The organism is Stenotrophomonas sp. S49, from assembly GCF_016624905.1.
GTDB lineage: Bacteria > Pseudomonadota > Gammaproteobacteria > Xanthomonadales > Xanthomonadaceae > Stenotrophomonas.
Window position 1 is genome coordinate 1 of record NZ_JACVUD010000028.1, and the last position, 47775, is coordinate 47775.

Below are 47775 nucleotides of genomic sequence, written 5' to 3' on the forward strand. Positions count from 1 at the left end.
GCCGCATGGATGCGGCTGCCAAGCCTACAGGGACGTACTTGCGGCGTCCCCGTAATCCGACACCGCCCCGCCACCCCACGGATATCCAGCTTTTGCTTTTGCCGTTGCCGTTGCCGTTGCCGTTGCCGTTGCATTAAGCAGGTGCAGGGCGCAGCCCTGCAGACCACACCCCATCCACGCATGGCGTGGATCTACCCCATTGCCTGCCACCACTGCGCCAGCAACTCCGGCCTGCGCAGCCGTTCGCGCCACCAGCGCAGGGCCGCGCCGTCCTCGCCGGTGCGCCAGGCCAGCCAGAAGGTCTCTTCCGCCTTGGGCTCTTCCACCTCGCGGATCACCAGCTCGCCGCGCGCTACCGCCGCGCGCGCGCACGGCTCGGGCAGGAAGCCGAATCCCAACCCCTGGCATTGCAGCTTCAACTTGCTGGCCATGTCCGGCACCGTCAGGATCTCCTGCCCCATCAGCAGGCCCACGGTGCGCGGCAGCAGACGCCGCGCGGAATCGGACACCGCAATGGCGCAATGCTCGGCCAGATGCTCTCGACCCAATACCCCCGGCACCTGCGCCAGCGGATGATCCGGCGCCACCGCAAACACGAAATCCACGCTGCCAAGCGGCTCCACCACATAGCCACCCCCGCTGGGCCCCTCGCCCGCCGCCCCCACCAGCAGGTCGGCCCGTCGGTCCAGCAGGGCCTCCCAGGTGCCAGACAAGGCTTCACCGAACAGCCGCAGGCGCGTCGGCGCCTCGATAGCGCGGAACGCGGCAATCTCCGGGCCCAGCAGCCAGGTCGGGAACATCGAATCCACCGCCAAACTCAGCTCCGCCTCCCAGCCCGACGCCACCCGGCGCACCCGCAGCTCCAGCTCGCGGGCCGCCCGCAGCAGGTGCCGGCCCTCGTCCAGCAGCGCGCGCCCGGCCTCGGTCAGCTCGGCGCGCGGCCCCACCCGGTCGAACAACTGCACGCCCAGGTCTTCCTCCAGCTTGGCCACCGTGTAGGAAATGGTGGACGGCACCTTGTGCAGGGCCTTCCCGGCCCCGGCAAACGAGCCGCGGCGGTCGATGGCATCCAGGATCTGCAGGGCATCGAGGCTGATCTTGAGCATTCGAAATTTTCGATGATGGCTGTCAAAACTATCCGTTTTTCAAACCCGCGGCGCAAGCAGATACTTCTCTCCAACGGGGAAACACAGCGGCCACCGGCCCACCCCGCCCCATCGAAACCATCGAACAAGGAGAATCATCATGCTGCAGATCCGCAAGAGCGCTACCCGTGGCCTGGCCGAGCATGGCTGGCTGTCGTCCCGCCACACCTTCTCCTTTGCCAGCTACTACGACCCGCGCTACGTCAGCTTCGGCCCGCTGCGGGTCATCAACGAAGACAAGGTGATCGGCGGCCAGGGCTTCGGCACCCACAGCCACAGCAACATGGAAATCATTTCCTACGTGCTGGGCGGCTCGCTGGAGCACAAGGACTCGATGGGTACCGGCTCGGTGCTGCGCTACGGCGACGTGCAGGTGATGAGCGCCGGCAGCGGCGTCAGCCACAGTGAGTTCAACCACTCGGCCACCGATCCGGTGCACTTCCTGCAGATCTGGGTCTTCCCGGACCGCGAGAACATCGAGCCGTCCTACCGCGAGACCCACTTCGCGCCGGAGAGCAAGCGCGGCCAGCTGCGCCTGATCGCCTCGCCCGATGGTGCCGACGGTTCGCTGCGCATCCAGCAGGATGCCCGCATCTTCGCCACCATCCTGGACGGCGAGCAGAAGCTGCACCATGCCTTGGCCACCGGCCGTGGCGCCTATGTGCAGGTGGCTCGTGGCCAGCTGCAGGTGAACGGCATCACTCTGGAAGCCGGCGATGCCCTGCAGGTGAGCGACGAAGCGCAGCTGACCCTGGAAAACGGCAACGACGCTGAAGTGCTGGTGTTCGACCTGCCGCTGTAAGGCACGGAAACCTGCGGTGCCACGTGGCGCCGCAGGTTCAATGGTTCACGCCCGCCAATGCGCCTGCGCCGGCAGGCGTGGCGCCGGACAGGTCGCGGCCGGATGCTGCGCATCGCGCGCCATCCAGTCGTCCACCACACCGGCCAGCAGGTCCAGACGCAGCGGCAGCGTGATGTGGTCTTCGCCGCGCATTTCGATGTAATGCGCACGCGGGTTGGCCTGGGCCAGTTCGCGGCCCTGGCTGACCGGAATGTGCTGGTCGCCCTGGCCGTGCAGCAGCAACACGCAGGCACGGGTATCGGCCAGGGCGCGGGCCACGTCCACCTGGTCCAGGTCCAGGTCCAGGCGCTGCCCGGCGGCGGCCACCACCTGATCGATATCCTGGCCGCCGTAACGCCAGCGGGCATAGCCGGCGATCATCTGCGCCTTCAGCCCTTCCGGCTGCAGCGCCATCAGGTGCGGAATCATCGTGCGGATGGCCACACCCGCGTTGGCGAACGACTCCATCGCCACCACGCCCTCGACCTGGTCACCCAGCTTGTCCGCCGCGAACAGCGCGGTGGCCGCACCGTAGGACACCCCGAACAAGTACAGCGGGCCGCGTATCTCGCCGCGCGCGCGCAGTTCGGCGATCACGTCCACTACATCATCAGACTCGTAGGTGCCATAGCCGGAGGGCCCCGCCCCCGATTGGCCATGGTTGCGCAGGTCCAGGGTCACCACCCGATAACCCTGCCCGGCCAGCTGCAGCGACCACGGCAGCATCGAATCACCGTTCATCATCCAGCCGTGCAGCAGCACCACGGTGCCGCGTGGCGCCTGTGCGCGGAACGGATGCGGCAGCGCAAGGCTCAGGCCGGTATCCAGCGGCAGGCCATTCTGGTGGTGCTGCGGCAGGTAGTGGTAGCGGGCACCGTAGTCGCCCGGATCGAACACCCGCCAGAAGATCGGTACGCCCTCGCGGCCACGGGCGAAACCATGGCGGGTGGGCAATGCGGCAATGGCCGCCTGCAGGCGCGGCTGGTCCAGCAGGGTCGAGACCCCACCCGGCGCGACCAGACGGTCGCTGAGCGAGGTGGAACCGGCATTGATCGAGGAGGAGCATGCAGCCAGCCACAGGCCGGCGCACGCCAGCAGGACCAGCAGCAGGCGCTTCATGGGCATCAAGGGAAAGGGACGACAGCGCGACAGGCTATCTGCGTCACGGCGTGTCATCTATCGCACTGTCATGACGAGTTAATGACAACCCAGCCACGGTTCAGCCCCCCACTCTGCCCCACAGCCGCGCTGTGACCGCCGCCGCAGTGCCATCGAACCTGCGTCTTCACGTCACCCCCATGTCATTGGCGCTGCCGACACTCCCGGGCTTTCCCACCGAAGGTCCGCTCTCAATGCCCATGCGTGCATCGTTCCCCCGCCTCTCCCTGCTGGCCCTGCTGATCGCCCCCGCGCTGGATGCCATGGCCGCAGCGCCTGCGGCCGACGCCGATACCGCCAGCACCGATGCGCGCACCCTGGACCAGGTGCAGGTGATCGGCCAGGCCACCAGCTACGCCAAGACCGCGGTCAGTGCCGAAACCCTGAACCGGCAGATGGCGATGAGCAGCGTGAACGATGCACTGAATGAAGTGCCGGGCGTGGTGGTCAGCGAAGCCGATGCCACCGGCTCGTCCGTCTGGGGCACGCAGATCAGCATGCGCGGCTTTGTCACCAACCGCGATACCCAGCAGATCGGCACCACCATCGACGGCCTGCCCAACGGCGGCTCCGGCTACGGCGGCGGTTCGCTGGCCAACCGCTACATCGACACGCTGGATCTGGAAACGGTGGAAGTCAGCCAGGGCACGGCCGATATTTCCTCGCGCTCCAACGAAGCACTCGGCGGCACGCTCAACTTCCTCACCAGCGACCCGCTGCACGACAGCCGCCTGCGCTTCGTGGTCGGCGCCGGTGACAACGATGCACGCAAGTACTACGTGCGCTACGATACCGGTCTGCTGGGCGGCCACACCCGCGCCTGGATCAGCGCCTCTTCGGCCGAAGTGAACGACTGGATCGACGGCACCGGCCACGCCAGCAACGACCATATCGCCGGCAAGTTCATCACCGAACTGGATCGCTGGACCCTGACCGGCTACCTGTCCTACAACGACGCCGACGAGCCGGAGTACACCAGCGTCACCCCGCAGGGCTTCGCCACCCAGCCCGACCGCGACAATCTGGTCGGCACCCTCACCGGCATTCCCTACCTGGACCAGAACTACCGTTCCGGCTCGCGCGCGCTGCGCGAGAACACCTTCGGCTACCTGCGCGCCGCATTCGACGGCGGCAATGGTTTCAAGGCCACGATGGCGGCCTACGGCCACCGCATGCAGGGCCGCGGCGACTGGCTGCCGCCCTACCTGGCCGATGTCAGCGCCGACGGCGCCGGCCGCCCGGAATCGGAATACCTGGGCGGCCGCACCGCGTACGGCGGCGGCAACCTGGGCCAGATCTACTTCGTGAACCCCGATGGCAGCGCGGCCCAGCCGATTGCTGGCTGCACGCCGCGCGCCGGCTTCAGCGCCGAGTACGATCCGAACTGCTATGCCGGCAACGTGCTGGGCGCGCAGTCCTACCGCCATACCCACTACGACAACGACCGCATGGGCGTGACCGCAGACGTGGAATGGCGGCAGACCTTCGGCAGCGTGGACAACACGATCCGAGGAGGTCTGTGGGTGGAGAAGCTGGACCGCACGGCGCGCCGCGACTGGCACCGCCTGCTCAACGTCGGGCAGAACATCGGCTTCGACCACCAGCCGTACTGGGTGCAGTTCGACGACCGTTACAAGGTCGATGAGCAGATGTACTACATCGAGGATGTGGCGCGCTTCGGGCCGTTCAGCGCCCGCCTGGGCGTGAAGCAGTTCTTCGTCGACCAGTCGCGCCGGCGCACCATCGGTGCCAACGAACAGGTCAGCAGCGACTCGAAGTCCGACCCGCTGCTATCCACCGGCTTCACCTGGGCCCCCGGCCCGGAAAGCATGGAGCTGTTCGCCGGCTTCTCGCAGAACTTCGCGGCCATCCCGTCCGGGGTGCTGGGCGAGACCGACCCGCAGCGTTTCCGCAACGTGGAGCCGGAAACCGCCGACAACATCGAGCTGGGCCTGCGCATCAGCCGCTGGCCGCTGACTGCATCGGTCACCCTGTACAACATCCGCTTCGACAACCGCATCGTCTACCTGCCGGCAGGTCTGGTCAGTGGCATCGACTACCTGGACGAGACCGATGGCGTGTATGAGAACTTCGGCGGCGTGGAAAGCAATGGCCTGGAAGCCGCGTTCGGCTACGGCTGGGACAATGGCTGGCGGATCAACGCGGCTTACACCTACAACCGCTCCACCTATCTGGGCAGCGGCGACGCCGCCCGCGATACCGAACTGGGCATCGTGGACGGCGCCAAGGTGATCGGCCAGGCGGAAAACACCCTGGTGCTGTCGGCCGACTGGCAGGGCACGAACTGGAACTTCGGCCTGTCCGGGCGCTACCTGGGCAGCCGCTACCTGGATGCGGCCAACGTCAACAAGCTGCCCTCGGCCACCGTCTTCAACGCCAACATCGGCTTCGACCTGCAGGGCCTGTCGCCGCGCCTGAAGGGCATGGGCGCCAACCTGGTGGTGAGCAACCTGACCGACAAGCGGTATCTTGCAGGGGTGGATGGTCGCGATTCCGCCTTCATCGGCGCGCCGCGTACCGTCGGCATCTCTTTCCGTGTGGATCTGTGAGCAAACCCGTGACTGATATCGGCCGACGCCGGTTGTTGCAGGCCGGCGTGGCTGCCGGCCTTTCCCCGCTGCTGCCCAGCATTGCCCGGGCCGCAGCGATCGCCCCGGCCGCGCATACGCGCAGCCTGCAGGACCTGCAGCACATCGTGGTGTTCATGCAGGAAAACCGCTCGTTCGACCACTACTTCGGCACCCTGCCCGGCGTGCGCGGTTTCGGCGATCGCTTCGTGGCGCCGGCACCGCCGCTGGCCGATGCCGAGGGGCCGCGCACGCTGTGGCTGCAGCCCGATGCCGACGGCAACCGGGCGATCGCACCCTTCGCCCTGGATACGGCCCGGCACTTCGGCTACATGCGCGTGGAAGGCACCCCGCACACCTGGCCCGATGCGCAGCGCGCCTGGGACCACGGGCGCATGGCGCACTGGCCCCAGGCCAAGCAGAACCACTCGATGGGCTACTTCCAGCGGGCCGACCTGCCGTTCCAGTTCGCCCTGGCCGAAGCGTTCACCGTCTGCGATGCCTACCACTGCGCCATGCAGGCGGGCACCAACCCGAACCGCGTGTTCCTGTGGACCGGCCACAACGATGCCTTTGCCCGGGCTGGTGGCCCGGTCATCGCCAATTCCCACGACAACTTCCCCGAGTACGGCGGCCACGCGCAGTCGTACCAGTGGGCCAGCTACGTGGAACGCCTGCAGCAGGCCGGCGTGTCCTGGCAGATCTACCAGGACATGGACGACAACTTCACCGACAACCCGCTGGCCGGCTTCGAAGCGTTCCGCCAGGCCTACCGCGGCGCTGAAGGACATGACCCGCAATTGCGCAGCCGCGCGGTCAGCAGCCGCGGTCTGGCGCAACTGCGCCAGGATGTGATCGACGGGACGCTGCCGCAGGTCAGCTTCATCATTGCCGACGCCGCCGGCAGCGAGCATCCCGGTCCGTCCAGCCCGGCGCAGGGTGCGGCCTACACCGCGCGCGTGCTCGATGCGCTTACCGCCGATCCCGATGTGTGGAGCCGTACCGCGCTGCTGCTGATGTTCGACGAGAACGATGGCTTCTTCGACCACATGCCGCCGCCGGCACCGCCGTCCGCGCAGGGCGATGGCTGGGCCGGCGCTTCTGCGGTCAGTACCGAAGGCGAATACCACCTGCACCCGGCACCGGGCGATGAGAAGTACGACGACGCCGACCTGCGTGGCCGCCCCTATGGCATGGGGCCGCGCGTGCCCCTGTACGTGATTTCGCCGTGGAGCCGTGGTGGCTGGGTCGACTCGCAGGTGTACGACCACACCTCGGTGCTGCGCCTGATCGAGCGCCGCTTCGGCGTGGCCTGCCCGGACATCTCACCGTGGCGGCGTGCGGTCAGCGGCGATCTGGTCAATGCGTTCGACTTCGCCCAGCGCGATACCCGGCCGTTCGTGCGTGCCCTGCCCGATGTCAGCGCGGCGGCCGCGCGCGCCGCCACCCTGCCCGGCCGTACCGTGCCGGCATTGCCGGACGATCTGCAGCCGGCGCGTCAGGAAAGCGGCGTGCGCCCGGCACGCGCGCTGCCCTATCGACCGCAGGTGCAGGTGCAAACGCGCGATACCGACAGCATCACGCTGGCGCTGTCGTGCGAAGGCGCTGCTGCGGTGCTGCACGTGTACGACCGGCTGCGGCTGGAGCAGATTCCGCGGCGCTACACACTGCTGCCGGGGCATCCGTTGCAGGACCACTGGCCGCTGGATGCGCAGGGACGCTACGACCTGTGGGTGCTGGGTCCGAACGGCTTCCATCGCCACTTCCAGGGAAATGCGAGTGCGCCTGCGCTGCAGGCGTGGGTGCAGCACAGCGACGCCAAGCTGCGGCTGTCGTTGCGCAATCCGGGCACCACTGCGCAGACGGTCCGCGTGAGCGCCGGCGCCTACGCTGGACACATGCCGGAACAGACGCTGTCGCTGGCCGCCGGTGCCGAACAGGTGCTGGACTGGAACGCCGCACCTACTGCGGGCTGGTATGACCTGCACCTGCAGGCCGGTGAACAACAGCTGCGCCTGGCCGGTCGCGCCGAAGATGGTCGCCCCGGCAGCAGTGACCCGGCGATGGGCAGCCAGCCGCTGCGCTTCGCGCACGGCTGAATCCCTGCGCGGGCACGCGGCGCCTGCCCTGCGCGAGCGTTCGCTCAGGGCAGGCGCCGGAACAGGTTGGTCTGCAGGATCGGTGTGCCCTCGTGGGTGTAGAACGCCTTGGTCTCGGTCATCGTCGAAGGGTCGGACGCGATCGTGTAGATGCGCGTGGACGCGGGGGCGCCGTGGTCGACCAGCTGCATCACCAAGGTGGAGGGCGACGGCAGCTTGAGGTTGGCCTGGTCGGCGCCGTAGGTACCCGACAGCGGGCCCGGCGTGCCATCCAGCGACAGTGTGCCGTCGGACTTCATGGTCTTGCCATCGTGCAGCACGATGTCCACGTGCGAGCTCCAGCGGCCGCCACCGGCATCCTTGAATTCCAGCACCACCTGCTTCGGACGCTGCGCTTCCGGCAGGGCCGACGTGGAGATGTCCAGCGACCAGCGGCCCAGTAGTGGTGAAGGGGAGGCATCGGCAGCGGAAGCGGCACCGGCCTGCAGTGACAGCGCGGACAGCAGCACAGCGGACAACAGCTTCATGCAAGGCTCCGTTTGAGTGAAGAAGGATCTGCGGCAACGCGTGCGCACACTGGAACACAGTTTCACCCAGCCGCCTGTTCACGCTCGCCCTGGGCGCGACGTCAGCCGTTCCAGCCCAGCCCGCGCGGCTCACTGCTGAACCCTGCCGCCCGCAGGGCGTCCACGGCGAGGCCGCGGTGGACCGGTTCGGCATTGATCCGCTGCAGCGTGAAGGACAGCCGCCGACCGCGCCGCAGGCCGACGGCCAGCGCCTGTGCCGCCGCGGTCCAGCGCACTGCAGCGTCGGCGTCGGTGTCATCGATCCAACTGGACAGCTGGCGGCCCCCTTGCGGCAGGTACAGCTGCAGCCGACCTTCACCGATCACCACCAGCGCACCGGCGCGTCGCACCGGCCTCGACCCGGCCAGGGCCTGCGGCCACGGCAACAGGCTGCCGAACGGGTTGGCTGGATCCAGCGCGGACAGCGCAACCCATCCGCCAGCGCCGCCCGCCCGCTCGGCACAGGCACGCAGGTGGTCGATGTCTGCGCGCTGGGCGAACTGGGCACCGCCCATCCCCTGCACGAAGCGCCCGCGCAGCAGCTGGCCTGCGTCCTCCATGCTGCGCAGCACCGGCCGCAGTGCCGGGAAGCCGCCGGCCACGGCCTCGCTCATCGCCGCGCTGCGGGTGAGCACCGTGTAGCGGTCCAGCAGCGCCTCGGTCTGCGCCAGCGCACGCACCGTGTCATTGGCCCGCTCCTGTGGCAGCAGCGACCAGCGCCCGGCCAGCGTCGGCCCCGCGCTGCTGGCCAGGGCCAGTCCCGCGGTGCCCGTCGCCAGGGGTGCGAAGGCAAGGTCACGGCGGCGGCGGGACACGGACATCGGCCGCGCCCGCGCCGGGCGCACGCCGTCGAGCGCGCGCAGCGGTGCCCACAGGTCACTGCTGATCTGCCCGCGCCATGCCAGCTGCCACAGCGCCGTCTGGAAATCCTCGCCTGCAATGCCTGCATCGGCGAGATGCGGCTGTACCTGCATCGCCAGTTGCCGGGCGAAGAACGCACCGCCTGCAGCCAGCACCTGCAGGATGGCCTGCTGCATCGGCGATGGGATGGCATCGCTGTCCATGAGCGGCAGGGTTTCGGCCGCATGGTCCCGCAGGTGCAGCGATACCCGTCCATCATCGTCGCCCAGGCGGCCGTGGCCGGCCCAGAGCACCGTACCGGTGGCCAGCAGTTCATCCAGCAGCGCAGGCGTGTAACCGGGCACCCGTGCAGGCAGCACCTGCTGCTCCCACAGCGATGCCGGCAGTGGCAGGCCCGCCAGTTGTCCAATAACCTGCAGCACGGCCTCGCTGTCGCTGCCAGGCGTGGCCTTCGGCAGCACGCCCTGCCCTTCCAGCAATACGCCCACGTAGGCTTCCACCGGTACCGGCCGCGTTGCCGCGCGGGCGGCCTGCAGCGAGCGCAGCCGCAACCGCTGCAGCACATCGGCGGCCACCCATTCATGGGCCGCGCGCGGCGAAGGCGGTGCGGCATTGTCGGCAGGCTGGCGACGATCAAGGCCGAAGCGACCACGGATGATCCGACCCTGCTCCTGCAACACCTGCAGCGCGTCATCGACCACCGCCACGCCCAATCCGAAACGGGCCGCCACGCTGCCGCTGCTGAAGGGCCCAGCGTGGCGCGCGTGCCGGCCAAGCAGGTCACCCAGTGGATCCACTACCGATGCCAGGAATACCCCGGCAATGTCCGCTGGCGGGTCGATCCCGAGGGCATCGCGCAGCCGCGCGGCGTCCTCCACCGCTGCCCACTGTTCAACACCGGCAATGGTCACGCGGATGGCACGCCCAGCAGCCTGCAACGCCTGCAGCCAGGCCGCCACCTGCGTGGGTTCGGCGCTGCGCTGCGCAATGTCGCTGGCCGGCAATGGGCCAAGCTCGCGCAGCAGGTCGGCCACGCCTTCGATGCCACGCGCGTGGCGGGGCGGGTCCAAGCGCTGCAGTTCACGCGCGACGGTGGCCACCACCTCATCGTCCAGCAGCTCACCGAGGTCGACCTGGCCCAGCAGCTCGGCGAGCAGACCACTGTCCAGCGACAGCACCGATGCGCGTCGTTCAGCCAGGGGCACGTCGGCTTCGTACATGAACTCGGCGACATAGCCGAACAACAGGTCCGCCGCGAAGGGCGACGGCACGGCGGTCTCCACCTCGACCACCTGGACCTGGCCGGCCTGCACGCGCAGCATCAGCGCATCCAGCGCGTCCAGGTCGTAGACATCCTGCAGGCATTCGCGCGCGGTCTCGACCAGGATGGGGAAACCCTCGTGGCCACGCGCGATCTCCAGCAACTGCCCCGCACGCAGGCGCTGCTGCCACAACGGCGAGCGCTTGCCCGGCGTGCGGCGCGGCAGCAGCAGGGCACGCGAGGCGCACTCACGGAAACGGGCGGCGAACAGAGCCGAGCCGGTGACCGACAGCGTGATGGTGTGGCGCAGGCTGGCCGCGTCGAACAGAAAGACGTCCGCGCCCGGCACAGCGCCGCTGCGGTCAGGGATGCGCACGATGATGCCATCGTCGCTGGCCACCACGGCCGGGTCGATGCCCGCCTGCTCGCGCAGCCGCGCGGCTACTGCCAAGGCCCAGGGGTCGTGCACGCGACGCCCGTAGGGCGAGTGCAGCATGACCCGCCAATCGCCCAGTTCATCACGGCAGCGCTCGACCACCAGGCGCAGGTCGGTCGGCAGCACGCCGGTCGCCTGCTGCTGCTCGGCAACAAGCGCCAGCATGTTGCCGATCGCATTGTCGTCCAAGCCACGCCCGCGCAGCCGGGCCAGCAGCGCCGGTGACGGCTCGCCAGCGGCGCGCGGATCGTCTTCCAGTTCGGCAAGGAACGCGCCGGTGGCCTGCCCCAGCTCGGCCGGGCGCCCCATGCCCTCGCCACGCCAGAACGGCAGCCGCGCCGAGCGCCCGGGTGCGGGCGTCACCACGACCTGGTCGAGGGTGATCTGGTCGATGCGCCAGGACGTGGCGCCAAGGGTGATGACATCGTTCACCCGCGACTCGTGCACCATCTCCTCGTCCAGCTCGCCCACCCGACGCGAGCCGGCCTGCTCCTCGCCCTCGGGCAGTACCACCGCGTACATGCCGCGGTCCGGAATCGTGCCGCCACTGGTGACCGCCAACTGCCGGGCGCCGGGGCGCGCGGTCAACGTGCCTGTCTTCCGGTCCCACACCAGGCGGGGGCGGAAGCCCGCGAATTCGTCGGACGGATAGCGCCCGGCCAACATGTCCAGCACCGCGTCGAAGGCACTGCGGGGCAGCGTGCGGTAAGGCGCGGCGCGGCAGACCCGTGCAAACCAGGCCTCTGCATCGAGTGGCTCCATCGCCACTGCGGCAACGGTCTGCTGGGCCAGCACATCAAGCGGGTTGCGCGGTGGATCGATGGCTTCGATGCGGCCCTCCAGCATGCTGTCCACCACCACGGCAGCATCGACCAGGTCACGTCGTGTACGCGGGTAGAGCAGGCCGCGCGACATACCGCCCACCTGGTGTCCCGCACGCCCCACCCGCTGCAGTGCACTGGACACCGACGGCGGCGCGGCAACCTGGATCACCAGATCCACCAGGCCCATGTCGATGCCCAGCTCGAGGCTGGACGTCGCTACGACGCAGCGCAGTTCACCCGTCTTCAGCGCCTGCTCGATGGCGGCGCGCTGCTCCTTGGACACCGAGCCATGGTGCGAGCGCGCGATCACCGCGTCGGGTGCCGTGACGCGGTTCACCGTGCTGCCGGTAAATGATCCGTAGGCGGTCGCGGCCGCACCTTCGGTGTCGCTCGCGCTTCCCGCCCTCGTGCGCTCGGCATGCAGTTCGTTGAGCCGCGCGGTGAGCCGTTCGGCCACGCCGCGCGAATTGGTAAAGACGATTGTTGAGCGATGCCGCATCACGTTGTCGAGGATGCTGGCTTCCACGTGCGGCCAGATCGACCCCACGCGTGTGCCTGCACCGCGCCCTTCCGCCGGGCCGTGCATGGCCAGGTCGGTCATGTCCTCCATCGGCACCACGATCTTCAGCTGCAACTGCCGCTGCGAAGGCGGCTGCACCACCTGCACCGGACGATCGCCACCAAGGAAGGCGGCCACGCCCTGCACCGGGCGCACCGTGGCGGACAGGCCGATGCGCTGTGCTGGCGCCTGCAGCAAGGCGTCCAGCCGCTCCAGGCTGAGGGCCAGATGCGAGCCTCGCTTGCCGCCGGCCACGGCATGGATCTCATCGAGGATGACCGTATGCACATCGCGCAGGATCTCCCGCGCCTGTGAGGTCAGCATCAGGTACAGCGACTCGGGCGTGGTGATCAGGATGTCCGGCGGACGCCGCAGCAGCCGCGCGCGGTCGCTGCTGCTGGTATCGCCGGTGCGCATGGCCACGGTAAGCGCAACGGCCGGGTCGCCGCGTTCACTGCGGCGCGCACTGATGCCCTGCAGCGGCACCTGCAGGTTGCGCTGCACATCGCTGCCCAGCGCCTTGATCGGCGACAGGTACAGCACGCGCGTGCGCGCCACGGGCCTGGCCGCAGGGTCGCGGCGCGCATCGCCATCGCGTTCGGCGAACACCTGGTCGATCGCATGCAGGAAGGCCGCCAGCGTCTTTCCCGACCCGGTGGGCGCGACCACCAGCGTGTGCTGGCCTGCGGCGATAGATGCCCATGCCTGGTCCTGCACCGGCGTCGATGCAGCGAACGTGGAACGGAACCAGTCACGCGTGGCGGGATGGAAGTTCTGCAGGGAATCCAAGGCAGGGACGGTCGCCATGTTCGACGGTTCGATGATACGGCGAAGCTGCACAACGCCGTGAAGACCGATGTGGCACCGGGCGGGCCGCAACGGTCGAGACATGCATGCGACAGACAGATGCACGCAGAGATGTGCGCACAACGAAAAACGCCCGCAGATCGATAATCTGCGGGCGCTTTCTTGTATCTGGCGGAGCGAGAGGGATTCGAACCCTCGATAGAGCTTTTGACCCTATACTCCCTTAGCAGGGGAGCCCCTTCAGCCACTCGGGCATCGCTCCGGGGTTTTTACCGCGTCTGGTGCGTTGCACCTCAGCGGGGCGTGAATCATAACGTTAATCACGCGCGAAGGTAAAGCTTTATTCCGCAGAATTTTCGTTGCCGGTGCTGCCGGCTTCGTCACCGCGCTGGATGCGCTGGTAGATCTCTTCGCGATGCACGGCAACGTCCTTCGGCGCAGTGATGCCGATGCGCACCTGGTTGCCCTTGACGCCCAGCACAGTGACGCTGACCGAGTCACCGATCATCAGGGTTTCGCCAACGCGGCGAGTGAGGATCAACATTTTTGAAAGTCTCCATGGAACCGTGTGGAAGGGTATCCCCCACCGGCTTGACGCTCCGTCAAGAAGCGTCCCCACGACAAAGGGAAAAGATTCCGCAATGGTACCGTCAGCCGTCCCGCTCCTACAAGGAGGGGGACGGCCGGGCATTCATCACAGGCGGGGGCTGACCCATTCGACGACCGCAGACAGCGCGGTAGCAAGGGCGGGCCCGTCCTCGCCACCACCCTGGGCGAGGTCCGGGCGTCCGCCGCCCTTGCCCCCGATCTGACCGGCGATATGGGACAACAGTTCCCCGGCCTTGACCTTGCCCATTGCACTGCCGTTCACACCGGCAACCAGGGCGGCCTTGCCGTCCTGGGCACCGGCCAGCACGATCACCGCGTCGCCCAGCTGCTGCTTCAGGCGGTCGATGGCATCACGCAGGGCCTTGGCATCGAAGCCTTCCAGGCGGGCGGCCAGGACCTTCACCCCGGCCACTTCGACGGCCTGGCTGGACAGGTCGGCGGTGGCGCCGGCGGCAACCTTGGCCTTCACCGCCTCCAGTTCGCGTTCCAGCTGCTTCTGGCGCTGGCCCAGCGCGCGGATCTTCTCGACCACGTCGGCGGCGCTGCCGCCCAGCAGTTCGGCCGCCTCGGCCAGGCGGGCCTCTTCGGCATCCACGTAGTCCAGTGCGCCCTGCCCGGTCACCGCCTCGATGCGGCGCACGCCGGCCGAGACACCGCCTTCAGAGGTGATCTTGAACAGACCGATATCGCCGGTGCGCCCGACGTGGGTACCGCCACAAAGTTCGGTGGAGTAGTCACCCATCTTCAGCACGCGTACGTTCTCGCCGTACTTCTCGCCGAACAGCGCCATCGCACCGAAATCCAGCGCTTCCTGCATGCCCATGTTGTGCACTTCGGCGGCGTTGTTGGCACGCACCTGCTGGTTGACCTTGCGCTCGATGATCGCCAGTTCCTCGGCCGTGATCGGCTGGAAATGCGAGAAATCGAAGCGCAGGCGGTCCGGTGCCACCAGCGAGCCCTTCTGCTGCACGTGGGTGCCCAGCACTTCGCGCAGGGCGGCATGCAGCAGATGGGTGGCCGAGTGGTTGAGGATGGTGGCGCCACGACGCTCGCCATCGACCTGGCCAGCCAGCACGTCGCCCACCTTCAGGCCGCCCTCGGCCAGGGTGCCGACGTGGCCATGGAACTGGCCGGCGAACTTCTGCGTGTCGGTCACGTCCAGGCGCACGCCGGCGCCGCTCAGCACGCCGGTATCGCCTACCTGGCCGCCGGATTCAGCATAGAACGGGGTCTTGTCGGTGATCACGATGACCGCATCGCCGGCATCGGCCGCAGCCACCGGGCGACCGTCCTTGAGCACGGCCAGCACGGTCAGGCCGTCGGCCTGCAGGCGGTCGTAGCCCAGGAACACGGTCGGGGTGAGCGTGGCCACCAGCTCGGCCGGCAGGGTCACGCCGCCGCCGAACTTGCCGGCCGCGCGCGCCGTCTCGCGCTGCTGTTCCATGGCCGCATCGAAACCGGCGATGTCCACGGTCAGTTCGCGCTCGCGGGCGATGTCCTGGGTCAGGTCCAGCGGGAAGCCGTAGGTGTCGTACAGGCGGAACGCGTCCACGCCGGGAATGACGCCGTTGCCAGCCTTGGCGGCCACGTCCTCGAAGATCTTCATGCCGGCGTCGAGGGTTTCGGCGAAACGCTCCTCTTCGGCCTGCAGGGCGCGGGTGACGGTGTCCACCGCCGCCGGCAGTTCCGGGTAGGCCTCGCCCATCTGCTCGACCAGGGTCGGCACCAGCTTGCTGAAGAACGGCTGGCGCACGCCCAGCATCCAGCCGTGGCGCAGGGCGCGGCGGATGATGCGGCGCAGGACATAGCCGCGGCCTTCATTGGACGGCAGCACGCCATCGACGATCAGGAACGAGCAGGCGCGGATGTGATCGGCGATCACCCGCAGCGACTTGTTTTCCAGATCAGCCGTGCCGGTCAGCTGGCTGGCCTTGCGGATCAGCGCCTGGAACAGGTCGATCTCGTAATTGGTGTGCACGTGCTGCAGGATCGCCGCCAGGCGCTCCAGGCCCATGCCGGTGTCCACGCACGGCGCCGGCAGCGGCACCAGGGTGCCGTCGGGCTGGCGGTCGAACTGCATGAAGACCAGATTCCAGATCTCGATGAAGCGGTCGCCGTCTTCATCCGGCGAACCCGGGGGCCCACCGGCGATATGGTCGCCATGGTCGTAGAAGATCTCGGTGCACGGGCCGCAGGGGCCGGTGTCGGCCATCTGCCAGAAGTTGTCCGAGGCGAACGGGGCACCCTTGTTGTCGCCGATGCGCACGATGCGCTCTTCCGGAATGCCGACCATGTCGCGCCACAGCGCATAGGCTTCGTCGTCGGTCTGGTAGACGGTAACCAGCAGGCGCTCGGCCGGCAGCTTCCAGACCTGGGTCAGCAGTTCCCAGGCCCAGGCAATGGCGTCCTTCTTGAAGTAGTCGCCGAAGGACCAGTTGCCCAGCATTTCAAAGAAGGTGTGGTGGCGAGCGGTGTAGCCCACCTGGTCCAGATCGTTGTGCTTGCCGCCGGCACGCAGGCAGCGCTGCACGTCGGCCGCGCGCACGTAGCTGCGCTTTTCCGCACCAAGGAACACGTCCTTGAACTGCACCATGCCGGAATTGGTGAACAGCAGGGTCGGATCGTTGCCCGGCACCAGCGGCGCGGACGGCACGATGGTGTGGCCTTTGCCCTTGAAGAATTCAAGGAAATCGCTGCGGATCTGGGAAGTCGTGAATTTGGCGGATGCGTTCATTGGGGGCTGGCAGTCTGCGGGCCGGCGACCCTGCACCGCCGGCCGCACTGGCCGGGGTCGCGACGGACCGCCGAAAACCTAAAGGGTAGCAGGCCCGGCGCCGCCAGTCTCAGTCATCCGGGTCGAAGCGGGTGGCGCGGCGGATGGTGTCGCCGTCGAAGCCCCGCCGGGCCAGCAGATCGGCGGCCTTGCGGCGCTGGGCCAGGTCCTGCGGGCCGTCCTCGCCGAAGCGGCGGCGAACCAGGTCGCGGGCGTTTTCCTGCCAATCGCCCTCGTAGCTGTCCATGGCAGCGCTGATGGCCGCACTGTCCAGGCCATGGGTGCCCAGTTCGGCACGCACGTGGATCGGGCCATAACCGGTGTTGGCGCGCATGCGCACCAGATTCTCGGCAAAACGGGTGTCGTCCTGCCAGCCAGCCTCGGTCAGCTTGGCCACGGCGGCCTGCGCGGCCTCGTCTTCGATCCCGCGGGCGGTCAGCTTGCGGGTCAATTCCTTGCGCGAATGCTCACGCCGCACCAGCAGGCCCAAGGCGCGCTGCACCGGCGTCTGCTCGCGGGGCCGGCGCTTGCGGCCGGTGGGGACGTCGTCAGCGTCGGACATCGGTTACTCCAAGGGTGGCGCCGTCCCTGGCACCCAGCCCATCCGTGGGCGATTCGAACCTGCGGGACAGGGCAACGTCACTGACGGCGCCGCCCTGCCCCACAGCAAGACTTACTCGTCGTCGCCGTCGTCGTCGCCTTCTTCGCGCGCCGCTTCGGCCGGCTGGAACTTCTCGCGCAGTTCGGCTTCCAGCTTGGCAGCCACGGACGGGTTGTCGCGCAGATAGCCGCGGGCGTTGTCCTTGCCCTGGCCGATACGCTCTTCGCCGTAGCTGTACCAGGCGCCGGCCTTCTCGACCAGCTTGGCGTCCACGCCCATGTCGATCAGTTCGCCCTCGCGGCTGATGCCCTCGCCGTACAGGATTTCAGTGATGACCTGCTTGAACGGCGGTGCCAGCTTGTTCTTGACGACCTTGATCTTGGTCTGGTTGCCGATGATCTCGTCGCCCTTCTTGATCGCACCGATGCGGCGGATATCCAGACGGACCGAGGCGTAGAACTTCAGCGCGTTGCCGCCGGTGGTGGTTTCCGGGCTCTGGCCCGGCATCATCACGCCGATCTTCATGCGCAGCTGGTTGATGAAGATCACCAGCGTGTTGGAACGCTTGATGTTGCCGGTCAGCTTGCGCAGGGCCTGGCTCATCAGGCGGGCCTGCAGGCCCGGCAGCTGGTCGCCCATTTCGCCTTCGATTTCGGCCTTCGGAGTCAGCGCGGCAACCGAGTCGATCACCAGGATGTCCACCGAACCCGAACGCACCAGCATGTCGGCGATTTCCAGCGCCTGCTCACCGGTATCGGGCTGCGACAGCAGCAGGTCGTCCACGTTCACGCCCAGCTTGCCGGCGTAGATCGGGTCCAGCGCGTGCTCGGCGTCGATGAAGGCGGCGGTGCCGCCCATCTTCTGGCATTCGGCAATGGCCTGCAGGGTCAGGGTGGTCTTGCCCGACGATTCCGGACCATAGATTTCAACGACACGGCCCTTCGGCAGACCGCCGATGCCCAGTGCGATGTCGAGCATCAGCGAACCGGTCGGGATGGCTTCGACGGGCTCGACCACGCGGTCGCCCATGCGCATCACCGAGCCCTTGCCGAACTGCTTCTCGATCTGGCCCAGAGCAGCAGCCAAGGCGCGCTTCTTGTTCTCGTCCATCGTATTGGTCCTTGCAGAGGTCATGTCGTTGGGGGTGCTGTCTTTGGGGGTCTTCTTTGCCATGGGTTCACTTTAAGTCGGACGTATCGCACAGGCTGAGATTCTGCCCGGCGCTCTGAAGAGAATTATCGGACATCCGTACCAACCTCAGTGGAACCAGAGAATCGCCACAAAAGACCGCGGGGAATTGCGCTATGGAACGGGTCAACGGTTGGGCCGCAGCAGGCCGCAGTACAGGCCCTCGATGGCGAAGTCCTGGTCAGGCAGCACCTCGATCGGCTTGTAGTCGGGGTTGCGCGGCAGCAGACGGATGCGGTCCTTGGCGATCTTCAGCAGCTTGACGGTGATCTCGTCATCGATGCGGGCCACCACGATCTGCCCGGAATGGGCATCGCGGGTGCGGTGCACACCGATCAGGTCGCCGTCGAAGATGCCTTCGTCGATCATCGAATCGCCCTGCACCTTCAGCAGATAGTCCGGCGCGGGCGAGAAGAACACCCGGTCCAGCACCACGAAATCGTCCGAGCCGATGTCGGCGCCGATCGGCAGACCGGCTGCGACCCGACCCAGCACCGGCAGCCGCAGCACACTGTCGGGCAAGCCCGGCTCGGCCAGCTTCTGCAGCGGCGGCGCCTGCACCAGGCGGATGCCGCGGGCCTGGCCCGGGATGCGACGGATCGCCCCGGCCTGCTCCAGCGCTTCCAGGTGGTACTGGGCCGCGCGGACGCCCTTGAAGCCGAAGGCGCGTGCGATTTCAGTCTGCGACGGCGGTGCGCCATCGCTCTCGATACGCTCGGCGATCAACTGCAGGATCGCCTGCTGGGTGTCGGTCAGGTCCATGGTTAGTAGTATTACTACTAATATCGGCTGCCGCAAGTGCCGGGTGCGACACGGCGGCGGGGCATGGACCAGCAGGCAACGGCAAGGGCAGCCGACTGACAGCCGGCTCTACCGGAATCGCGCAGGTTACGTGTGCTTGCCGCTGCGCCAGATCGAGAACAGGATCCACACCCCGCAGAAGCCGGCGCCGACGAAGCCGCACACCCCCAACGCCAGCAGCCAGCGACTGGAGATGCCGCCCACGCTGTGCATCACGATGGACGAGCCGATGATCAGCGCTGCGGTGACGATGCCCATCACCAGCCGGTTGGCGGCGCGGTTCACCTGGTCGCCGAAGCCCTGCAGGGCGCTGGTCTCCACCTTCAGCTGCAGCCGGCCGCGGCGTGCTGCCTGTACCAGCTTGCGCAGGTCGCGCGGCAGTTCCCCGGCCAGGTCGATCATGCCCTGCAGCGAGCGCCGGCCACGCTTGAGCAGCGCCCGCGGCGCGTAGCGCTGCAGCACCACGCGTTCCAGGAACGGCCGCGCGGCGCTGGCCATGTCGAAATCCGGGTCCAGCTGCCGGCCCATGCCCTCCAGGGTCAGGAAGGCCTTGATCATCAGGGCCAGGTCGGCCGGCAGGGTCAGGCTGTAGCTGCGCAGCAGCTGGGTGATGTCGCCCAGCATCAGGCCAATGCGCAGGTCCTTCAGCGGCACCCCGCGGTACTGGTCGACGAACTGGCTGATGTCGTGCTGCAGCCGGTTTTCATCCACCTCCACGCCACCGGCCCAGTCCAGCAGCACGTCGGCCACGCCCTGCGGGTCCTGTTCCACCAGCCCGTGCAGCAGCTGCGCGACCTGGAAGCGGCGCACCTCGGACAAGGCGCCGACCATGCCGAAGTCGATCACCCCGATACGGCCATCGCGCAGGTAGATGATGTTGCCCGGGTGCGGATCGGCATGGAAGCTGCCGTCTTCGAGCACCATCTTCAGGACGATATCGGCGCCGCGCCGCGCCAACGTGCGACGGTCCAGGCCGGCGGCATCCACAGCCACCAGGTCTCGGCCGGGAATGCCGTCCACGAAGTCCTGCACGTTCAGGCTTTCGCAGGTCCACTGCCAGTGCACCGAGGGAACCAGGATGTCGTCGCGGCCGTGGAAATTGCGGGCAATGCGCTCGGCGTTGCGGCACTCGGCGGCGAAATCGAGTTCGCGGCGCAGCGATACGGTGAACTGCTGCACGACCTCGGCCGGCCGGTATCGGCGCAGGTCGGGCAGTCGCGCTTCCACGATCTCGGCCAGGCGCGCCAGCAGCCGCAGGTCGGCTTCGACCACGTCACGGATGCCTGGCCGGCGCACTTTCAACACCACCTCGCTGCCGTCATGCAGGCGCGCCCGGTGCGCCTGGGCCAGCGAGGCGGCCGCCATCGGCGTTTCATCCAGGAAGGCGAACACCTGTGCCGGCGGAGCCCCCAGGTCGGCCTCCAGTTGTTCGCGGATGGCCGCGTACGGCAGCGCGGGCACGGCGTTCTGCAGTTCGGACAGCTCGGCGATCCAGTCCGGCGGCAGCAGGTCCACGCGCGTGGCCAGCACCTGGCCCAGTTTCACGAAGGTCGGCCCCAGATCCTGCAGGGCGCTGCGCACGCGCACCGGCGCGGTCATGCGCAGCATCTGCTGGCCTTCCTCGTTCCAATGCAGCAGGCGGCCGGCGCGCTCCAGCACGCTGGCCAGGCCGATGCGCCGCACCACATCACCGAATCCATAGCGGATCAGGACGGCCGCGATTTCCTGCAGCCGGCCCAGGTCACGGACTGTGCCCAGTGTTTCCCACATCGCTGACGCCTCCGGTCATGTACCGGGCCAGCATGTCACAGCTGGGCGTCTATACCGCGCAATGCAGCCGCAACGGTCTGCCGGCGGATGGCGTCGCGGTCGCCATCGAACTGGAAGAATTCCGCATGCGCATAGCCGCCGCGGCGCTTCCAGCCGATCCAGACGCTGCCCACCGGCTTGTCCGCGCTGCCACCGCCTGGGCCGGCAATGCCGGTGACCGCAACGGCGATGCCTGCCCCGGAATTGACCAGCGCGCCGGACACCATTTCCAGCACCGTTTCGCGGCTGACCGCACCGGACTGCTCCAGCGTCTGCGCGCGCACCCCCAGCAGCCGCTGCTTGGCCTCGTAGCTGTAGACCACCATGCCGCAGTCGAAGAACGCCGACGAACCGGCGATATCGGTCATGCACTTGGCGATCCAGCCGCCACTGCAGCTTTCGGCGGTGACCAGTTGCAGCGCGGCGTGCTGCAGGCGCTGCCCAAGCGCGGCGGCCTGGGCGTTCAGATCGGCATCGGTGGGAATGGACATCGGCAGGGTTCGCGGAAACGACGGCACGTTGTACCGCAGATCCGCGCCGCTGTCCCGCCGCATCAGTGGTCGTGGTGCAGGTAACGGGCCTGGGCCGGCAGGCGCAGGCTGACCAGGAAAGCGACCACCATCATCACCGTGACATACCAGAAGAACAGCTGCTCGTGGCCCAGCTGCTTCAGCCCCAACGCGGCGTACTCGGCACTGCCACCGAACACGGCGTTGCCGATGGCGTAGGCCAGGCCCACGCCCAGTGCGCGCACCTGCGGCGGGAACATTTCGGCTTTCACGATGCCCGAGATAGAGGTGTAGAAACTGACGATGGCCAACGCCAGCACGATCAGCCCAAAGGCCGCCCACGGGCTGGTGACGTGCTGCAGGGTGACCAGGATCGGCACGGTGGTGAGCGCACCGAGCGCACCGAACAGCATCATGCTGGTGCGACGGCCGATGCGGTCGGAGAGCATGCCGAACAGCGGCTGCATGCACATGTACAGGAACAACGCCCCGGTCATCACGTAACTGGCGGTCTTGATCGGCAGATGCACCGTGTTCACCAGGAACTTCTGCATGTAGGTGGTGAAGGTGTAGAAGATCAGCGAGCCGCCTGCGGTATAGCCGAGCACGGTGAAGAAGGCCGCCTTGTGGTCGCGGAACAGCGCGCCCAGCGTGCCGGCGTCCTTGTCATCGCGGCTCGATTCGCTCTGGGTCTCGTGCAGGGTTCGCCGCAGCAGCAGCGCCACCACGGCCGCGACGGCGCCCAGCACGAACGGAATGCGCCAGCCCCAGGCACGGATCTCCGCCTCGCTCAGCACCGATTCCATGATGACGATCACCAGCACGGCCAGCAGCTGGCCGCCGATCAGGGTGACGTACTGGAACGAAGAGAAGAATCCGCGCTGGCCGCGCAACGCGACCTCGCTCATGTAGGTGGCGGTGGTGCCGTACTCGCCGCCCACCGACAGGCCCTGGATCAGGCGCGCCACCAGCAGCAGCACCGGCGCCAGCGCACCGATGGTTGCGTAGGTCGGCAGACAGGCCACCATCAGCGAACCACCGCACATCATGCTGACCGAGATCAGCAGCGATTTCTTGCGCCCCAGGCGGTCGGCAATGCGACCGAACAGCCAGCCGCCGATCGGCCGCATCAGGAAGCCGGCCGCGAACACGCCGGCCGTATTGAGCAGCTGCACGGTGGGATCGGAGGCGGGGAAGAAGGCGCCCGCGAAGTAGATCGCACAGAACGCGTAGACGTAGAAGTCGAACCATTCCACCAGGTTGCCGGACGAGGCCGACATGATGGCGAAGACGCGATGGCGCTTCTCCGCAGCGGTGTACTGGGGCAGATCGACGGCCGGGGCCTGCGACATGGGGAACTCCGAAGGGGGCCGTGGGGGCCGACCTTCGGATCATCCTCCCGCCGTGTGCAAGACGGTGTGCAGCATCAGGCGGCTGGCGTGCGGTAATCGGCCGGTTGTGCGACGGGGTCGGATCCCGAAAGGCGAAGGGGTCGAATCCCGTTGCAACGCAACGGGCTCCGACCCCACCCGCCGGCATCACCACTCCGGCAGTTTTTCCGGCAGCAACGCACGGATCGGCGCGCCATCGGCGCTGGCCGCCAGTTTCTCGGCCTCGGCGATCGGCAGATCGACCTGCAGCAGCCAGCCGTCTTCATCGGCCTGCTCGCTGCGGATCACTTCCAGCTGGTGCAGGCGTGCGCGCAGGCGCCCCGCACTGGGTGGCAGGCGCAGCTCGCCGGTCACGTGCTGCAGGCCCAGGCGGCGGCCCAGCACGGTCTGCAACAGCTCCAGGCCCTGGCCGTCACGCGCCGAGATCCAGACCCGCTCGCGACGGGCCTCGTCGGGCACGCCGTCCTGGCCATCGTGGCGCACCTGCGCGCCGTCAATGCGGTCGATCTTGTTGAACACCAGCAACTGCGGCAGGTCGCCTGCACCCACCGCGGCCAGCACCTCGTCCACCTGGGCGATGCGCTCTTCGCGGTGCGGATCGGCGGCATCGACAATATGCAGCAGGAAATCCGCCTCGCGCGCTTCGGACAGGGTGGAGCGGAACGCCGCCACCAGGTCATGCGGCAGGTCGCGCACGAAGCCCACCGTGTCGGCCAGCACCACGTTGCCACCGGGCACCGCAATGCGCCGCACGGTCGGATCCAGCGTAGCGAACAGCTGGTCGGCCGCGTACGCCTCGGCACCGGTCAGCGCGTTGAACAGCGTGGACTTGCCGGCGTTGGTGTAGCCCACCAGGGCCACGCGCGGCAGCTCGCTGCGCACCCGCGCACGGCGCATCTGGGTGCGCTGCACTTCCACCTTCTCCAGCCGCTTCTGCAGCTGTTCCACCCGCTTCTGCAGCAGGCGGCGGTCGGTTTCCAGCTGGGTTTCACCCGGGCCACGCAGGCCGATCGAACCACCGCGCTGGCGCTCCAGGTGGGTCCAGCCGCGCACCAGCCGCGTGGCGATATGCCGCAGCTGGGCCAGCTCGACCTGCAGCTTGCCTTCGTGGCTGTGCGCACGCTGGGCGAAGATGTCCAGGATCAGACCGGTACGGTCGATCACCCGGCGTTCCAGGAAGCGTTCCAGGTTGCGTTCCTGGCCAGGGCTGAGTGCGTGATTGACCAGGATCAGGTCGGCGCCGGTGGCCTCCACCGCCGCCTTGATCTCATCCAGCTTGCCGCTGCCGATCAGGGTGGAGGGATTGGGGCGATCCAGGCGCGCGGTGATGGTGGCAGCGATGCTGGCCCCGGCCGAGCGGGCCAGATCGCCGAATTCTTCCAGCACATCCTCTTCCAGCTTGCCGAAGTGGGGCTGGATCAGCAGGGCGTGTTCGCCCCGTTTCGAGCGGTCAAACATTCACCGCTCCGTTGTTACTCGTCTGCTTCATCACCCGCCTGACCATTTTCACCCGACTGCACGTAGCCGCCACCCGGGCCGACCTTGACGTTGCGTGCCGGCACCACCGTGGAGATGGCGTGCTTGTAGACCATCTGGCTGACGGTGTTGCGCAGCAGGACCACGAACTGATCGAACGATTCGATCGTGCCCTGCAGCTTGATACCGTTGACCAGGTACACCGAAACCGGCACGCGTTCGCGCCGCAGTGCGTTCAGGAAAGGATCCTGCAGCGATTGCCCCTTGGACATTGCATACTCCTGATTATTGTTCTTATTGGATTGCCGGCGCTGGCTGCGGCCCCCGAGCCGCACGCCGGCCCATGATGGTACACGGCCAGCGGCCGTTCAGCGTGCGACGAAGGTCGCGACTGCGTCGGCCAGCCGCTGTTGGTCGATATGGGGGTCGAACCAGCGGGCATCAAGCTCGCCGCGCAGCCAGGTCAGCTGGCGCTTGGCCAGCTGGCGGGTGGCGAAGATACCCTTGTCACGGAACCCGGCGGCACTGCCCTGCCCGTCCAGGAATTCCCAGGCCTGGCGGTAACCGACCGCCCTGACCGCCGGCAGGTCCAGCGGCGCGGCCACGGCAGCCATCTGCGGCAGGGCGCGCAGGGCGCGCACCTCGTCCAGGAACCCCTGCGCCAGCATGGTGTCGAAACGCGCTTGGATGCGCTGGTGCAGCACTGCCCGCTCGCGCGGGGCCAGGATCAGCTTCAGGGTCCGCACCGGCAGCGGCGCAACACCGCGCTGGCGCTGCAGTTCGGTGATCGGCGTGCCAGTCAGCCGGTACACCTCCAGCGCCCGCTGGATGCGCTGCGGGTCGGTGGCATGGATGCGCGCCGCCGCGGCCGGATCGACCGCCGCCAGATCGTTGTGCAGGGCGGCCCAGCCACGCTCGGCCGCCTCTGCCGCCAGCGCTTCGCGCATGCCGGGATCGGCTTCCGGCATCGGCGAAAGGCCTTCCAGCAACGCGCGGAAGTACAGGCCGGTGCCGCCGGCCAGGATCGGCATGCGGCCACGGGCCACGATGTCGGCCACCACGCGGCCGGCGTCGGCGGCGAACTCGGCGGCCGAATAGGTCTGCCAGGGATCACGCAGGTCCAGCAGATGGTGCGGCGCCTGCGCGCGCTCGGCGGCGTCCGGCTTGGCCGAGCCGATATCCAGGCCGCGGTAGACCAGCGCCGAATCGACGCTGACGATCTCGCCGTTCAACTGTTTGGCCAGGGCGATCGCGGTGGCGGTCTTGCCGCTGGCGGTCGGCCCCATCACGGCGATCGCCAGCGGTCGCCGGTCGGCGGCCATCAGTCTTCGTCCGGCCAGCGGATCGCCGCGGTGGCGGCCACGCGCGGGGCGGGCACGGCCTCGACCGCCTGCCAGATCTTCAATGCATCGACCGTGGCGGCCACGTCGTGCACGCGCACGATGCGCGCACCGCGCTGCACCGCGATCAGGTGCGCGGCTACCGACGCGGCGACGCGCTCGGATGGCACCTGCCGCCCGGTCAGCTCGCCCAGGCTGCGCTTGCGCGACAGGCCCGCCAGCATCGGCACGCCCAGTTCCAGGAAGCGCTCGGAACGGGCCAGCAGGGTCATGTTGTGCGCGGTGGTCTTGCCGAAGCCGAAGCCAAGGTCGATGACCAGGTGCTTCCTGGCGATGCCGGCCATTTCGGCGGCGAAAAGGCGCTGCACAAGGAAGCCATGCACCTCGGCCACCACGTCGTCGTAGTGCGGTTCGGCCTGCATGTTGCCCGGCTCGCCCTGCATGTGCATCAGTACCACCGGCACCCCTGCGGCGGCGGCGGCTTCCAGCGCGCCTTCCTGGCGCAGGCCGTAGATGTCGTTGATCATGCCCGCGCCAGCGGCCACGGCCGCGCGCATCACTTCCGGCTTGAAGGTATCGATGCTGATCGGCACCTGGGTGCGGGCCGCGAGCTGTTCGATGACCGGCACGACGCGCTGCAGCTCTTCGTCGATCGACACCGGGGCGGCGCCCGGGCGGGTGGATTCACCGCCGATATCGAGCAGGTCGGCGCCCTGTTCCACCAGCTTCAGGCCATGGGCGACCGCCGCTTCGGTGCTGTCATGTGCGCCGCCGTCGGAGAACGAATCGGGGGTCACGTTGACGATGCCCATGACCTGGGCGCGGTCCAGGCGCAGGATGCGGCCGGCGCAGTCGAGCTGGGGCGAGATATCGAACATGAGCGATCCTGCGGGTAACGGTGTCTAGTTTAGTTCGGCAGGGCTGCGCCCTGCACCCTTGTAGAGTCGAGCCGTGCTCGACTGAAGCAACGTCTAAAACCTGCATTACGTGGAATGGCGGGCGGTGTGGGTGGGCAGGACACGCCGCAAGTACGTCCCTGTAGGCTCGTAGGCGCCATCCGTGGCGCCTGCGGTCCTGCCCACCCACACCGCCCCGCCTGTGACACATTCCCGCGAGCTGTAGGAACGGCACGGGGTCGGATCCTGTTGCTGCGCAACGGGCTCCGACCCCAAATGAATATCGACATCTGACAGATTCATCTACGCATGGCGTGGATCTACTGGCCGCCGGCCACCTGCCAGAGGTGGGGCGGTGTTTCCGGATCAGAGGTTGCCCAGGCGCGCGTTGTCTACCGGGGCAGCCAACCAGCCTGCCAGGTCTTCGCCTATCGCGTTTACGGTGCGGTCCAGCACCGTGCAGGACCCCTTGAAGCCGGCAAAGGCGCCGCCGCGGGACACCCGACGCGCCGTGACCGTTGCGATCTGGCGACCATCCTCAAACAGCACGCCACGCACTGCAGCAGACTTGAAGTGCCCGGTAAAGGCGTTGCCTGCACTCTGCGCCTCGACCAGTTCAAGCTTCAACGAGCGGCCGCTGCCGCTGTCGGCCCCTACCGGCCCGGACACAATGGTGATGCCGTGGCGGCTGGCGTTGGAAGCCAGCGACTGCGCAAGCGTGACGCCGATGCTGCACTCGCTCTTGATGGCCTCGGCGATGATCGCCGATTCACTGAAAGGTACCGGCTGGACGACGCGGATTTCAGCGGCGGCGGCGGGCAGAACAAGCGTCGCCAGCCCTGCCAGGGCAAGCGGAAGCAGCAGTTTCATGGTGATCCCCTGTAAACCCAGCCTCCCCCTATGGCGGCCGTGGTGGCGCATCCTGACCCGCAGCAGCGGTAGGACGCAAGGCCCGCCCAATCCACGCGTGGCGTGGATCTACCGTGTCGACCAAGGTCGACACCTACCAATAGCAGACGGATTCCGACCCCGCCCCGCCATCCCACGGAATGCACGCTTTTGACGTTGACGTTGACGTTGAGCGGGTGCAGGGCGCAGCCCTGCCGGGAAACCCTCAGCGCGGGCGGCGGCGTTTGCGGTCGACGTACAGGGTCTTGATGATGCTCAGCACAATACCCACGCCAATGCCGACACCGCAGCCCAGCAACAGGTTGTCCAGGGTCAGCCCGACCACGACACCGACGATGGTGGCGATGACCATTTCAACGGTGTGGGAGATCGGCTGCGGCGGGGGAATGGACATGCGGGCTCCAGCGAAAGACAGGGGTGCGGGTGTAGCGCGGAAACAACGAGGCCGGGTTGCCCCGGCCTCGTCTGCGATCAGCATTGGCGGGCCGTCAGTGCGACTCGGCCGGGCCGGCGATCGGCGGCAGCGGACGGGCGTCGCCGCCCTTGTCGTTGCTGCCACCATCCTTGTTGGACTTGTTCCAGCCCATCGGCGGCGGCGGGTCGCGGCCTTCCATGATGGCGTCGATCTGCGGCGCGTCGATGGTTTCGTACTGCAGCAGCAACTGCGACATCGCGTGCAGCTTGTCCAGGTTGGCCGTCATCAGCTCGGTGGTACGCGCATAGGCCTCGTCCAGGATGTTGCGCACTTCCTCGTCGATGCGGCGCGCGGTGTCGTTGGACACGCTCTTGTGCTGGGTGACCGAACGGCCCAGGAACACCTCGTCGTCCTCCTCGCCATAGGCGATCGGGCCGAGCTGGTCGGACAGGCCCCACTTGGTGACCATGTTGCGGGCCATCTTGGTGGCGCGCTCGATGTCGTTGGAGGCACCGGTGGTGACCTTGTCGGCACCGAAGATCAGCTCCTCGGCCACGCGACCACCGTACAGCGAGCACAGCTGCGACTTGATCGCCACGCGGTTCATCGAATAGCGGTCGCCTTCCGGCAGGTACATGGTCACACCCAGCGCACGGCCGCGCGGAATGATGGTGACCTTGTAGACCGGATCATGCTCGGGCACCAGGCGACCGACGATGGCGTGGCCGGCTTCGTGGTACGCGGTGAGGGTCTTCTCTTCCTCGCTCATGGCCATCGAGCGGCGCTCGGCACCCATCAGGATCTTGTCGCGGGCACGGTCGAAGTGGTCCATGCGGACTTCCTTCTCGTTGCCGCGCGCGGCGAACAGGGCCGCTTCGTTGCACAGGTTGGCCAGGTCGGCACCGGAGAAGCCCGGGGTACCGCGCGCGATCACCATCGGCTCGACGTCATCGGCCAGCGGCAGCTTGCGCATGTGCACCTTCAGGATGTGCTCGCGGCCCTTCACGTCCGGCAGGCCGACCACGACCTGGCGGTCGAAACGGCCCGGGCGCAGCAGCGCCGGGTCCAGCACGTCCGGACGGTTGGTCGCGGCGATCACGATCACGCCTTCGCCACCTTCGAAACCGTCCATCTCGACCAGCAGCTGGTTCAGGGTCTGCTCGCGCTCGTCATGACCGCCGCCCAGGCCGGCACCACGGTGGCGACCGACGGCGTCGATTTCATCGATGAAGATGATGCACGGGGCGTGCTTCTTGGCCTGCTCGAACATGTCGCGCACGCGGCTGGCGCCGACGCCGACGAACATTTCCACGAAATCCGAACCGGAGATCGAGAAGAACGGCACCTTGGCTTCGCCGGCGATGGCCTTGGCCAGCAGCGTCTTGCCGGTACCGGGCGGACCGACCATCAGCACGCCGCGCGGAATCTTGCCGCCCAGCTTGGTGAACTTGGACGGATCACGCAGGAAGTCGACCAGTTCGCCCACTTCTTCCTTGGCTTCGTCGCAGCCAGCAACGTCGGCGAAGGTGACCTTGATCTGGTCTTCGCCCTGCAGCTTGGCGCGCGACTTGCCGAAGGACATGGCGCCCTTGGCACCACCGCCACCGCCCTGCATCTGGCGCATGATGAACAGCCAGAAGCCGATGATCAGGATGACTGGCAGGAAGTTCATCAGGATGGCCGCGAAGGAAATGCCGCTGGACGGCTGTTCCTGCACGATGTCCACGTTCTTGGTACGCAGCACGTTGATCAGGTCGCGATCAGCCGGTGCCGACACCGTGCCGGTCTGGCCGCCACGGGTGGTGTAGGTGATTTCGTTGGTCAGTCCGCGCGAATCGCCACCAAAGGTGACCTTCTGCACGTTGCCGCTGTCCACCTGGTCAAGGAACTGCGAATACGATGTGGCCTGCGCCCCGGCCCCGGAGGACTTGGGCGAGAAGCTCTGGAAGACCACCATCAGCACGACGGCGACGACCACCCATAGCAGGAGGTTCTTGGTCAAGTCGTTCATCCTCATTGGCTCCAGCGTTCCTCTTTCAGTGCGGGCATTGCGTTGGGGTCGAGCTTACGGGTCGAGCTTACTTCATGTGGGCGCGTTTTCCCTGACCCAAGGCGTAGACCTCGGGGGAACGCTTGCGCGAGGCTTCCGGCTTGCGGATGGAGACCTTGTCGTACCGACGGCGCATTTCACGCACGTAGTCATCGAAGCCTTCGCCCTGGAACAGCTTGATCAGGAACGCCCCACCGGTCTTGAGGTGGTTGTCGGCGAAATCCAGGGCCAGCTCTGCCAGGTGCATCATCCGCGGCTGGTCGACCGCGCCTACACCACTCTTATTGGGGGCCATGTCCGACAGCACAAGGTCTACCGGCTGATCGCCCAGCATGGCCTCGAACTGCGATAGGACGGTTTCTTCCCTGAAGTCACCGTGAAGGAACTCCACCCCGGCCAGCGGCGGCATGTCCAGGATGTCCAGGGCCAGCACGCGGCCGGTGTCGCCAATCTGTCTCCGCACCTGCTGAGACCAGCCGCCCGGGGCGGCGCCGAGATCGACCACGACCATGTGCGGCTTCAGCAGCCGGTCACGTTCGAGCAGTTCCTCGAGCTTGTAGGCGGCACGCGAGCGCATGCCTTCGGCCTGCGCCTTCTTCACGAAGGGGTCGGAGAAGTGTTCCTTGAGCCAGCGCTGGCTGCTTTTGCTGCGGGTAGCCATTGGAAATAGGGGGTTACGGGGTCGTCATGATACCCTGATCACCCCATTCAACCGTGTTTTCTGCATGCCCATCGCCCTGACCGCTTCCCAGACCCGTTTCCTGCGCGGCCAAGCCCACGATCTGAAGGCACTGCTGCAGACCGGCGGCAAGGGCATCACGCCCGCGTTCATCGCCGAGCTGAACGAGGTGCTGGAGCGCCACGAACTGGTGAAAGTGAAGGTGGCCGCTGAAGATCGCGACGCCCGCGACGTGATGATCGGTGAGATCGTCGAAGCGACCGAAGCCGCGCTGGTACAGCGTATCGGCCACGTGGCCGTGCTCTACCGCCCGAGCAAGGAACAGCGGCAGATCGTGCTTCCGCGCGGCTGATCGCCCTGCCCCATGCAGCTGAACCACGAACCGCCTGATTACGCTTACAGCCTGCGCGCGGCCGATGGTCGCTCGGCGCGGGTGAACGACCAGTCCCTGTCCAGCAGCTTCTTCCTGACGCCTGAAGAGCTGGCAACGGACTGGCCGGTGCTGCGAGCCGCCGATCTGCAGGTGGCCGACCTGGAACCCATCCTGGCCCTGGGCCCGGCGCTGATCGTGCTGGGTACCGGCGATCGCCAGGTATTTCCGCCGGCCGTGGTGATGGCCGCCTGCCTGTCGCGCGGCATCGGCCTGGAAGTGATGAACAATCCGGCGGCCGCGCGCACGTTCAATATTCTTGCCGGCGAAGGCCGCAAGGTCGCCGCGGCCTTCATCCTGGAAGGTTGAGGCGGCAGCAGCCGGGCGTGGCCCGGATCAGATCGCGATACCCCTGCGCCCGGGCCGATGCTCGGGCGTTTTCGTGTGGGCGCGGAGAGCCGCCGGGCATGGCCCGGCGCTACCCGTATCTGCCTGCGCTAGCGCGCCGGCAGATACTGCTGCGGGTCGACCGGCTTGCCGTTGTAACGAATCTCGAAGTGCAGCATGTCGCGGTTCGCACCGGTACGGCCCATTTCTGCGATCTGATCGCCGGCCTTCACGTTCTGCCCTTCGTTCACCAGGCGCTTGCGGTTGTGGCCATAGGCCGACAGCCACTGGTCGCTGTGCTTGATGATGATCAGCTCGCCGTAGCCCACCAGGCCTGCGCCGGAGTACACCACCACGCCGTTGGCCGATGCGCGCACCGGGGCCCCGCTGCTGCCGGCAATGTCGACGCCCTGCTTGGTCGCGTCACCGGCCACATAGCGCCCCACCACCGCACCGTCGGCCGGCCAGCGCCAGGCAATGCTGCTCTTCACCGGTGTAGCCGGCGCGGTGCTCGGCGCCGTCGAAGGCGTGCTGCCACTGCCGGTGGCCGGACGCGGCGCGGTGACCACCGTGGTGGGTGCGCGGCCGCTGCCGGCACCCTGCGGATACAACCGGATGACCTGCCCCGGATAGATCTGCGACGGGTTGTCCAGCCGGTTCCAGGCAATCAGGTCGGCCGGGGTGATGTCGTGGATGCGCGCGAGTGCGTAGATGGTGTCGCCCTTGCGCACGACCACGGTCTGCCCCGGCTTGGGCACCGAGGTCTTGGGCGTACTGGCTGCCGCACCACTGCCATCGGGGCGGACCACCGTGGCGGTGCCACAGGCAGCCAGCGAGGAAACCAGCAATGCCAGCGCGCCAATGCGCACTCCCTTGCCCAGACCATTTGCATTCATGCGAACTTCGACCTCCATACAAGCCAGGCAACCAGCACCACCACCATCGCGGTGGCGATCCAGCCCAGCGGTTCAATCCAGCGCCGCAGCGCGGCTTCCGCGCGCGGTCCGCCAATGCGGATCACGGCGGCCAGAACGTACACACGCTTGCCGCGACCGATCAGCATGCTCAACAGATACTGCGGCATGGGCACACCGACGATACCCGATGCCCACGTGAAGACCTTCATCGGGATGGGCATGAAGCCCCCCAGCACCAGGAAGGTGAACACCGCCCAGGGCGATTCGGCCATCTTGGCCTGCACCGTGGCGATGCCATCTTCAATGGCCGGCAGCATACCGAGCATCTCGAACAGCGGCTTCACCGCCTCGAAGGCGTAGTGGCCCAGGGCGTAACCGATCACCGCGCCCACCATCGAGCCGGCCAGGCTGAGGGTGGCGAACCACCAGCCGCGCTTGGGCTGGGCCACGCACATCGGCGCCAGCATCACCTCCGGCATGACCGGGAAGATGATGGCTTCGAAAAAACTCAAGACGGTCAGATAGGTCGGCGCGCGTTCGTGCGCCGCCCATTTCATCGCCCGCTCGTACAGCGGCCCGAAAATCTTCATGCAACCCTGCTCCCTGGATTCAGTCGAGCATGCCGGACAGCAGCGGCACGAAGGTGACCGGCGCCAGCACGCGTTGTTCGATGCTGCCGTCGGCCTTGCGATCGAGCTGTACCAGCGATTGCCCGCCGGGGCCGCCCACCGGCGCCACCAGGCGGCCACCCACGGCCAACTGCTCGACCAGCGCATCGACCAGCGCCGGTGCGGCTGCGGTGACCACCACGGCGTCGTACGGGCCGTGCTCGGCCCAGCCCACCCGGCCGTCGTCATGCTTGGTGCGGATGTTCATGCCCAGCGCGCGGAAGCGCTTGCGCGCCTGCCGCAGCAGATCGCCGATGCGTTCGACCGTGTAGACCTCAAGCCCCACCGCGCCGAGTACGGCGGCCTGGTAGCCCGAGCCGGTGCCCACTTCCAGCACCGTCTTCGGTGCAACCTGCAGCACCGCTTCGGTCATCCGCGCCACCACCCAGGGCTGGGAAATGGTCTGGCCGTGGCCGATCGGCAGCGCGGTGTCCTCATAGGCACGCGAGGCCAGGGCTTCATCGATGAACAGATGGCGCGGCACGATGCGGATGGCATTGAGCGTGGCCTCGTCGGCAATGCCGGCCTCGCGCAGGCGATCGACCAGGCGGTCGCGCACGCGCTGCGAAGTCATGCCGATCCCCACGGCTTCCGGCTGCAGGCGCAGGCGCGGGCTCATGCCGGCTGGTCCAGCGCGGCGCTCAGGCCACCGACCCAGCTGGCCACCTTCTCCAGTGCCTGGTAGCGGGTCAGGTCGACCTGGATGGGGGTGATCGAAATATGGCCGGTGCGCACCGCGTGGAAATCGGTACCCGGACCGGAGTCCTGCTCGCGACCGGCCGGACCGATCCAGTACACCTCGTTGCCGCGCGGATCTTTCTGCGCGATGCAGCCTTCGGCGCGGTGGCGGTTGCCCAGGCGGGTCACTTCGAAGCCCTTCACCTCGCCCCACGGCAGGTCAGGCACGTTCACGTTCAGAATGGTGTCGGCCGGCAGCGGGTCGGCCTTCAGCCGGGCCACGATCTCAACCGCCGCACGCGCTGCGGTTTCGAAATGCTTCGGGTCATGGTTGCGGCTGACCAGTGAGACCGCTACCGCCGGCAGCCCCAGGAACCGCCCCTCCATGGCCGCCGATACCGTGCCGGAGTAGATGACATCGTCGCCGAGGTTGGCGGCGTTGTTGATGCCCGACACGACGATATCCGGTTCGAACTCGAGCAGGCCGGTCAGCGCCAGATGCACGCAGTCGGTGGGCGTGCCCGCCACCGAGACGGTGTAATGGTCGATGCGCTTGAGCCGGATCGGCAGATCCAGCGTCAGTGAATTGCTGGCACCGGACCGGTCGCGGTCGGGGGCAACCACCGTGACTTCATGCCCGGCGTCGCGCAGCACCTGCGCCAGCATCCGGATGCCTGCAGCGTCTACGCCGTCGTCGTTGCTGACCAGGATGCGCATGTTCGATTCAACCGCTTGATTTTCCAAGAATTCGATTCCATCACCTTGCCGCGTGGGCGGGACCGGCAGCCGCCCCCTCGGGAACCGGCGATCTCGCAAGTGCGTCCACTATTGTGCCGCAAGCGGGGCGCGGGTCCTACCCTGCCGGCGGTCACGGAAGCGTTTGAAATGCCGTAGGCAGCGCCTCAGTGGCGGTTTACCCTGTGCACATGTCGCACCCAGAAGATGAAGACCCCGCCGCACTGTTCCGCGCGGCCATCGGCGAAGTCACCCCGCTGCGCAAGGATGCCGAACCGGCGCCGGCCGCGCCACGGCCCAAACCGCGTGCCCGCATGGCCGAACGCGACGAGCAGGAAGCGGCCGGTGAGTTCGCCCGGCTGCTGCGCGACAGCAGCCCATTGGAGGCGGGCGATACCGCCAGCTACCGGCGTGACACGCTGCCGCCACGCATGTTCCAGCGGCTCAAGCGCGGCCAGTATTCGGTGCAGGACGAACTGGACCTGCATGGCGCGACTGCCGCGCAGGCCGAAGCGCTGCTGCGCCAGTTCCTGCTGGAAGCGCACGCGCATGAGTTCGGTTGCGTGCGCATCATTCACGGCAAGGGGCTGCAGTCTGACGGCGGCGCGCCGGTGCTGAAGAACCTGGTGGACCGCCTGTTGCGGCTGCGCAACGATGTGCTGGCGTTTCATTCGGCGCCGCCCGGACAGGGCGGCACCGGTGCGGTGCTGGTGTTGTTGGCGCGGCGGTGAGGCATTCATCCACGCATGGCGTGGATCTACCGGGCGGTGAGGCATTCATCCACGCCATGCGTGGATGCGCCGCACCGCCGGGTCCTCACCCCTGCGAGGCGTCCTCCACCGGACCCAGCTCATGCAGCACTGCAGTGGCGTAGCAGCCCGGTGGCAGCGCAAAGGAAAGTTCGAGCACGTCTTCGGCCAGCCACTGGTGCTGCAGCAACGCCGGGCGCAGGCGCAACGCGCGCCGCTCCTGCTTCAGGCGCGCATCTTCCAGCCCCGCGCGCAGCGCCTTGGATTCCTCATCGTCCAGCGCACCCAGTTCCAGCGCGCGCGCGGCATCGGTACTGCGCAGTTCGCCCTCGCCCCACAACGGCGCGCTGGGATGGATGTCGAACCGTGCCAGACGATCGGCCAGTGCATCGGTGTACGGCTCCGGACCGAACACGCTGCGGCTGCCATCGAGCATCCACACCTCACCCTGCAGCGGCTGATCCCAGCTGCCCTGCTCCACCCGGGCAGCCAGCACCCGGTTGAACAGCGCCGAACGGGCAGCCGACAGCAACAGCGAGCGCTGGTCCTTGCGCATGCGGCGGCCCCCGAACATGGCCAGGGCCGCCGGCACGTTACCACCGTCGCGACCAAAGCGCTGTTCGCCGAACCAGTTGGGCAGGCCGCGGCTGGCGATCTGCTGCAGGCGTTCGCTGATCGCGGCGGCATCGCCCTGCACGTCGCGCAGGACCAGCTTGAAGCGATTGCCAGCCAGGGCGCCGCGCTGCAGCTTGCGGTTGTGCCAGGTGGCGTCGAGCACTTCGATCTCATCGCTGGCCAGTGCGGCCAGGTCAGGCGCCACCCGCTTGGGCAGGTGCACGCTGAAGCGCTGGGTGGTGACCGCGTGGCGGTCCTTCATGCCGGCATAGCTGACCGCCATGTCCGGCAGGCCGGCCCAGGCTGCCAGCAGCTTGGCCACGTGCACCGTGTTGGCGCCGCGCTTGCGGATGTGCAGCAGCAGGTGCTCGCCCTCGCCCGTGGCCTCGAAGGCCGGCAGTTCGTCCACCTGGAAATCTTCCGGCGTGCTGCGGATGCGGGCGCGCAGCAACGGCGCACCGAACGCCAACGGCACCGGAATCATGCGGCCACCAGCAGCACCACCGCCTGCGCGGCGATGCCTTCGCCACGCCCGGTGAAGCCCAGCTTCTCCGAGGTGGTGGCCTTCACGCTGACCGCGTCCATCGGCAGCTGCAACAGGCCGCCGATGCGCTCACGCATGGCCAGCGCATGCGGACCGACCTTGGGGCGCTCGCAGATGACGGTGATGTCGGTGTTGCCGACCCGCCAGCCACGCTCGCGCAGCAGGCTGTCGCAGTGGCGCACGAAATCGCTGCTGTCGGCATCCTTCCAGCGGTCGTCGCTGGGCGGGAAGTGCTGGCCGATATCGCCCAGCGCAAGCGCGCCCAGCATCGCATCGCATAGCGCGTGCAGGATCACGTCGCCATCGCTGTGGGCCAGCACACCGCAGCTGTGCGGTACGTTCACGCCACCAAGCATGATGTGGTCGCCTTCACCGAAGGCATGGACGTCATAGCCCTGGCCGATACGGACGGGCGGGAACGGAGCGGTGCTCATGGATGCAACCCTTGCAGCAGGGCCGCGCGGTCACTCAACCAGCGCGGCGGGAAAGTACGAATTCGAAACGGTCCAGGTCGGCCGGCGTGGTGATCTTGAAGTTGTCCTCGCTGCCTTCCACCAACAGCGGGCGGTGGCCCTGGCGTTCCATGGCCATGGCCTCGTCGGTCACCTCGACATCGGCAGCGGCGGCATCGGCCAGCGCGCGCGCCAGCTGGTGGCGGCGGAACAACTGCGGGGTGAGCGCGCGCCACAGGCGTGCGCGCGGCTCGGTGGCATCGATGCCACCATCGTCGCCGGCACGCTTCAAGGTATCGCGCACCGGCGCGGCCAGGATCGCGCCGACCGGGTCGGCACGCCCCACTTCCAGCAGCCGGCCCAGATCGGCCGGCGACAGATTCGGGCGCGCGGCATCGTGCACCAGCACGAATTCATCGGCACGCACGCTGTCGGGCAACGCCTGCAGGCCAGCCAGCACCGACGCGGCGCGGGTGGCGCCGCCGATGCAGGTCAGCACCGGCTTGCCGGCGAACTCGGTCCAGCCCGGCCAGTCGGCATCGTCCGGGCCCAGCACGACCATCACGCCGGCCACCGCTGGATGCGCCAGCAGCGCATCCAGGGTGTGGGCCAGCAGGATCCTGCCGCCTGCCTGCAGGTACTGCTTGGGCAGCGGCGCACCGAAGCGGGCGCCGCGGCCCGCCGCTGGCATCACCACCCAGATGGCCGCGCTCATGGCACGTCCGCCGTGTGGTCGCCGGTCTGTGCAGCCACCGGTGCAGCCGCCGGCGGACGCGAGGCGGCATCTTCCACCACGCGGTAGAACTTCTCGCCGGGCTTGATCATGCCCAGCTCGCTGCGAGCACGCTCTTCGATGGCGGCCTGGCCTTCTTTCAGGTCCTTCACTTCGGCAGCCAGCGCATCGTTGCGCTGCTGCAGACCTTCGTTGTCCCGTTCCTGGTTGGCGACCTGGGCTTCGAGCATCATCACTTCACCCGAATTGCCCGGGCCGAACCAGAAACGGTACTGCAGCCATGCCAGCAGCAGGGCCAGCACCAGCAGCAGCCAGCGCCAATCGCGCATGGGCTCAGCGCTTCAGCGAAACGAACGCGTCACGACCGGCGTAACGCGCGCCGGCACCGAGGGCTTCCTCGATGCGCAGCAGCTGGTTGTACTTGGCCACGCGATCGCTGCGGCACAGCGAACCGGTCTTGATCTGGGTCGCGGTGGTGGCAACCGAGATGTCGGCGATGGTGGTGTCTTCGGTTTCGCCCGAACGGTGCGAGACCACGGCGGCGTAGCCGGCACGGTCGGCCATGGCGATCGCTTCCAGGGTTTCGCTGAGCGTACCGATCTGGTTGACCTTGATCAGGATCGCGTTGGCGGTGCCCGAATCGATGCCTTCCTGGAAGATGCGCGGATTGGTGACGAACAGATCGTCGCCCACCAGCTGCACCTGCTTGCCGATACGGTCGGTCAGCAGCTTCCAGCCGGCCCAGTCGTTCTCGGCCAGGCCATCTTCAATCGTGATGATCGGGTACTGCGCGGCCCAGTCGGCCAGGAAGTCGACGAACTGCTCGGAGGTCAGGCGCTTGTTCTCGCCCACCAGGTTGTACTTGCCGTTCTCGAAGAATTCGCTGGAGGCCACGTCCAGGCCCAGCAGCACGTCTTCACCGGCGGTGTAGCCGGCCTTGCCGATGGCTTCCAGGATGGTGTCCAGCGCTTCGACGTTGCTGCGGAAGTCCGGCGCGAAGCCGCCTTCGTCGCCCACGGCGGTGCTCAGGCCATGGCCCTTCAGCACCGACTTCAGCGAATGGAAGATTTCGGTGCCGGCGCGCAGCGCTTCGAAGAACGAGGTGAAGCCAACCGGCAGCACCATGAATTCCTGGAAGTCGACGTTGTTGTCGGCATGCGCACCGCCGTTGATGATGTTCATCATCGGCACCGGCAGCGACGGCGTGGCGCCGGTCTTGCCGGCCAAGTACTGCCACAGCGCCTGCTTGCTGGAAGCGGCGGCAGCATGCGCGGCAGCCATGGAAACACCCAGCAGCGCGTTGGCGCCCAGGCGCCCCTTGTTCTCGGTGCCGTCCAGATCGATCAGGCGACGGTCCAGGCCGGCCTGGTCGGTGGCTTCGAAGCCCTTCAGCGCATTGGCGATGGCGCCATTGACGTTGTCGACGGCCTTGCGCACGCCCTTGCCCAGGTAACGGGTCTTGTCGCCGTCACGCAGCTCCACCGCTTCCTTGGTGCCGGTCGAGGCGCCGGAGGGAACCGCGGCGCGACCGAACGAACCGTCCTCCAGGATGACTTCGGCTTCCAGCGTGGGGTTGCCACGGCTGTCGAGGATTTCACGGGCGTGGATGCTGCGGATCGTACTCATGGTCGGGCCGGTTACCTGTAAGGAGAGGAGGCGACAAAACGAATGCCGCGTGATTATCCCCGGCTGCCCGCCGCTTGCCAAATGGTGTCGCCGATCACGACCGGATCCTGGCCCTGCACCAGCATCGGCACGGCCACGATCATGCCCAGCAGGGCCAGCAGCAACGCCGCCACCGCAGCCAAGCCACGCCCACGCCGCAGGCGCCAGGCCAGCACCGAAGCGGCGCCACTGCCCAGCGCGGACACTGCCAGCACGCCGATGGCCGCAAACAGGGCCACCTGCACCGATTCCAGCGCATGACTGCCATCGCCGGGCGAACCGATGGCCGACAGAAACACCAGCAGGCCTGCACCCAGGGCCGCCCAGGCCAGCACGGCCAGGCCGAGCGCGCACAGGCCCCAGGGCCACGGCCGGCGCGAAGCGGGCGCGGAAGATGTTGGATTCATCAGGTGAATGGGCTCCCCGCCCAGGTGAGGATCACAGCTGGGTCAGCACGACCCCGCCCAGCAGCAGCGCCACGGCAAGCAACAGCAGGCCTGCCAGCGTGGCCGCGCCACGCGCACGACGCAGGCGCCAGCCCAGCACGGTGGTGACCGCGCTCGCCACGCACGACACGGCGGCCGTGTTCAGGCATGCCCAGGCCATCGTGTGCTGCCAGCGCGGCGCGGCACCGTCGCCGGGCATGCGCATGCTTCCCGCTGCCAGCAGCACGGCATAGGCCAGCGCCGCCCACATCAGCACGCCGAAGGCCACGGCCACCCAGCCCCACGGCCACTGCCGCCAGTGCCGCCGGCGACGCTGGGCTTCCAGCGCCGCCCACGGGTCCAGACTCACGCGAAGCGCGAGAAACCGTGCTTCTTGGTCACCGCATCGAGCTCCATCAGGGTCTCCAGCAGCGCTTCCATCTGGTCCAGCGGCCACGCATTGGGGCCATCGGACAGCGCCTTGGACGGGTCCGGATGGGTTTCGGCGAACAGGCCGGAAATGCCCACAGCCACGGCAGCGCGCGCCAGCACCGGCACGTGTTCACGCTGGCCACCGGAACTGGTGCCCTGCCCGCCCGGCAGCTGCACCGAATGGGTGGCGTCGAACACCACCGGGCAGCCGGTGTCGCGCATCACCGCCAGCGAACGCATGTCGCTGACCAGGTTGTTGTAGCCGAAACTGGCGCCACGCTCGCAGACCATGATCTGCTCGTTGCCGGTGGACTTGGCCTTCTCCACGACCGGCTTCATGTCCCACGGCGCCAGGAACTGGCCCTTCTTGATGTTGACCGGCTTGCCGGCGGCGCACACCTTGCGGATGAAATCGGTCTGGCGGACCAGGAACGCCGGGGTCTGCAGCACGTCCACCACCGAGGCCACTTCGTCCATCGGGGTGTATTCATGCACGTCGGTCAGCACCGGCACGCCGATCTGCTTCTTCACTTCGGCCAGCACCTTCAGGCCTTCTTCCATGCCCGGGCCGCGGAACGCGGTGCCCGAGGTACGGTTGGCCTTGTCGAAGCTCGACTTGAAGATGAAGTTGACGCCAAGCTTGTCGGTGATCTCCTTCAGCTTGCCGGCGGTATCGAGCTGCAGCTGCATCGACTCGATCACGCAGGGTCCAGCGATCAGGAACAGGGGCTGGTCCAGCCCAACCTCGAATCCACACAGTTTCATGGCGTTTCCTTGTTGGTCCGCGCGCCGTACAAGCCAGCGCGCTGGGGTTGAAGCATGCAGGATGGGGGCCGCAACCCCCATTCACAAGTCAGGCGCGGGCTTCGGCCAGCAGTGCGCCGCCAGCCTTGCGCTCACGCGCGGCACGGATGAAGCCGATGAACAGCGGGTGGCCGTCGCGCGGCGTGGACAGGAATTCCGGGTGCGCCTGGCAGGCCAGGAACCACGGATGCGCATCGCGCGGCAGCTCCACCACTTCCACCAGGGTGTCGTCCATCGACTTGCCCGAGATGACCAGGCCGGCATCTTCCAGCTGGGTGCGGTAGCGGTTGTTGAACTCGTAGCGATGGCGATGGCGCTCGGCCACCACGTCCTTGCCGTACAGTTCGCGGGCCAGGGTGCCCGGCTTCAGGCGCTGTTCCTGCAGGCCCAGGCGCATGGTGCCGCCCAGGTCGCTCTTGTCGTCGCGCTTTTCGACATCGCCGGTGGCGGTACGCCATTCGGTGATCAGGCCGATCACCGGGTCCGGCGACTGGCGGTCATTCTCGGTGCTGTTGGCCTGCTCCAGGCCCAGCACGTGGCGTGCGTAGTCGACCACGGCGGCCTGCATGCCGTAGCAGATGCCGAAGTACGGCACGCTGTTCTGGCGCGCGAACTGCGAGGTCAGTACCTTGCCTTCGAAGCCACGGTCACCGAAGCCGCCCGGCACCAGAATGCCGTCGACGTCGGCCAGGGCGGCCATGTCGGTGCCTTCCAGGTCCTGCGCTTCCAGCCACTTCAGGTTCACCTTGGTGCGCTGGCGCAGGCCGCCGTGCTTGAGTGCTTCGCCCACCGACTTGTAGGCGTCCTGGTGGTCGACGTACTTGCCGACCACGGCGATGGTCACTTCGTCCAGCGGGTGCAGGGTGGCATCGACGGCGTCTTCCCACATCGACAGGTCCACCGGGCCGGCCTTGTCGGCCAGCTTCAGCTGGTTCACCACGATCTCGTCCAGGCCCTGCGCGTGCAGGCCCGAGGGAATGCGGTAGAGCACGTCCACGTCCGGCACGCTGATGACGGCGCGTTCGGAGACGTTGGTGAACTGGGCGATCTTGCGGCGCTCCGAATCGGGCACGGCCTGCTCGGAACGGCACAGCAGCACGTCCGGCTGGATGCCGATCGAACGCAGTTCCTTCACCGAATGCTGGGTCGGCTTGGTCTTCAGCTCACCGGCGGCGCCGATGTAGGGCACCAGGGTGAGGTGCATGAACAGCGCCTTCTCCGGGCCGCGCTCGGTGCGCACCTGGCGGATGGCCTCCAGGAACGGCAGCGATTCGATGTCGCCCACCGTACCGCCGATCTCGACCAGGGCCACGTCGTAGCCCTCGGTGGCTTCGTCGATGCAGCGGCGGATCTCGTCGGTGATGTGCGGAATGACCTGCACGGTCGCGCCCAGGTAGTCGCCGCGGCGCTCCTTGCGGATCACGTTCTCGTAGATGCGACCGGTGGTGACCGAGTTCTTGCGGCTCAGGCGGGTGCGCACGAAACGCTCGTAGTGGCCCAGGTCGAGGTCGGTCTCGGCGCCATCGTCGGTGACGTAGACCTCGCCGTGCTGGAACGGGCTCATGGTGCCCGGGTCCACGTTGATGTACGGGTCGAGCTTCATCATCGTGACCTTCAGGCCACGCGCTTCAAGAATGGCGGCCAGCGACGCAGCGGCAATGCCTTTGCCGAGCGAGGACACCACGCCGCCGGTTACGAAAATCAAGGGAGTCATGGCTGCAAGCATCCTGTCTGGAAATGGAAAACGGCAGCACCACGCCTGCCCGGGGGGCAGACAGGGTGCAGAAAGGGGGTTTTCCGGTTCGCTGGGACAGCGAGGGAGGCGCGGACCTGGCCGGCGGCAGGCGCCGGGCGGGAACCTTCGTGCGAGGTCGGGGCGGCCGTGCCGGCCATTTCGACCGTCACCTGCGACCCGCATTGCTGGAGGCCAGACCTGGCCCTTCCAGCCCATTCGCAAAGGGTGGACACGCACTTACTCCCGGAAAGCCATAGTTTACAGATAGAGGGCCGCCAACCCAAGGGGCTTGTGCGACCAACCCAAACAAAAACGCCCCGGCGTGGGGGCGTCTGATGCCTGGAAGCCCCCCTTGGTAAGGGGGGCGCGCCGACAGGCGCAGGGGATCGGCAGAGTGGTGAGGCGGGGCCCACGGTTTGCGGAGCAAACCGTGGGGAAGCGGTAGCGCGGATGCGCTTACCGCTTCTTCCGCGCTTCCTCTTCTTCTTCCTGCTGCGGGGCGGGCTGGCCCTTGGCCTTCATTTCGGCATTGGCCTGGGCCCGGCGCTTGGCCTTGGCATCGGCTTCGGACTGCGCGGCCTTGTCGGCCTGGTCGTTCTGCTGCGGGGCCGGCTGGCCGGCGTTCTGCGCCATGACCAGGGGCACGGCAACGGCGGCGGCGGCCAGGATCGCAATGGTCAGCAACTTCTTCATGGAGTCCTCCTCGCGGTATCGCTTCGACATGGGGGTGCCGGCGTCTGGATTCCAGCGATGCCCATTTTACCCCCTTGCAGCGGCCGAGGCTGAACCGCAGGCGTGCAAAATCGCGTTCCAGACCGCACACTTGCGCGTCGCTCCAAGCTTCCGAACATAGATGAACGCCCGCTATAACGCCGCCGATATTGAAGTCCTGTCCGGCCTTGACCCGGTCAAGCGCCGTCCCGGCATGTATACCGACACCGCGCGCCCGAACCATCTGGCGCAGGAAGTGATCGACAACTCGGTGGACGAGGCGCTGGCCGGCCATGCCCGCTCCATCGAGATCACCCTGTACAAGGATGGCAGCGTGGAAGTCAGCGATGACGGCCGCGGCATGCCGGTGGACATCCACCCGGAAGAAAAGATTCCCGGCGTGGAGCTGATCCTGACCCGCCTGCATGCGGGCGGCAAGTTCAGCAACAACAACTACACCTTCTCCGGCGGCCTGCACGGCGTGGGCGTGAGCGTGGTCAACGCGCTGTCCACCCTGGTGGAAGTGCACATCAAGCGCGAAGGCGCCGAGCACCGCATCACCTTCCGCAACGGCGACCGCGCCACCCCGCTGGAAGTGGTCGGCACGGTGGGCAAGAAGAACACCGGTACCCGCGTGCGCTTCTGGCCCGACCCGAAGTACTTCGATACGCCCAAGTTCGCCGTGCGCGCGCTCAAGCACCTGCTGCGCGCCAAGGCCGTGCTGTGCCCGGGCCTGACCGTGAAGCTGACCGACGAGGCCACCGGCGACGTCGACACCTGGTACTACGAAGACGGCCTGCGCGATTACCTGAAGCTGGAACTGGGCGAGCGCGAATCGCTGCCGGCCGACCTGTTCGTGGGCAACCTGAAGAAGGACACCGAAGTGGTGGACTGGGCCGTGGCCTGGCTGCCGGAAGGTGAGCTGGTGCAGGAAAGCTACGTCAACCTGATTCCCACCGCCCAGCACGGCACCCACGTCAACGGCCTGCGCACCGGCCTGACCGAGGCGCTGCGCGAGTTCTGCGATTTCCGCAACCTGCTGCCGCGTGGCGTCAAGCTGGCCCCGGAAGACGTGTGGGACCGCGTGTCCTTCGTGCTGTCGCTGAAGATGACCGACCCGCAGTTCAGCGGCCAGACCAAGGAACGCCTGTCCTCGCGCCAGGCCGCCGGCTTCGTCGAAGGCGCCGCCCACGATGCCTTCAGCCTGCTGCTGAACCAGAACGTGGAACTGGGCGAGAAGATCGCGCAGATCGCCATCGAACGCGCCAGTGCCCGCCTGAAGACCGAAAAGCTGGTGGTGCGCAAGAAGGTCACCCAGGGCCCGGCCCTGCCCGGCAAGCTGGCCGACTGCATCAGCCAGGACCTGTCGCGCACCGAACTGTTCCTGGTGGAAGGTGATTCGGCAGGCGGCAGTGCCAAGCAGGCACGCGACAAGGATTTCCAGGCGATCATGCCGCTGCGCGGCAAGATCCTGAACACCTGGGAAGTGTCCTCCAACAGCGTGCTGGCTTCGGAAGAAGTGCACAACCTGGCCATCGCCATCGGCTGTGACCCGGGCAAGGATGACATCAGCGGCCTGCGCTACGGCAAGGTGGTGATCCTGGCCGACGCCGACTCCGACGGCCTGCACATCGCCACCCTGCTGACCGCACTGTTCCTGAAGCACTTCCCGGCACTGGTCGATGCCGGCCACGTGTTCGTGGCGATGCCGCCGCTGTTCCGCATCGACGTGGGCAAGCAGGTGTTCTACGCGCTGGACGAGGAAGAGAAGCGTTCCATGCTGGACAAGATCGAGCGCGAGAAGATCAAGGGCGCGGTGAACGTGACCCGCTTCAAGGGCCTGGGTGAAATGAATCCGCCGCAGCTGCGCGAATCCACCATCCATCCCGATACGCGCCGGTTGGTGCAGTTGACCGTGGACGATGGCGAGCAGACCCGCTCGCTGATGGACATGCTGCTGGCCAAGAAGCGCGCGAGCGATCGCAAGGGCTGGCTGGAAAGCAAGGGCGACCTGGCTTCGCTGGAAGCCTGATTCCGGCGCGGGGTCGGATCCAGTTGCCCAGCAACGGGCTCTGCCCCCAGCTTCCCGGCGATGGGGTCAGAGCCCTTTCCTGCGGAAAGGGATCCGACCCCACCCTTCCGCCGCCATCGGCAAAGCCTGCAGCGCGATAATGCGCGTTCACCCGCGCGGACCACTGTATTGCCCAGCCACTCGCTGCTGTTCCCGGGCCTGCCGCTGCACAGCGCACGCCTGGTCCTGAGCCCGATCCGCCGCGACGACGCCGCCGCGCTCTACGCCCTGCAGTCCGATGCCGAGGTGATGCGCTGGTGGAACCACCCGGCCTGGACCCGCCCGGCCGAAGCGCGTGCGCAGATAGACGATGACCTGGCCGCACAGGCCACCGGCACCCAGCTGAAGCTGGCCGTGCGCGAATCGATCGATGGCCCGCTGCTGGGCATCTGCGTGGTGTTCGCGCTGGACCGTGATGCACGGCGGGCCGAGATTGGTTACCTGCTGGCACCGGCGCAGCAGGGCCAGGGCTACATGCACGAAGCGCTGCAGCGGCTGCTGGACTACCTGTTCCAGACACTGCGGCTGCATCGCGTGGAAGCCGAGCTCGATCCGCGCAATGCGCCGTCGGCACACGTGCTGGAACGACTGGGCTTTGCCCGCGAGGGTCTGCTGCGGCAGCGCTGGCGCATCCAGGGCGAACTGGCCGATTCGGTGGTGTACGGCCTGCTGGCCGACGACGACCGCGCCCCGCGACCGGCTTGACCGAATCTGGCTGCAACGCTGGCCGCAACGGCGTGCGCGGCCGGGCCATGCCTTTGGACACATACCGCGCGCGGCCTGGCGACCTAGCATCGCAGTCCCCTTCCGCTACCGCTCTGGTGCCATGAAGTTCCTGCTGCACACTGCCGCGCTCTGCGTCGGCCTGCTTGTTGCCCCTGCCAGCGCCCTGGCGGCGCCTGCTGCCGACGCCGCCGAAACCAAGGCCCCTGCCACCGAAGCGGCGGCCCTGCCCGCCGATGCATCGGTGCGGCAGAGCATGCGCCTGGGTGGTCGCACGCTGGATTACACCGCCAGCGTCGGCACCCTGCCGGTACGCGACGACAAGGGCAAGGTGATTGCCGATGTGGTCTTCACCGCCTACACGATGCTCGGCAAGGACCGCCCGGTCACCTTCGCCCTCAACGGCGGCCCCGGTGCCTCCTCGGTCTACCTCAACCTGGGGGCGATCGGCCCGAAGGTGGTCACCTTCGGTTCGGAGGGCGACAGTGCGTCGGCACCGGCCACCCTGCATGACAACCCCGGCACCTGGCTGGACTTCACCGACCTGGTGTTCATCGACCCGGTGGGCACCGGCTTCAGCCGCGCGCGCATCGGCGATGACGAGGCGAAGAAGCAGCTGTACACCCCCAGCGCCGACGTCGAGTACCTGTCACGCACCATCTACGACTGGCTGCTGCGCAACCAGCGCATGGCCTCGCGCAAGTACCTGACCGGTGAGAGCTACGGTGGCTACCGCGGCCCGCGCATCACCCACTATCTGCAGACCCGACTGGGCGTGGCGATGAACGGCCTGGTGCTGGTGTCGCCCTACCTGAGCCCGACCCTGGAAGACAACGCCGATGTCTCGCCGATGGCGTGGATGCAGACCCTGCCGTCCATCGCCGCCGCGCACCTGGAGCGGCAGGGCAAGCTGACCGATGCGGCCATGCGCGAGGTGGTCGAATACACCCGTGGCGACTATGCCAGCGCGCTGATGAAGGGCCGCAGCGATCCGCAGGCCACCGAAGCGATGCTGCGCCGGGTAAGTGAGCTGACCGGGCTGGACCCACAGTTCGTGCGCCGCGCCGGTGGGCGACTGGAAACACAGGCGTACCTGCGCGAAGTGTTCCGTGACAAGGGCACGCTGGGCAGCCGCTACGATTCCAACGTGACCGCGTTCGATCCGTTCCCGAATGATCCTGAGCAGCGCGCCAACGACCCGCTGCTGGACAGCATCATCGCGCCGACCACCACGGCCATGGTCGACTTCGTGACCCGCGTGGTGGGCTGGAAGGTGGATGCGCGCTACCAGGCACTGAACTACGAGGTGAACCGGCTGTGGGACCGCAATGGCGACCTGCGCCAGGGGGCGGTGACCCAGCTGCGCCAGGCGGTGGCGATCGACCCGCACCTGCAGGTGCTGATCGTGCATGGCTGGAACGACTTGTCGTGCCCGTTCATGGGTTCGATCCTGACGGTGGACCAGATGCCGGCGATGGGCAGCAACCCGGACCGGGTGCAGGTGCGCAGCTACCCGGGCGGGCATATGTTCTACAGCCGGGCGGACAGCCAGGCCGCGTTCCGTCGCGATGTGCAGGCCCTGTTCCAGCGCAACTGAGGTGGTTTGCAGGCCGGGCCTGCAGCCCGGCACCCGCTGACGGCAGCGGCAGCGGCAAAAGCCTGCATTTCGGGGGGCGGCGGGATGGGGTGGGTGCGCAGGACACGCCGTAAACCCGTCCATGAAGTGACCCCCTGAAGTTGGACAGGTGGGGGATCAGGCGGCTAGGGCAG

General features: G+C 67.5%; 43 protein-coding genes and 1 tRNA gene. 9 read left to right on the forward strand and 35 right to left on the reverse strand.

The features are described from left to right. Nucleotides 1-191: 191 nt before the first annotated feature. Entirely contained in the window at nucleotides 192-1106 is a 915-nt protein-coding gene (locus tag IAE58_RS08260; protein ID WP_199933903.1) for a LysR family transcriptional regulator, read from the reverse strand. Nucleotides 1107-1245: 139 nt separating this feature from the next. Between IAE58_RS08260 and IAE58_RS08265 the strand changes: the two genes are divergently transcribed. Continuing rightward, nucleotides 1246-1947 carry a pirin family protein gene (locus IAE58_RS08265; protein WP_199933902.1) on the forward strand — a complete coding sequence of 234 codons (702 nt, stop codon included), beginning with the start codon at nucleotides 1246-1248 and terminating at the stop codon, nucleotides 1945-1947. A gap of 45 nt (nucleotides 1948-1992) precedes the next feature. On the opposite strand, the gene IAE58_RS08270 is transcribed toward IAE58_RS08265, so the two are convergent. Further along, the gene (locus IAE58_RS08270; RefSeq protein ID WP_199933901.1) at nucleotides 1993-3105 is read right to left on the reverse strand and encodes an alpha/beta fold hydrolase; all 1113 of its coding nucleotides are present in this window, start codon (nucleotides 3103-3105) and stop codon (nucleotides 1993-1995) included. Nucleotides 3106-3338: 233 nt separating this feature from the next. Here IAE58_RS08270 and IAE58_RS08275 point away from each other — a divergent pair, with 233 nt between their 5' ends. Together IAE58_RS08275 and IAE58_RS08280 are read left to right on the forward strand one after the other, a co-directional pair. Continuing rightward, nucleotides 3339-5714: a TonB-dependent receptor gene (locus IAE58_RS08275; protein WP_199933900.1), complete on the forward strand. Its 2376-nt coding sequence runs from the start codon at nucleotides 3339-3341 to the stop codon at nucleotides 5712-5714. Between the two features lie 8 nt (nucleotides 5715-5722). After that, nucleotides 5723-7831: a phospholipase C, phosphocholine-specific gene (locus IAE58_RS08280; RefSeq protein WP_199933899.1), complete on the forward strand. Its 2109-nt coding sequence runs from the start codon at nucleotides 5723-5725 to the stop codon at nucleotides 7829-7831. Between the two features lie 44 nt (nucleotides 7832-7875). Here the strand turns inward: IAE58_RS08280 and IAE58_RS08285 are convergent, their stop codons facing one another. The 19 genes from IAE58_RS08285 to rlmE all read right to left on the reverse strand — a co-directional run bounded on the left by IAE58_RS08285 (nucleotide 7876) and on the right by rlmE (nucleotide 30573). Beyond that, complete coding sequence (locus IAE58_RS08285; protein ID WP_199933898.1) at nucleotides 7876-8358, reverse strand: LuxR family transcriptional regulator; 483 nt, start codon at nucleotides 8356-8358, stop codon at nucleotides 7876-7878. A gap of 101 nt (nucleotides 8359-8459) precedes the next feature. After that, nucleotides 8460-13145: an ATP-dependent helicase gene (locus tag IAE58_RS08290; RefSeq protein ID WP_199933897.1), complete on the reverse strand. Its 4686-nt coding sequence runs from the start codon at nucleotides 13143-13145 to the stop codon at nucleotides 8460-8462. Between the two features lie 169 nt (nucleotides 13146-13314). Further along, nucleotides 13315-13407, reverse strand: a tRNA-Ser gene (locus tag IAE58_RS08295). 78 nt (nucleotides 13408-13485) lie between these two features. After that, nucleotides 13486-13689, reverse strand: a complete 204-nt coding sequence (csrA, locus tag IAE58_RS08300) for a carbon storage regulator CsrA (protein ID WP_108749250.1) — start codon at nucleotides 13687-13689, stop codon at nucleotides 13486-13488. 150 nt (nucleotides 13690-13839) lie between these two features. Beyond that, a complete protein-coding gene (alaS, locus tag IAE58_RS08305) occupies nucleotides 13840-16488 on the reverse strand; it encodes an alanine--tRNA ligase (RefSeq protein WP_199933896.1) in 2649 nt (882 codons plus the stop codon). A gap of 109 nt (nucleotides 16489-16597) precedes the next feature. Next, complete coding sequence (gene recX / locus IAE58_RS08310; protein WP_108749248.1) at nucleotides 16598-17089, reverse strand: recombination regulator RecX; 492 nt, start codon at nucleotides 17087-17089, stop codon at nucleotides 16598-16600. A 111-nt stretch (nucleotides 17090-17200) separates the two neighbouring features. Next, entirely contained in the window at nucleotides 17201-18238 is a 1038-nt protein-coding gene (gene recA, locus IAE58_RS08315) for a recombinase RecA (protein ID WP_108749247.1), read from the reverse strand. A gap of 204 nt (nucleotides 18239-18442) precedes the next feature. Further along, on the reverse strand, nucleotides 18443-19078 hold the full coding sequence (gene lexA / locus IAE58_RS08320) for a transcriptional repressor LexA (RefSeq protein ID WP_108749246.1): 636 nt from the start codon (nucleotides 19076-19078) through the stop codon (nucleotides 18443-18445). A 126-nt stretch (nucleotides 19079-19204) separates the two neighbouring features. Beyond that, complete coding sequence (gene ubiB, locus IAE58_RS08325; protein ID WP_199933895.1) at nucleotides 19205-20887, reverse strand: 2-polyprenylphenol 6-hydroxylase; 1683 nt, start codon at nucleotides 20885-20887, stop codon at nucleotides 19205-19207. Between the two features lie 35 nt (nucleotides 20888-20922). Continuing rightward, nucleotides 20923-21417 (reverse strand): CinA family protein, encoded by a 495-nt coding sequence (locus tag IAE58_RS08330; RefSeq protein ID WP_199933894.1) that lies wholly within the window; start codon nucleotides 21415-21417, stop codon nucleotides 20923-20925. A 62-nt stretch (nucleotides 21418-21479) separates the two neighbouring features. Further along, entirely contained in the window at nucleotides 21480-22787 is a 1308-nt protein-coding gene (locus IAE58_RS08335) for an MFS family transporter (protein ID WP_199933893.1), read from the reverse strand. A 186-nt stretch (nucleotides 22788-22973) separates the two neighbouring features. Then, nucleotides 22974-24284 (reverse strand): ribosome rescue GTPase HflX, encoded by a 1311-nt coding sequence (hflX, locus tag IAE58_RS08340; RefSeq protein ID WP_108752750.1) that lies wholly within the window; start codon nucleotides 24282-24284, stop codon nucleotides 22974-22976. Nucleotides 24285-24298: 14 nt separating this feature from the next. Beyond that, nucleotides 24299-24574: an RNA chaperone Hfq gene (gene hfq / locus IAE58_RS08345; RefSeq protein ID WP_079221450.1), complete on the reverse strand. Its 276-nt coding sequence runs from the start codon at nucleotides 24572-24574 to the stop codon at nucleotides 24299-24301. A gap of 96 nt (nucleotides 24575-24670) precedes the next feature. Further along, nucleotides 24671-25624, reverse strand: a complete 954-nt coding sequence (miaA, locus tag IAE58_RS08350; protein ID WP_199933892.1) for a tRNA (adenosine(37)-N6)-dimethylallyltransferase MiaA — start codon at nucleotides 25622-25624, stop codon at nucleotides 24671-24673. Then, nucleotides 25624-26520, reverse strand: a complete 897-nt coding sequence (folP, locus tag IAE58_RS08355; RefSeq protein WP_199933891.1) for a dihydropteroate synthase — start codon at nucleotides 26518-26520, stop codon at nucleotides 25624-25626. The genes miaA and folP overlap by 1 nt, the downstream gene beginning before the upstream one ends. Before the next feature lie 384 nt (nucleotides 26521-26904). Beyond that, entirely contained in the window at nucleotides 26905-27408 is a 504-nt protein-coding gene (locus IAE58_RS08360; protein ID WP_199934084.1) for a hypothetical protein, read from the reverse strand. A gap of 244 nt (nucleotides 27409-27652) precedes the next feature. Beyond that, nucleotides 27653-27841, reverse strand: a complete 189-nt coding sequence (locus IAE58_RS08365; protein ID WP_108749239.1) for a hypothetical protein — start codon at nucleotides 27839-27841, stop codon at nucleotides 27653-27655. A 94-nt stretch (nucleotides 27842-27935) separates the two neighbouring features. Beyond that, nucleotides 27936-29873, reverse strand: a complete 1938-nt coding sequence (ftsH, locus tag IAE58_RS08370) for an ATP-dependent zinc metalloprotease FtsH (RefSeq protein ID WP_164271596.1) — start codon at nucleotides 29871-29873, stop codon at nucleotides 27936-27938. A 67-nt stretch (nucleotides 29874-29940) separates the two neighbouring features. After that, complete coding sequence (rlmE, locus tag IAE58_RS08375) at nucleotides 29941-30573, reverse strand: 23S rRNA (uridine(2552)-2'-O)-methyltransferase RlmE (RefSeq protein WP_008265654.1); 633 nt, start codon at nucleotides 30571-30573, stop codon at nucleotides 29941-29943. A 64-nt stretch (nucleotides 30574-30637) separates the two neighbouring features. Between rlmE and yhbY the strand changes: the two genes are divergently transcribed. Beyond that, nucleotides 30638-30943, forward strand: coding sequence for a ribosome assembly RNA-binding protein YhbY (yhbY, locus tag IAE58_RS08380; RefSeq protein WP_108752746.1), 306 nt, complete (start codon nucleotides 30638-30640; stop codon nucleotides 30941-30943). Nucleotides 30944-30955: 12 nt separating this feature from the next. After that, nucleotides 30956-31330, forward strand: coding sequence for an Mth938-like domain-containing protein (locus tag IAE58_RS08385; protein WP_199934085.1), 375 nt, complete (start codon nucleotides 30956-30958; stop codon nucleotides 31328-31330). Between the two features lie 128 nt (nucleotides 31331-31458). Here the strand turns inward: IAE58_RS08385 and IAE58_RS08390 are convergent, their stop codons facing one another. Genes IAE58_RS08390 through surE form a run of 4 tightly spaced genes read right to left on the reverse strand, consistent with a single transcriptional unit; the run spans nucleotide 31459 to nucleotide 34328 of the window. Next, nucleotides 31459-32244, reverse strand: coding sequence for a peptidoglycan DD-metalloendopeptidase family protein (locus IAE58_RS08390; RefSeq protein ID WP_199934086.1), 786 nt, complete (start codon nucleotides 32242-32244; stop codon nucleotides 31459-31461). Then, nucleotides 32241-32855 (reverse strand): YqaA family protein, encoded by a 615-nt coding sequence (locus IAE58_RS08395; RefSeq protein WP_164271599.1) that lies wholly within the window; start codon nucleotides 32853-32855, stop codon nucleotides 32241-32243. Before IAE58_RS08395 ends, IAE58_RS08390 begins: the two co-directional genes overlap by 4 nt. 19 nt (nucleotides 32856-32874) lie before the next feature. After that, nucleotides 32875-33552, reverse strand: a complete 678-nt coding sequence (locus tag IAE58_RS08400) for a protein-L-isoaspartate(D-aspartate) O-methyltransferase (protein WP_108752742.1) — start codon at nucleotides 33550-33552, stop codon at nucleotides 32875-32877. After that, nucleotides 33549-34328, reverse strand: coding sequence for a 5'/3'-nucleotidase SurE (gene surE / locus IAE58_RS08405; RefSeq protein WP_108752741.1), 780 nt, complete (start codon nucleotides 34326-34328; stop codon nucleotides 33549-33551). The genes IAE58_RS08400 and surE overlap by 4 nt, the downstream gene beginning before the upstream one ends. A 209-nt stretch (nucleotides 34329-34537) precedes the next feature. Between surE and IAE58_RS08410 the strand changes: the two genes are divergently transcribed. Then, on the forward strand, nucleotides 34538-35077 hold the full coding sequence (locus tag IAE58_RS08410) for a Smr/MutS family protein (protein ID WP_108761728.1): 540 nt from the start codon (nucleotides 34538-34540) through the stop codon (nucleotides 35075-35077). A gap of 85 nt (nucleotides 35078-35162) precedes the next feature. On the opposite strand, the gene truD is transcribed toward IAE58_RS08410, so the two are convergent. The 10 genes from truD to IAE58_RS08460 all read right to left on the reverse strand — a co-directional run bounded on the left by truD (nucleotide 35163) and on the right by IAE58_RS08460 (nucleotide 43193). Further along, nucleotides 35163-36194 carry a tRNA pseudouridine(13) synthase TruD gene (gene truD, locus IAE58_RS08415; protein WP_199934087.1) on the reverse strand — a complete coding sequence of 344 codons (1032 nt, stop codon included), beginning with the start codon at nucleotides 36192-36194 and terminating at the stop codon, nucleotides 35163-35165. Next, nucleotides 36191-36688 (reverse strand): 2-C-methyl-D-erythritol 2,4-cyclodiphosphate synthase, encoded by a 498-nt coding sequence (gene ispF / locus IAE58_RS08420; protein ID WP_199934088.1) that lies wholly within the window; start codon nucleotides 36686-36688, stop codon nucleotides 36191-36193. Before ispF ends, truD begins: the two co-directional genes overlap by 4 nt. Before the next feature lie 34 nt (nucleotides 36689-36722). Then, on the reverse strand, nucleotides 36723-37421 hold the full coding sequence (gene ispD / locus IAE58_RS08425) for a 2-C-methyl-D-erythritol 4-phosphate cytidylyltransferase (protein ID WP_199934089.1): 699 nt from the start codon (nucleotides 37419-37421) through the stop codon (nucleotides 36723-36725). Further along, entirely contained in the window at nucleotides 37418-37768 is a 351-nt protein-coding gene (gene ftsB / locus IAE58_RS08430) for a cell division protein FtsB (RefSeq protein ID WP_108755893.1), read from the reverse strand. The genes ispD and ftsB overlap by 4 nt, the downstream gene beginning before the upstream one ends. Before the next feature lie 4 nt (nucleotides 37769-37772). After that, nucleotides 37773-39065, reverse strand: coding sequence for a phosphopyruvate hydratase (gene eno / locus IAE58_RS08435; protein WP_199934090.1), 1293 nt, complete (start codon nucleotides 39063-39065; stop codon nucleotides 37773-37775). 53 nt (nucleotides 39066-39118) lie between these two features. Continuing rightward, on the reverse strand, nucleotides 39119-39511 hold the full coding sequence (locus tag IAE58_RS08440; RefSeq protein ID WP_233614971.1) for a hypothetical protein: 393 nt from the start codon (nucleotides 39509-39511) through the stop codon (nucleotides 39119-39121). A gap of 31 nt (nucleotides 39512-39542) precedes the next feature. Next, nucleotides 39543-39899, reverse strand: a complete 357-nt coding sequence (locus IAE58_RS08445) for a hypothetical protein (protein ID WP_199934091.1) — start codon at nucleotides 39897-39899, stop codon at nucleotides 39543-39545. Then, nucleotides 39896-40726, reverse strand: coding sequence for a 3-deoxy-8-phosphooctulonate synthase (kdsA, locus tag IAE58_RS08450; protein ID WP_108749223.1), 831 nt, complete (start codon nucleotides 40724-40726; stop codon nucleotides 39896-39898). The genes IAE58_RS08445 and kdsA overlap by 4 nt, the downstream gene beginning before the upstream one ends. 88 nt (nucleotides 40727-40814) lie before the next feature. Beyond that, entirely contained in the window at nucleotides 40815-42479 is a 1665-nt protein-coding gene (locus tag IAE58_RS08455; RefSeq protein WP_108752734.1) for a CTP synthase, read from the reverse strand. A 477-nt stretch (nucleotides 42480-42956) separates the two neighbouring features. Next, a complete protein-coding gene (locus tag IAE58_RS08460) occupies nucleotides 42957-43193 on the reverse strand; it encodes a hypothetical protein (RefSeq protein WP_108771436.1) in 237 nt (78 codons plus the stop codon). Between the two features lie 160 nt (nucleotides 43194-43353). On the opposite strand from IAE58_RS08460, the gene parE reads away from it, so the two are divergent. The 3 genes from parE to IAE58_RS08475 all read left to right on the forward strand — a co-directional run bounded on the left by parE (nucleotide 43354) and on the right by IAE58_RS08475 (nucleotide 47602). Continuing rightward, nucleotides 43354-45243 (forward strand): DNA topoisomerase IV subunit B, encoded by a 1890-nt coding sequence (parE, locus tag IAE58_RS08465; RefSeq protein ID WP_199934092.1) that lies wholly within the window; start codon nucleotides 43354-43356, stop codon nucleotides 45241-45243. Between the two features lie 168 nt (nucleotides 45244-45411). Further along, nucleotides 45412-45987, forward strand: a complete 576-nt coding sequence (locus IAE58_RS08470) for a GNAT family protein (RefSeq protein ID WP_199934093.1) — start codon at nucleotides 45412-45414, stop codon at nucleotides 45985-45987. Nucleotides 45988-46108: 121 nt separating this feature from the next. Continuing rightward, nucleotides 46109-47602 (forward strand): S10 family peptidase, encoded by a 1494-nt coding sequence (locus IAE58_RS08475; RefSeq protein WP_199934094.1) that lies wholly within the window; start codon nucleotides 46109-46111, stop codon nucleotides 47600-47602. Nucleotides 47603-47775 lie beyond the last annotated feature (173 nt).

Coding starts and splice junctions, on each gene's coding strand:
- folP (WP_199933891.1), bottom strand. CDS start 26,520: ATGTTCGATATCTCGCCCCAGCTCGACTGCGCCGGCCGCATCCTGCGC.
- IAE58_RS08395 (WP_164271599.1), bottom strand. CDS start 32,855: ATGAAGATTTTCGGGCCGCTGTACGAGCGGGCGATGAAATGGGCGGCG.
- recA (WP_108749247.1), bottom strand. CDS start 18,238: ATGGACGAGAACAAGAAGCGCGCCTTGGCTGCTGCTCTGGGCCAGATC.
- ubiB (WP_199933895.1), bottom strand. CDS start 20,887: ATGTGGGAAACACTGGGCACAGTCCGTGACCTGGGCCGGCTGCAGGAA.
- IAE58_RS08270 (WP_199933901.1), bottom strand. CDS start 3,105: ATGAAGCGCCTGCTGCTGGTCCTGCTGGCGTGCGCCGGCCTGTGGCTG.
- recX (WP_108749248.1), bottom strand. CDS start 17,089: ATGTCCGACGCTGACGACGTCCCCACCGGCCGCAAGCGCCGGCCCCGC.
- hflX (WP_108752750.1), bottom strand. CDS start 24,284: ATGTTTGACCGCTCGAAACGGGGCGAACACGCCCTGCTGATCCAGCCC.
- ftsB (WP_108755893.1), bottom strand. CDS start 37,768: ATGCGCGATTGGCGCTGGCTGCTGCTGGTGCTGGCCCTGCTGCTGGCA.
- eno (WP_199934090.1), bottom strand. CDS start 39,065: ATGAGTACGATCCGCAGCATCCACGCCCGTGAAATCCTCGACAGCCGT.
- IAE58_RS08400 (WP_108752742.1), bottom strand. CDS start 33,552: ATGAGCCCGCGCCTGCGCCTGCAGCCGGAAGCCGTGGGGATCGGCATG.
- miaA (WP_199933892.1), bottom strand. CDS start 25,624: ATGGCCGCCGACCGGCGACCGCTGGCGATCGCCGTGATGGGGCCGACC.
- IAE58_RS08365 (WP_108749239.1), bottom strand. CDS start 27,841: ATGTCCATTCCCCCGCCGCAGCCGATCTCCCACACCGTTGAAATGGTC.
- IAE58_RS08260 (WP_199933903.1), bottom strand. CDS start 1,106: ATGCTCAAGATCAGCCTCGATGCCCTGCAGATCCTGGATGCCATCGAC.
- alaS (WP_199933896.1), bottom strand. CDS start 16,488: ATGAACGCATCCGCCAAATTCACGACTTCCCAGATCCGCAGCGATTTC.
- IAE58_RS08475 (WP_199934094.1), top strand. CDS start 46,109: ATGAAGTTCCTGCTGCACACTGCCGCGCTCTGCGTCGGCCTGCTTGTT.
- kdsA (WP_108749223.1), bottom strand. CDS start 40,726: ATGAAACTGTGTGGATTCGAGGTTGGGCTGGACCAGCCCCTGTTCCTG.
- IAE58_RS08390 (WP_199934086.1), bottom strand. CDS start 32,244: ATGAATGCAAATGGTCTGGGCAAGGGAGTGCGCATTGGCGCGCTGGCA.
- IAE58_RS08285 (WP_199933898.1), bottom strand. CDS start 8,358: ATGAAGCTGTTGTCCGCTGTGCTGCTGTCCGCGCTGTCACTGCAGGCC.
- IAE58_RS08360 (WP_199934084.1), bottom strand. CDS start 27,408: ATGAAACTGCTGCTTCCGCTTGCCCTGGCAGGGCTGGCGACGCTTGTT.
- truD (WP_199934087.1), bottom strand. CDS start 36,194: ATGATTCCGGTGCCGTTGGCGTTCGGTGCGCCGTTGCTGCGCGCCCGC.
- IAE58_RS08275 (WP_199933900.1), top strand. CDS start 3,339: ATGCCCATGCGTGCATCGTTCCCCCGCCTCTCCCTGCTGGCCCTGCTG.
- IAE58_RS08410 (WP_108761728.1), top strand. CDS start 34,538: ATGTCGCACCCAGAAGATGAAGACCCCGCCGCACTGTTCCGCGCGGCC.
- IAE58_RS08440 (WP_233614971.1), bottom strand. CDS start 39,511: ATGAATCCAACATCTTCCGCGCCCGCTTCGCGCCGGCCGTGGCCCTGG.
- csrA (WP_108749250.1), bottom strand. CDS start 13,689: ATGTTGATCCTCACTCGCCGCGTTGGCGAAACCCTGATGATCGGTGAC.
- surE (WP_108752741.1), bottom strand. CDS start 34,328: ATGCGCATCCTGGTCAGCAACGACGACGGCGTAGACGCTGCAGGCATC.
- ispD (WP_199934089.1), bottom strand. CDS start 37,421: ATGAGCGCGGCCATCTGGGTGGTGATGCCAGCGGCGGGCCGCGGCGCC.
- lexA (WP_108749246.1), bottom strand. CDS start 19,078: ATGGACCTGACCGACACCCAGCAGGCGATCCTGCAGTTGATCGCCGAG.
- IAE58_RS08460 (WP_108771436.1), bottom strand. CDS start 43,193: ATGAAGAAGTTGCTGACCATTGCGATCCTGGCCGCCGCCGCCGTTGCC.
- IAE58_RS08265 (WP_199933902.1), top strand. CDS start 1,246: ATGCTGCAGATCCGCAAGAGCGCTACCCGTGGCCTGGCCGAGCATGGC.
- IAE58_RS08335 (WP_199933893.1), bottom strand. CDS start 22,787: ATGTCGCAGGCCCCGGCCGTCGATCTGCCCCAGTACACCGCTGCGGAG.
- hfq (WP_079221450.1), bottom strand. CDS start 24,574: ATGTCCAAGGGGCAATCGCTGCAGGATCCTTTCCTGAACGCACTGCGG.
- IAE58_RS08455 (WP_108752734.1), bottom strand. CDS start 42,479: ATGACTCCCTTGATTTTCGTAACCGGCGGCGTGGTGTCCTCGCTCGGC.
- ftsH (WP_164271596.1), bottom strand. CDS start 29,873: ATGAACGACTTGACCAAGAACCTCCTGCTATGGGTGGTCGTCGCCGTC.
- IAE58_RS08385 (WP_199934085.1), top strand. CDS start 30,956: ATGCAGCTGAACCACGAACCGCCTGATTACGCTTACAGCCTGCGCGCG.
- ispF (WP_199934088.1), bottom strand. CDS start 36,688: ATGAGCACCGCTCCGTTCCCGCCCGTCCGTATCGGCCAGGGCTATGAC.
- IAE58_RS08330 (WP_199933894.1), bottom strand. CDS start 21,417: ATGTCCATTCCCACCGATGCCGATCTGAACGCCCAGGCCGCCGCGCTT.
- rlmE (WP_008265654.1), bottom strand. CDS start 30,573: ATGGCTACCCGCAGCAAAAGCAGCCAGCGCTGGCTCAAGGAACACTTC.
- yhbY (WP_108752746.1), top strand. CDS start 30,638: ATGCCCATCGCCCTGACCGCTTCCCAGACCCGTTTCCTGCGCGGCCAA.
- parE (WP_199934092.1), top strand. CDS start 43,354: ATGAACGCCCGCTATAACGCCGCCGATATTGAAGTCCTGTCCGGCCTT.
- IAE58_RS08290 (WP_199933897.1), bottom strand. CDS start 13,145: ATGGCGACCGTCCCTGCCTTGGATTCCCTGCAGAACTTCCATCCCGCC.